The organism is Paenibacillus sp. 2003 (assembly GCF_031455635.1).
Lineage (GTDB): Bacteria > Bacillota > Bacilli > Paenibacillales > Paenibacillaceae > Paenibacillus > Paenibacillus amylolyticus_B.
Window position 1 is genome coordinate 1,441,787 of the sequence record NZ_JAVDTB010000001.1, and the last position, 57,671, is coordinate 1,499,457.

At 46.0% G+C, this 57,671-nt stretch carries 49 protein-coding genes (2 of these 49 running past the window's edge); 41 read left to right on the plus strand and 8 right to left on the minus strand.

The window, feature by feature from the left end:
• The 5 genes from J2X75_RS06490 to J2X75_RS06510 form a co-directional block, all read left to right on the plus strand.
• Nucleotides 1-453: the 3' portion of an alpha/beta hydrolase gene (locus tag J2X75_RS06490; protein WP_307536807.1), read on the plus strand. 432 nt of this gene lie to the left of the window's left edge; 453 of the gene's 885 nt are visible here — the last part of the coding sequence; the start codon falls outside the window, past its left edge; its stop codon occupies nt 451-453.
• A 229-nt stretch (nt 454-682) separates the two neighbouring features.
• On the plus strand, nt 683-1,840 hold the full coding sequence (locus tag J2X75_RS06495) for a type III polyketide synthase (protein WP_310335116.1): 1,158 nt from the start codon (nt 683-685) through the stop codon (nt 1,838-1,840).
• The gene (locus tag J2X75_RS06500) at nt 1,827-2,546 is read left to right on the plus strand and encodes a methyltransferase domain-containing protein (RefSeq protein WP_307536802.1); all 720 of its coding nucleotides are present in this window, start codon (nt 1,827-1,829) and stop codon (nt 2,544-2,546) included. The genes J2X75_RS06495 and J2X75_RS06500 overlap by 14 nt, the downstream gene beginning before the upstream one ends.
• A gap of 6 nt (nt 2,547-2,552) precedes the next feature.
• The gene (locus J2X75_RS06505; RefSeq protein WP_310335118.1) at nt 2,553-3,701 is read left to right on the plus strand and encodes an NAD(P)/FAD-dependent oxidoreductase; all 1,149 of its coding nucleotides are present in this window, start codon (nt 2,553-2,555) and stop codon (nt 3,699-3,701) included.
• Nucleotides 3,702-3,880: 179 nt separating this feature from the next.
• A complete protein-coding gene (locus tag J2X75_RS06510) occupies nt 3,881-5,071 on the plus strand; it encodes an aminotransferase-like domain-containing protein (protein WP_310335119.1) in 1,191 nt (396 codons plus the stop codon).
• 67 nt (nt 5,072-5,138) lie between these two features.
• Here J2X75_RS06510 and J2X75_RS06515 read toward each other — a convergent pair whose 3' ends face one another.
• Nucleotides 5,139-5,564: a MaoC family dehydratase gene (locus tag J2X75_RS06515; RefSeq protein ID WP_124114590.1), complete on the minus strand. Its 426-nt coding sequence runs from the start codon at nt 5,562-5,564 to the stop codon at nt 5,139-5,141.
• A 164-nt stretch (nt 5,565-5,728) separates the two neighbouring features.
• Here J2X75_RS06515 and J2X75_RS06520 point away from each other — a divergent pair, with 164 nt between their 5' ends.
• The 9 genes from J2X75_RS06520 to J2X75_RS06560 all read left to right on the plus strand — a co-directional run bounded on the left by J2X75_RS06520 (nt 5,729) and on the right by J2X75_RS06560 (nt 15,139).
• Nucleotides 5,729-6,724, plus strand: coding sequence for a LacI family DNA-binding transcriptional regulator (locus J2X75_RS06520; RefSeq protein ID WP_124114591.1), 996 nt, complete (start codon nt 5,729-5,731; stop codon nt 6,722-6,724).
• Nucleotides 6,725-6,840: 116 nt separating this feature from the next.
• Nucleotides 6,841-7,725 carry an AraC family transcriptional regulator gene (locus J2X75_RS06525; protein WP_190945632.1) on the plus strand — a complete coding sequence of 295 codons (885 nt, stop codon included), beginning with the start codon at nt 6,841-6,843 and terminating at the stop codon, nt 7,723-7,725.
• Between the two features lie 85 nt (nt 7,726-7,810).
• Complete coding sequence (locus J2X75_RS06530; RefSeq protein ID WP_310335123.1) at nt 7,811-9,076, plus strand: ABC transporter substrate-binding protein; 1,266 nt, start codon at nt 7,811-7,813, stop codon at nt 9,074-9,076.
• Nucleotides 9,077-9,130: 54 nt separating this feature from the next.
• Nucleotides 9,131-10,021, plus strand: a complete 891-nt coding sequence (locus tag J2X75_RS06535; RefSeq protein ID WP_091016465.1) for a carbohydrate ABC transporter permease — start codon at nt 9,131-9,133, stop codon at nt 10,019-10,021.
• 14 nt (nt 10,022-10,035) lie between these two features.
• Nucleotides 10,036-10,917, plus strand: coding sequence for a carbohydrate ABC transporter permease (locus tag J2X75_RS06540; protein ID WP_124114594.1), 882 nt, complete (start codon nt 10,036-10,038; stop codon nt 10,915-10,917).
• 199 nt (nt 10,918-11,116) lie between these two features.
• Nucleotides 11,117-12,526: a spore germination protein gene (locus J2X75_RS06545; RefSeq protein WP_310335126.1), complete on the plus strand. Its 1,410-nt coding sequence runs from the start codon at nt 11,117-11,119 to the stop codon at nt 12,524-12,526.
• A 41-nt stretch (nt 12,527-12,567) separates the two neighbouring features.
• Nucleotides 12,568-13,683, plus strand: coding sequence for a GerAB/ArcD/ProY family transporter (locus J2X75_RS06550; RefSeq protein ID WP_167483557.1), 1,116 nt, complete (start codon nt 12,568-12,570; stop codon nt 13,681-13,683).
• Between the two features lie 18 nt (nt 13,684-13,701).
• Entirely contained in the window at nt 13,702-14,877 is a 1,176-nt protein-coding gene (locus J2X75_RS06555; protein ID WP_310335128.1) for a Ger(x)C family spore germination protein, read from the plus strand.
• Complete coding sequence (locus tag J2X75_RS06560) at nt 14,861-15,139, plus strand: hypothetical protein (protein ID WP_124114598.1); 279 nt, start codon at nt 14,861-14,863, stop codon at nt 15,137-15,139. The genes J2X75_RS06555 and J2X75_RS06560 overlap by 17 nt, the downstream gene beginning before the upstream one ends.
• An 88-nt stretch (nt 15,140-15,227) precedes the next feature.
• Here the strand turns inward: J2X75_RS06560 and J2X75_RS06565 are convergent, their stop codons facing one another.
• Complete coding sequence (locus J2X75_RS06565; protein ID WP_310335130.1) at nt 15,228-16,502, minus strand: stalk domain-containing protein; 1,275 nt, start codon at nt 16,500-16,502, stop codon at nt 15,228-15,230.
• 181 nt (nt 16,503-16,683) lie between these two features.
• Between J2X75_RS06565 and J2X75_RS06570 the strand changes: the two genes are divergently transcribed.
• Nucleotides 16,684-17,052: a hypothetical protein gene (locus J2X75_RS06570; RefSeq protein WP_310335131.1), complete on the plus strand. Its 369-nt coding sequence runs from the start codon at nt 16,684-16,686 to the stop codon at nt 17,050-17,052.
• An 18-nt stretch (nt 17,053-17,070) separates the two neighbouring features.
• A complete protein-coding gene (locus J2X75_RS06575) occupies nt 17,071-18,303 on the plus strand; it encodes a sialidase family protein (protein ID WP_310335132.1) in 1,233 nt (410 codons plus the stop codon).
• 78 nt (nt 18,304-18,381) lie between these two features.
• On the opposite strand, the gene J2X75_RS06580 is transcribed toward J2X75_RS06575, so the two are convergent.
• On the minus strand, nt 18,382-18,807 hold the full coding sequence (locus J2X75_RS06580) for a hypothetical protein (RefSeq protein ID WP_124114602.1): 426 nt from the start codon (nt 18,805-18,807) through the stop codon (nt 18,382-18,384).
• 42 nt (nt 18,808-18,849) lie between these two features.
• Entirely contained in the window at nt 18,850-20,085 is a 1,236-nt protein-coding gene (locus J2X75_RS06585) for a GAF domain-containing hybrid sensor histidine kinase/response regulator (protein ID WP_310335133.1), read from the minus strand.
• 162 nt (nt 20,086-20,247) lie between these two features.
• Between J2X75_RS06585 and J2X75_RS06590 the strand changes: the two genes are divergently transcribed.
• The 5 genes from J2X75_RS06590 (at nt 20,248) to J2X75_RS06610 (ending at nt 26,453) form a co-directional block, all read left to right on the plus strand.
• A complete protein-coding gene (locus J2X75_RS06590) occupies nt 20,248-20,556 on the plus strand; it encodes a hypothetical protein (RefSeq protein WP_307543152.1) in 309 nt (102 codons plus the stop codon).
• 153 nt (nt 20,557-20,709) lie between these two features.
• Nucleotides 20,710-21,315: an esterase/lipase family protein gene (locus tag J2X75_RS06595; protein ID WP_124114605.1), complete on the plus strand. Its 606-nt coding sequence runs from the start codon at nt 20,710-20,712 to the stop codon at nt 21,313-21,315.
• Between the two features lie 206 nt (nt 21,316-21,521).
• Entirely contained in the window at nt 21,522-22,520 is a 999-nt protein-coding gene (locus J2X75_RS06600; RefSeq protein ID WP_310335135.1) for a helix-turn-helix domain-containing protein, read from the plus strand.
• A 130-nt stretch (nt 22,521-22,650) separates the two neighbouring features.
• Complete coding sequence (locus tag J2X75_RS06605; RefSeq protein ID WP_310335136.1) at nt 22,651-23,445, plus strand: SDR family NAD(P)-dependent oxidoreductase; 795 nt, start codon at nt 22,651-22,653, stop codon at nt 23,443-23,445.
• Nucleotides 23,446-23,633: 188 nt separating this feature from the next.
• Nucleotides 23,634-26,453, plus strand: coding sequence for a glycoside hydrolase family 2 TIM barrel-domain containing protein (locus tag J2X75_RS06610; protein WP_310335138.1), 2,820 nt, complete (start codon nt 23,634-23,636; stop codon nt 26,451-26,453).
• A 106-nt stretch (nt 26,454-26,559) separates the two neighbouring features.
• On the opposite strand, the gene J2X75_RS06615 is transcribed toward J2X75_RS06610, so the two are convergent.
• A complete protein-coding gene (locus tag J2X75_RS06615; RefSeq protein WP_310335140.1) occupies nt 26,560-27,933 on the minus strand; it encodes a sugar phosphate nucleotidyltransferase in 1,374 nt (457 codons plus the stop codon).
• A gap of 17 nt (nt 27,934-27,950) precedes the next feature.
• Nucleotides 27,951-28,760: a DUF6492 family protein gene (locus J2X75_RS06620; RefSeq protein ID WP_310335142.1), complete on the minus strand. Its 810-nt coding sequence runs from the start codon at nt 28,758-28,760 to the stop codon at nt 27,951-27,953.
• A 207-nt stretch (nt 28,761-28,967) separates the two neighbouring features.
• On the opposite strand from J2X75_RS06620, the gene J2X75_RS06625 reads away from it, so the two are divergent.
• From J2X75_RS06625 to J2X75_RS06645, 5 genes are all read left to right on the plus strand, one after another.
• A complete protein-coding gene (locus J2X75_RS06625; RefSeq protein WP_223869087.1) occupies nt 28,968-29,732 on the plus strand; it encodes a YheC/YheD family protein in 765 nt (254 codons plus the stop codon).
• Nucleotides 29,733-29,928: 196 nt separating this feature from the next.
• Nucleotides 29,929-30,669, plus strand: coding sequence for a LytR/AlgR family response regulator transcription factor (locus J2X75_RS06630; RefSeq protein ID WP_310335144.1), 741 nt, complete (start codon nt 29,929-29,931; stop codon nt 30,667-30,669).
• A 1-nt stretch (nt 30,670) separates the two neighbouring features.
• Entirely contained in the window at nt 30,671-31,969 is a 1,299-nt protein-coding gene (locus J2X75_RS06635; RefSeq protein WP_310335148.1) for a sensor histidine kinase, read from the plus strand.
• Between the two features lie 110 nt (nt 31,970-32,079).
• On the plus strand, nt 32,080-34,131 hold the full coding sequence (locus tag J2X75_RS06640) for a serine hydrolase domain-containing protein (protein WP_310335151.1): 2,052 nt from the start codon (nt 32,080-32,082) through the stop codon (nt 34,129-34,131).
• A 197-nt stretch (nt 34,132-34,328) separates the two neighbouring features.
• Nucleotides 34,329-35,732 (plus strand): PQQ-binding-like beta-propeller repeat protein, encoded by a 1,404-nt coding sequence (locus J2X75_RS06645; protein WP_310335153.1) that lies wholly within the window; start codon nt 34,329-34,331, stop codon nt 35,730-35,732.
• Between the two features lie 69 nt (nt 35,733-35,801).
• On the opposite strand, the gene J2X75_RS06650 is transcribed toward J2X75_RS06645, so the two are convergent.
• Nucleotides 35,802-36,476: a class I SAM-dependent methyltransferase gene (locus J2X75_RS06650; protein ID WP_310335155.1), complete on the minus strand. Its 675-nt coding sequence runs from the start codon at nt 36,474-36,476 to the stop codon at nt 35,802-35,804.
• A gap of 163 nt (nt 36,477-36,639) precedes the next feature.
• Here J2X75_RS06650 and J2X75_RS06655 point away from each other — a divergent pair, with 163 nt between their 5' ends.
• The 13 genes from J2X75_RS06655 to J2X75_RS06715 all read left to right on the plus strand — a co-directional run bounded on the left by J2X75_RS06655 (nt 36,640) and on the right by J2X75_RS06715 (nt 55,869).
• Nucleotides 36,640-37,263, plus strand: a complete 624-nt coding sequence (locus tag J2X75_RS06655) for a hypothetical protein (RefSeq protein WP_310335157.1) — start codon at nt 36,640-36,642, stop codon at nt 37,261-37,263.
• Between the two features lie 175 nt (nt 37,264-37,438).
• Nucleotides 37,439-38,419 carry an SDR family NAD(P)-dependent oxidoreductase gene (locus J2X75_RS06660; protein ID WP_310335158.1) on the plus strand — a complete coding sequence of 327 codons (981 nt, stop codon included), beginning with the start codon at nt 37,439-37,441 and terminating at the stop codon, nt 38,417-38,419.
• 265 nt (nt 38,420-38,684) lie between these two features.
• On the plus strand, nt 38,685-39,575 hold the full coding sequence (murB, locus tag J2X75_RS06665; RefSeq protein ID WP_091016425.1) for a UDP-N-acetylmuramate dehydrogenase: 891 nt from the start codon (nt 38,685-38,687) through the stop codon (nt 39,573-39,575).
• A gap of 404 nt (nt 39,576-39,979) precedes the next feature.
• Nucleotides 39,980-40,417, plus strand: coding sequence for a hypothetical protein (locus tag J2X75_RS06670; protein WP_310335160.1), 438 nt, complete (start codon nt 39,980-39,982; stop codon nt 40,415-40,417).
• A 267-nt stretch (nt 40,418-40,684) separates the two neighbouring features.
• Nucleotides 40,685-41,644: an ABC transporter permease gene (locus J2X75_RS06675; RefSeq protein WP_091016421.1), complete on the plus strand. Its 960-nt coding sequence runs from the start codon at nt 40,685-40,687 to the stop codon at nt 41,642-41,644.
• 2 nt (nt 41,645-41,646) lie between these two features.
• Complete coding sequence (locus J2X75_RS06680; RefSeq protein WP_083679484.1) at nt 41,647-42,516, plus strand: carbohydrate ABC transporter permease; 870 nt, start codon at nt 41,647-41,649, stop codon at nt 42,514-42,516.
• Between the two features lie 23 nt (nt 42,517-42,539).
• Nucleotides 42,540-44,078 (plus strand): extracellular solute-binding protein, encoded by a 1,539-nt coding sequence (locus tag J2X75_RS06685; RefSeq protein ID WP_310335163.1) that lies wholly within the window; start codon nt 42,540-42,542, stop codon nt 44,076-44,078.
• Nucleotides 44,075-45,403: a Gfo/Idh/MocA family protein gene (locus tag J2X75_RS06690; RefSeq protein ID WP_149846637.1), complete on the plus strand. Its 1,329-nt coding sequence runs from the start codon at nt 44,075-44,077 to the stop codon at nt 45,401-45,403. Before J2X75_RS06685 ends, J2X75_RS06690 begins: the two co-directional genes overlap by 4 nt.
• Before the next feature lies 1 nt (nt 45,404).
• Complete coding sequence (locus J2X75_RS06695; RefSeq protein WP_310335166.1) at nt 45,405-47,636, plus strand: glycoside hydrolase family 88/105 protein; 2,232 nt, start codon at nt 45,405-45,407, stop codon at nt 47,634-47,636.
• An 87-nt stretch (nt 47,637-47,723) separates the two neighbouring features.
• Nucleotides 47,724-50,018, plus strand: coding sequence for a helix-turn-helix domain-containing protein (locus tag J2X75_RS06700; protein WP_310335167.1), 2,295 nt, complete (start codon nt 47,724-47,726; stop codon nt 50,016-50,018).
• A gap of 43 nt (nt 50,019-50,061) precedes the next feature.
• A complete protein-coding gene (locus tag J2X75_RS06705; RefSeq protein ID WP_310335168.1) occupies nt 50,062-52,119 on the plus strand; it encodes a glycoside hydrolase family 65 in 2,058 nt (685 codons plus the stop codon).
• A 67-nt stretch (nt 52,120-52,186) separates the two neighbouring features.
• Nucleotides 52,187-53,332, plus strand: coding sequence for a glycoside hydrolase family 88/105 protein (locus J2X75_RS06710; RefSeq protein ID WP_307536729.1), 1,146 nt, complete (start codon nt 52,187-52,189; stop codon nt 53,330-53,332).
• Nucleotides 53,329-55,869, plus strand: coding sequence for a glycosyl hydrolase family 95 catalytic domain-containing protein (locus J2X75_RS06715; RefSeq protein ID WP_310335170.1), 2,541 nt, complete (start codon nt 53,329-53,331; stop codon nt 55,867-55,869). Before J2X75_RS06710 ends, J2X75_RS06715 begins: the two co-directional genes overlap by 4 nt.
• A gap of 163 nt (nt 55,870-56,032) precedes the next feature.
• Here the strand turns inward: J2X75_RS06715 and J2X75_RS06720 are convergent, their stop codons facing one another.
• Nucleotides 56,033-56,809: a DUF817 domain-containing protein gene (locus tag J2X75_RS06720; protein WP_310335171.1), complete on the minus strand. Its 777-nt coding sequence runs from the start codon at nt 56,807-56,809 to the stop codon at nt 56,033-56,035.
• Nucleotides 56,810-57,076: 267 nt separating this feature from the next.
• Between J2X75_RS06720 and J2X75_RS06725 the strand changes: the two genes are divergently transcribed.
• Together J2X75_RS06725 and bshB2 are read left to right on the plus strand one after the other, a co-directional pair.
• Complete coding sequence (locus J2X75_RS06725; protein WP_091016410.1) at nt 57,077-57,421, plus strand: YojF family protein; 345 nt, start codon at nt 57,077-57,079, stop codon at nt 57,419-57,421.
• Between the two features lie 23 nt (nt 57,422-57,444).
• Nucleotides 57,445-57,671, plus strand: the 5' portion of a protein-coding gene (gene bshB2 / locus J2X75_RS06730) for a bacillithiol biosynthesis deacetylase BshB2 (RefSeq protein WP_310335174.1). Its footprint extends 448 nt past the window's final position; the window shows 227 of its 675 coding nt (coding positions 1-227); its start codon is at nt 57,445-57,447; its stop codon lies off the right edge, out of view.

Genomic DNA, 57,671 nt, shown 5'->3' on the forward strand with positions numbered 1-57,671 from the left:
GGTAATCTTGCTGCAGCAGTATGTTTGTTAAACCAGCAACGTGGAAGCGAGCTGCCTATTGTACTTCAGGTTATCGATTATGCCGTATTGGATGTGGCTACAGATCCGGCCGAGAAACCGAGTTTTGAAGAAGCCATTCCAGCCGATATCGCGAGAACGTTCAATGCCATGTACCTTGAAACGCCAGAAGATGCGCAAGACCCGTTGGCTTCACCTGTGCTTGCAACTTCATTAGAGGGACTTCCAGAAGCATTGATTATTACCGCGGAGAAAGATTCACTGGCCCAAGAAGCAAGAACATATGCAGCAAGGCTGGAAGCAAGCGGTGTGAAGGTGACTCTTAAGGAGTACGAGGGAGCTGCTCATGGATTTACGCATTCTGGGGATCTCCAGATGGCTGAGGATGCCTGGTACCGGATGAGTGACAAGATCAGAGAAGCATTTTCCAAATAACGTGTATCAGAATGAACCTTAGAAGGAATATGGTTACCTTGAAGTCGCCTAATGGCGGCTTTTTTCGTTCATTGGTGTGATTGCTTCAATGGCTTGGTGAAACCAAGCTTCTGAGCTTGCGGATGTGTTAATAAACTGGATTAGGAGCCTTCTTGAGATTATAACGATATAGTTAAGGGTAAGAGTTGTTAAATTAGAGGAAATAATGACCAATATCAGGAGGTTTATTATGAACCAATATAACAGTCCATCCGATATCGCGATTCTTGGCATGGGAACGGCTCTACCTGCTCACCCCGTAGCACAGTCAGATATTGCAGAACTAATCGCTTCTTCTCTTAAGGATCGGCCAGATTTGGCCCGTTTTGCCAGGCGAATATTCAAGTCCTGTGGTGTTGAAACACGATATACCGTGGAACCGAGCTATCTCGGTTCACTGGTAGAATGCCGATATCTGCCCTCTGGTGAGCGATCAGACATCCCGACAACGGAAGAACGAATGAATACATACAAGCGGGAGGCGCTTCCGCTCGGGATTAAGGCAGCAGAGAAAGCCCTGGAGGATTCAGGCGTATCTCCAAAGAGCATCACGCATATCATCACGGTCAGCTGCACCGGTCAATATCTGCCGGGTCTTGATGTTATGCTCATCCGTCATTTGGGTTTGTCTGCCCGAGTTAATCGACTGCCGCTGATCTTTCAGGGGTGTGCCGCAGGGTTGAAAGCCATTCAGATGGCACGAGATGTCGTGCAGGGAGCTCCCGGATCACAGGTCCTTGTGGTCTGTGTAGAGTTGTGCACCATTCATTTTCAGCCCGTACAAGATCGGGAAGCGCTGTTTGCAGCTTCATTCTTCGGAGACGCTGCTTCTTCCTGTGTAGTGGGTACACCAGAACCTCAGCACAAGAATGTTCTAAGTCTGGGCACGGGTTATTCTGTGCTTCTTCCGGATTCGACTGAAGATATGACCTGGGAGGTGGGGAATCTGGGGTATGACCTGTATCTATCCCCTTGTATTCCAAAGCTGTTAGGTGTTCACCTGGAAGAGGAACTGCGTCTCTTATTGCAAAGTGAACAGCTTCCTGAACTATGGGCCATTCATCCGGGAGGACGTGGGATTGTGGACTCTGTGCAGAATGTAATGAAACTGCGAGACGAGCAAACAAAGTATAGCAGGGATGTCCTCAGAACGTATGGTAACTTATCTTCCAATACCATTCTGTTTGTACTGAATGCGATGCGTGAGGACATGAAGGTACAGGGTCAATCCTCTACAGATGGTGTAGCCATGGCATTTGGACCGGGACTCACCGCAGAGTTGATGAAATTCACTTATGTACCCTCATTAACTTCAGTGATGGAGGAGCACGATCATGTCCTTTTTTAGAACATTGTCCATTCGAGCCAAGGAAGATGAGCTGATGGATGACTTCACTCTGGGAGGGGAGGAGCTGCGTGAAGCGCTTAGACATCTGAGACGTCTTAACAAAATATTTGCAGCACCTGGCCCAACTCTGGCTGGTGTAGAGAAGTTGTGGAACACTGTCGGCAGGCCGGATAAGCTGACTCTGCTGGATGTGGGGGCAGGTTCAGGAGATGTGAACCAGAAACTACTGCAATGGGCAGATCGTCAGGGTGTTCAACTGGAAATTACGCTGGTTGATCTGACGGAAGAAGCGTGTGAGGAAGCGAGACAACTATTCCGTGACGAACCCCGAGTCCGGGTACAACGTGCCGATCTTACACAACTGCCGGATGCTTCAGCAGATATCGTGACAGGTTCCCAGTTTGTACATCATTTTGACGGAGATCAGCTGGTTGATATGGTTTCTCATATGCTGCGAGCATCCAGATACGGTGTCGTCATTAATGATATTCACCGCCACCCCGTATCTTATAAGGCGGTCTGGATTACTACACGGATGATCTCGCGCAATCGGTACATTCGTCATGATGGGCCTCTTTCCGTAGCCAAAGGTTTTACAGGGAGGGATTGGAAGGAACTTAAACAACGTCTCAATCATGATACGATGACCTATGAATGGAAGCCCTTATTCCGTTACTCTGTTGTTATTCCCACGAAAGGCAGGTGAGCTTACGTGTCGAAATCGATAGATGTGATTGTCATCGGAGCCGGAATTGCCGGCAGTACATGTGCAATGCAACTGGCAGGGAAAGGCCATCGGACCCTTTTGCTGGATCGCCAGGAGTTCCCGCGGCACAAAACCTGCGGTGAGTTCATGTCACCCGAAACCAAGGAGATGTTAGAAGTTCTGGACATTCACCTTCTGGACCAGTCGAAGAAACCCAGCACCATGGATCATGCCAAAATCGTTATGCCACAAGGCGGAGTGATTGAAGCACCGCTGCCGGGATTTGCATATGGCATAAGTCGATATGAGCTGGACCAGATTTTGCATCAGAAGGCTCTGGAGGCCGGAGCCCAGATTGTGACCAAAGCGACCATAACGAGCATCGAGCAGCTTGAGGATGCCAGTTATGAGGTTCAGGTGAAACAGGGAGATGAGCGGATCAGTTACAGAGCCAAAGCCGTTATCGGGGCACATGGGACCAAAAAACCGCGCGGGGTGGCTTCCGCACCTGATCTGCGGGACCAAACCGTATACGTTGGCGTTAAGTCCCACTTCAGCGGGATAGAGATTCCCGCACGGGTAGAGTTATATTTTTGCGAGGGTGGTTACGTGGGCATTTCCCCGATTGAGGATGGCATTGTGAATGTCGCCGCATTGTTGACACTGGATACCGTTCAGGGAAGCGGCAAGTCTGTAAACGATATTTTACAGGCGGCATCCCTGACAAACGTGAGTTTGGCAGCCCGTTTAGCCGAAGGAAAGCCTGTAGATGGAACGCAAGTGTCGATTGCACCGCTGCATCTGTCCAATGTTCCTGAACCGTGGTCCCAATATCCGCATATTGGAGATGCCATGTTGATGATACCGCCCTTATGTGGAGACGGAATGTCCATTGCCCTTCGCTCCTCACTCCTGTGTGCGAGGTGGACTGACAAGTATCTGCAAGGCGACATTGAACATGCCGATTGGCAGAGTAATTACATGCTGGAAGCAAGCCGTGAATTCACCCAATTGCTCAGACGCGCAAGAAGAATTCAAAAGTTGGCTTTTGCCAAAACCAATAAATTCTATCCTGGTCTGGCTCGGATGATTCCCGGTTTAGCTGCTTATGTCGTGAAGGCCACACGGTTATCCGAGATGAACGCAGCGCGCTAATAGGCTGAAATTTTGCTCAATACTTATGCGAAAGAGGTTGCTGACGGCGGCCTCTTTTTTGGTGTATAAACATTAATTTTGTGGAGACAGTTTGGAAATTCGGGAAATGCTCGTATAATAGAATCTAATGTAATGATAGAGAGTTAATTCAGATGAAATGTCGGGAGGCACTATTTAAGATGAACTATTCATTTTCCAATCGTATCGCAGCACTGCAACCATCCATTATTCGTGAGATTCTGAAGGCTTCTTCGGGACAAAATGTGATTCCATTCTCCGCGGGAAATCCTGCTCCGGAAACCTTTCCTATTGAGGCGATTCGCACATTCACTCAATCCATTCTGGAGCATGACCCGGTCACAGCTCTGCAATATGGGATTACGGAAGGATATGTTCCCCTCAGGGGAGCATTGACTCAACATTTGAAGACAGGTTTTGATACGGGTAAACCATCTGATCAATTGTTCATTGTATCTGGAGCGCAGCAGGGGATTGAACTTGCCTGTAAAGTGTTCTGTAATGAAGGGGACACGATTATCTGTGAGAGTCCGAGCTTTATCGGCTCCCTGAACTCCTTCCGGGCATCCGGTGCAAAGCTTGCCGGTGTTCCGATGGAGATGGACGGCATGGATATCGAGAAGCTGGAGCAGGCGCTGCAGACGGAGACCAATGTGAAACTGATCTATGTGATCCCAAGTTTTCAGAATCCTACCGGTGTAACGACAAGTCTTGCGAAACGTAAGGCCATATACGAGTTGGCTAAGAAGTATGGCGTTATGATTTTGGAAGATAATCCTTACGGAGAACTTCGATTCAATGGAGACGATGTGCCAACCATCAAGTCTATGGATGATGAGGGTCTGGTCATCTATGTTGGATCATTCTCCAAAATTTTGTCGGCGGGACTGCGTGTTGGTTTTGTACAAGCGCCACATGAAGTTGTGGAGAAGATGGTTGTTGCCAAACAGGGAGAAGACGTACATACAGCCATGCTTCCACAGATTCTGGCATACAAGTTCATGACAGAGTATGACTACGCGGGGCACATTAATAGCATTCGTGAGGTATATCGGAGAAAAGCAACATTGATGATGGACAAGCTGCAAGAGTATATGGGTGAGTCCATTACCTATACTCAACCGGATGGTGGACTGTTCCTCTGGTGTGACCTGCCAGCGCATGTGCCCATGCTTGATTATGCCAAGACAGCGGCAGCTCAAGGGGTTGCGGTTGTACCGGGAAATGCATTCCTGGTGAACGAGCAAGACCCTTGTAATGCCATCAGACTTAATTTCTCAACTCCGTCAGACGAACAGATTGTCAAGGGTGTAGAGATTTTGGGGCAGGTATTGAAGGGCTACAACGCTTAATATGACAAAACGCAATATATCCATGAGAAGTCGCCCATTGGCGGCTTCTTTTGGCCTTTCGCAGCCCTTAATTATCGATTAATGCACTTAATTCTGCCTGAAAAACCTTTTGATTCTTCTGATTGAATGTACTCAGCAGCACGGTAACAATCCCATTTCCTTTTCGTCTGGGTGTCAATCCAATGACTTCTGCAATGACATGAAGTTCATCATCCGGATAGACAGGCTTCAGGAATTGAATGTTATTCATTCCGGTGCCCGCCACGACATGCTCTCCATAGACCCCGACCTCAATCCATAATTTAAAGGAGATATTCATCGTTTGCATGCCAGAAGCAATTAAACTGCCAAAGCGGCCTTGCTTGGCCTTTTCCTCATCCAAATGCATGTACTGTGGATCATAGATTGTGGCAAACTCAATAATATCACTCTTGGATAATGCCAAGGATGTGGTTTCGTAGCGCTGACCTATTACATATTCACTAAATCTCATGAAGGCACCTCGGTTTCTTTAATATGTTTTTTCGTAGTTGATGTTTTGCTAAGAGACATGACTGGACTGACGTGTTAAAATGCTAGTGAACTATCCCGTGTGTATTGCTGTGTTACTGCCATAATGGACTAAACAGATGAAACTGTCTTTGAGGAGTATATAGGATGATAACAATTAAAGATGTAGCCAAGATGGCTGGTGTAGCCAGTTCGACCGTATCTTGCGTACTCAACGATAAAGGGAATGTAAGTGAGCCGACAAGACTCCGAGTACTTGAGGCAGCGACTCAACTCAATTACGTTAGGCATGGTCCTGCATCGGAATTAAAACGAAATAGTACACAAACCATTGGTGTTATTGTCCATGACATGTCCAGTCCATATTTCTCGGATTTGGTGAACGGAATAGAAACGGTCGTCATGAGTCATGGATACGATATGATTGTATGTAGTTCGTTGGGTGGAGAGAAATCAACAGCCCATCGATACATCCGAGAAAGAAGAATTGATGGAGCTATTGTTATCGCTCAGAACATTCAAGATCAATTGCTTATTGAAGCATCTGAAGCAGGATTTCCGATTGTCGTCATGGATCGGGATCTGGATGCTCAACATATTGTAAAGGTTTTGATGAGTGATACGCAAGGCGGTTACTTGGCTACCCGTTATCTGATCGATAAAGGTCACCGGACAATAGCTTATATCAGTGGTCCGTCACAATCGGAATGTAATCTCCATCGTTATCAGGGTTATTTGAAAGCCTTGAAGGAGGCAGGCATCGAAGAGAACCCCGAATGGAAAATTGGCGGACAATACATGAAGCAAGATGGCTACATTGCAGCCAAGAAACTGCTTGAAGGAGAGTTGCCTTCCGCTGTTTTCTTTGCTAATGATGAAATGGCAATCGGCGGCTTGGAAGCCTTTAGGGAGCATGATATTTCAATTCCTGAGCAGTTATCCGTAATTGGTTTTGACAATATACCTGCATCTCAGTATATGAATCCACCACTAACCACATTTCGTCAGCCGAAGAGGGATGCAGGCCAGCTTGCAGGTCATGTTCTCTTCCAAATGCTGAATGGAGAGATCGTAGAGACGTTATATACACTGGACATCCAATGCGTGGAACGTGATTCTGTTCGGCTCCTCAACCTGAGTTGAGGAGTTTTTTCCATTCTATAGAATTTTAAATACTTAAAAAGAAAGGAGAGTAGCCATTTGTGCATAATATAAAGACGAGGAGTATTTTTCGTTGGAAATAAATGGAGGTTGATACGATGGGCGTACCCACTTTTTTGGAGACAGGCCATATGCAAGAAGGTTTCCCCATTCGGGTAATTCACACAGGAAATCAGTTCAATTATGCCGCGCACTGGCATGATGAGGTTGAACTGATTCTTGTCAATGGTAAGAGCGCCAGAATTGGCGTGAACGACCACGTTTGTGAGTTGGAAAAAGGGGATGTGCTGCTGATCAAACCAGGGGATGTGCACTGTTTTTTTCCGGGGACTGAACAGCTAACCATTATCTTGTTCCGACTCGAATTGTTAACGGGAAGTTTCACGACCGAAGCCGAAATTCAGGATCTCGGACAACTTTTCAACAAAACAACAGTTATTCCCTCGAATACGGGAAGTCAGAGCAATCTGGCTCATTATATAGATGTCATCATTACCGAGAAGAAAAATCAGAAGCCGGGATATCGGTGGTTAATGGTATCCAGATTATATGATCTCATCATACTTTTACTACGTACAATCGTACCGGTTCCCACCGATGAATCAACATCTTCAGGATGGCCCTGTACTTCCTCCAAAAAATTTGAATTCCTTGAATCGGTATGTGAATACCTGGAGGAGCACTATGCTGAACCGATCAAGCTGGAACAGGTGGCGGAACATATTAAATTCAGCAAGTTCCATGTCTGCAAACTGTTCAAAGAGATCAAGGGCGTAACACTGATGGAATACTTGAATCATTTTCGAATTATCAAATCCGAGTGGGCCTTATTGTTCCGTCAGGATACGATTCTGGAGATTGCGATCGGACATGGATTTAACAATGTTAACTCCTATAACCGTCTTTTCAAAAAATATAATGACTGCACACCCTCCGAATTTCGTAAAAAACATCGTACGAATATCACAAAATATGGAGGGTAATGCACAATATTTGTGGAGAAAGGCCTCTCCAAAATCAATATACTCTAATAAATTGTAAGCGTTTCCTTTTTGAAGGAGGGGGCCTATGAAGAAGTGGTTTAAGCCAACTATTGTATTTGTATGTGCAGCGATGTTGTTAGCTGGTTGTCAGTTCAGTCCATCGAGTCAAACCAAGCAACAGGAGATTACTGTGTGGAGTTTTACGGATGAAGCAGGGTATGCCATCGAGAAATTCGAACAGCAATATCCTGACATCAAAGTGAACTTTGTCAACATCCCCGGTAATTTCTATATCACCAAGCTGAAATCTGCGCTACAGACAACCTCGAAGGCTCCAGATGTATTTATGATTGAAAATGCGAATATTCGAGAACTGATTGACGTTCCTTATCTGGAGAATCTATCAGCTTCGCCGTATAACGCCAATGAACTTATCCAGGAACAATATGCTTTTGTGCAGGCCAATGAAAAGGACAGTGAAGGAAATGTCAGAGCGATAGGTTACCAGGGAACACCAGGGGGCATCTATTATCGTCGGGATTTGGCAAAGAAATATCTGGGCACCGATGATCCTGAGAAGGTGGGTTCACAGATCGATACATGGGAGAAGATCTTCGAGATTGGAGAGAAGGTGCAGCAACTAAGCGGGAATAAAGTACATGCATTGGCAAATTGGAATGCCATATCGAATTCATATGATGGTATACCTTGGGTGAAGGACGGCAAACTCGTCATCGATCCAACCTACTTGGAAGTGCTCGATCTTGTACGTGAAGCACGTGAGCGTAAAGTGCTTGCCGAGTATGATGATGGAAGTGCCGGTTACGCTGCATCCATGCAAAAAGGAGAGGTCATGTTCTATCCCGGGGCAACCTGGGCCCTGCAATTTACGTTCAAGGCAAATGCCCCGGATACCGAAGGCTTATGGGGCTTGGCACAGGGACCTTCAGCGTTTAGTGCAGGCGGAACTTATATAGCGATGTATAGTAAAAGTGACAAAAAAGATCTCGCCTGGAAGTTTATCGAGTTCTATAACTTTAACCACGACTTTCTGTCGGAGCTCGCGAAAGAACAGGATTATTTCACGAGCAACATGGTTGTGAATGATGAACTTGCCCCGTCTCTCTCATCGTCCTATTTGGGAGGACAGAAGCATTTCGAGTTTTTCTCGGAGGCTGCAAAACGGGTACCTGTATACGAACGCACCAAATATGATGCCACAATTAACAATGATATCTACAAGATTGTACTCCAGTTATATCTCAATAAGGACATTCAGACCAAGGAAGAAGTCGTAAAGCGAATCAAACGTGATGTCACCTTGAGATTTCCGGAGCTGGAAGTGGATTAGCTTAGAAGTAAGCGAATGAATATACACATCCGATGATAACTGGGGGGATAGAACATGTTTGCCAAAACGATTCGCAAGGACCATTACGGCTACTACTTCATTGCTCCGTTTTTTATTATTTTCACCATTTTTGGACTTTATCCCATTTTATATTCGCTTTATATCAGTTTCACCAACTTTGATGGCATCACGACGCCTGACTTTGTAGGGATCGGTAACTACGTGGCCGTACTACAAGACCCGTTGTTCTACAAAACCTTGTTTAATACGTTATTCATCTGGGGCGTATCTGTCGTTCCGCAGCTGACGATCTCCCTGGTGTTGGCCTTTATTTTGAATGATAAGCTACTCAAAGGGCGGGATTTTTTCAGGGCCGTATACTTTTTTCCCAACATCGTTACGGCTGCATCACTTGGATTGCTTGTCAGCCTGATTTTTGACTGGCAGTCTGGCGGACTGAATCATTTTTTGGTGCAGACTGGCATCATACAAGATCCAATTAACTGGAAAAATGATCCGTGGTTTATGCGTCTGATTGTGTCCTCGATTCTCTTTTTCCAATACTTTGGCTATTCCATGGTCATCTACCTCGCAGGTCTTCAGGGGATAGACCCATCGTTACTGGAAGCTGCCCAGATGGATGGAGCGAAAAAGAAACATATTTTCATTCATATCATCGTGCCAATGCTCCGTCCAATTATTCTGTTTCAGATGATCACATCCATAATTGGTGGCATTCAGATTTTTGATCAGCCATTTACATTAACCAATGGCAATGGTGGTCCTGACAGGGCAGCCATGACAAGCATTATGTATCTCTATAATGTCGCATTTCAGAGTACTCGTTTTGGTTACGGCGCTGCAATCGCATTTTGTCTGTTTATTATCATCATACTGTTGTCCGTTGCATCCTTCATCATGACCAAGCGGAAGAGCCGTTCATAGGGAGGGGAGTTCTCATGCAAACTGCAAAATCAGTTGAACAACCAAATGCAGCGATTCAGCAATATGCCACCACAAGGCGACTGACGGCAGGCAAGATCATCATCTATCTTTTATTGATTGGTCTTGCCGTGCTGTGCATTATTCCATTTTATCTGATGCTCATCTATTCAACACATAACAATGCAACGATTGCTTCAACATTCACCTTTCTTCCCGGATCGTTCTTAGTGGATAATTATATGAACATGGTATCGAAAATTAACATTTGGCGTGGATTTGCAAACAGTATTTTCATTGCTGGATCATCAACCGTGTTGTCTCTGTACATTGGTGCTTTGACCGCATACGGTTTTGCCAAATTTAAATTCAAAGGGCGGAACTGGTTGTTTCTGTTTCTGTTAGCGACCATGATGGTGCCGGGTCAACTGGCCTTGATTGGGGTATATCGCCTATTCAGTATGTTGGGGCTTCTGGACAGTTATGCCGCAATTATTTTGCCTGCTGCGGCTAACGCGTTTAATGTATTCTTTATCAAACAGTTCATGGAGAGCAGTATCCCGGATGAGATTATTGAATCTGCGCGGGTGGACAGTGCCGGTGAGTTCCGGACGTTCAATCAGATTGTACTGCCTATTCTGGGGCCGGCGATCGCCGCCCTTGGCATATTCACGTTTATCGGATCATGGAATAATTTCCTGACACCGCTGGTACTATTTTTCTCCCTGGATAAATATCCGCTTCCGGTATTGGTTGCACTAGTGCAGGGGTACTATGGAATGGATTATGGGCTCTTGTATTTGGGTGTAGCGATCTCAATCCTGCCTATTATTATTGTATTCTCTGTATTTTCCAAACAGATTATTGGGAGTGTTGCTTTGGGTGCTGTGAAAGGATAGCGATCAATAGAAAATAGGGAATTGCAAAGAGCAAGATCAACGGATTCATAGGAATGAATAGCGTTCTATATCATCAGAGTCGCTCATGAGGGCGGCTTTTTTGGCATTCTATATTTTGCGTATATATCCCATCTGATAAGTAAAGGATACCTTTAACTGAGAATATCTGGACGGAGCGTTTACGGAAAGGGGAGGCGTCATGGACACATCAGCGATAACACAACAGGACCTGCCATTAACCGGATATCTTGCTGTTGATCAAGAAATGTTAAGCTCCGTTTTTGCAGGTTGCTCGGATGTTGTGTTTCATACATTCCAAACCGCATGCCTTACTTCAGCGCTATGCGTATATTGTGTTGGTGTATGCGATACGGAGCGGCTGGAACGACAGGTACTAACGCCCATTCAGGAAATGGGGATCGAAGCTGCGCAAGTTCCCCTAGCTTCTGTTAAGCATGTTGAAACGACCACTCAAGCAGTACAGGCCATATTAGAGGGGGAAGCTCTGTTACTGCTGGACGGTTCAATAGGCGGAACTACATACCCTCTATACCAAGCTGCAAATCGTTCAACGGAAGAACCGTTAGCTGAATCGACCGTGCGTGGTGCACGGGATGGATTCACAGAATCGTTGACCATGAATATGTCTCTTTTGCGTAAACGTCTCAAGACACCTGCATTGAAGATTCATACACGTAACATGGGAGATCGTACAAACACCAGTATTTCACTTGTATACATGGAGGGGATTATTGACCCCAAACTTGTTAAGGAAGTGGAGACACGACTTGCCGATTTAAAGCTCCAAGACGTACTGGAGAGTCAATACATTGAAGAAGGCATTATCGATGAGCGATATTCACCATTTCCACAGATGATTGCGACGGAGCGTCCGGATGTCGTTGTTTCCAACTTGCTGGAAGGTCGGTTTGCTATTCTTGTTGACGGAACGCCGTTTACCCTTATCGCGCCAGTAACCATTTTTTCCATGTTACAATCTCCCGAAGATTATTATCAAAATGTGTTCATGAGTGTTTTTGTACGCTGGCTGCGATACATTTTTTTTGTTTTATCCATGCTGCTTCCATCGGCTTATGTAGCGATTACTACGTTTCATCAGGAGATGATTCCTACCGTATTACTTCTCAGTATTGCTCGGGCGAGAGAAGAGATCCCTTTTCCTGCACTGGTGGAAGCGCTCATTATGGAAATCGCCTTTGAAGCATTGCGTGAGGCTGGCGTCCGATTGCCGAAGCAGGTCGGATCAGCGGTCAGTATCGTGGGAGCCTTAATTATTGGGCAAGCGGCGACGAGTGCCGGAATTGTCTCAGCCCCCATGATTATCATTGTCGCGATTACCGGTATCGCTTCTTTCATGATACCCCGCTATGCTGCCAGCATCGCGACTCGTCTACTACGTTTTCCCATGATGTTTCTTGCGGGAACGCTGGGACTCACGGGTGTCATGTTGGGAGTCATCTTGGTTGTCATTCATCTAAGCAGTCTTCGTTCATTTGGAACACCTTATCTCTCACCGGTAGCACCTACGATGGCTAAGGAACTTAAGGATGTATGGTGGCGTCCATCCCCAAGGAACAAACCACACTAGAACAATCTACATTTCGAGCAAACAAGGGAGCGGGATTACATATGTTGACTGACAAAGGGAAAATATCGGTGACTCAATTGGCATTTATGGTCTTTCCCGCCATTCTCGCGACGGCTATCTTATCTGTGCCTGGAATTACAATGCACTATGCAGGACATGACATGTGGATGACTCCAATTATAGGTTCTATCGTTGGATTGGCTGCTATTGGTATTTCCGTTGGACTTGATCGTCTGTACCCTGGAAAAACGCTCATTCAATCCAGTGTATTGATTATTGGTCGGATTCCGGGCAAGTTATTCGGCCTGATATATATCGCTTTTTTGCCCCATCTGACCGGCTTGATTATTCGGGAATACGGTGAATTCATTGTCAATAATGCACTTCCGCGTACACCTTTGTTTGTTGTGATGGGTACGATGGTTGTTGTATGTGCGATTAATGTCAGACTCGGGATCGAAGTTGTCGGACGAACCTCTCAGGTGTTTGTTACCCTGCTGATCGTGCTACTGGCTTTGATCTTTATATTATTGATTGGTGAACTGAATCCTGCCGAGCTGTTTCCTTTTATGGAGAAGGGTCCAATTCCCATTATTACGGGGGCTGCTGCACCTGCTGCATGGTTTAGTGAATATATCGTGTTGGCTTTTCTGCTACCTTATGTGAATGAAAAAAAACGAATAACCCGGGTCATGCTGGGTTCCCTTGTGTTTACAACAACTGCAATGACAGTTACCAATCTGTTTTGCCTGTTTTTAATTGGTGATTTGACGGATACATTTGTATTTCCGGTCATGATCGCAGCAAGATACATAACCATTGCGGACTTTCTGCAACATATCGAATCCCTTATTATTGCTATCTGGATTTTCGGTATTTTCGTTAAAATTTCCGTTTTTCTATATATCTTTGCTACATCAACCGCGGAATGGTTTGGTTTGCGAGACTACAAACCTGTGGTTGGTCCACTTTCGTTCCTGTGCATAGTATTTGCTTACTGGGTTGTGTCCGGTGGATCCGGTATTTCCAGTTTGGTTAGCGCTTCAGCTAACTTGTATACGATCAGCATCTTATTAATCCTTCCGGCTATGATCTACGGTGTCGCCTGGCTGAAGAAAGGGTGGACGCATTTTCGGAAGAATCGAGCGAACACCTGATTGATGGGGGAGGAGCACTTGCGATTATATAGAGTACTACTAATGCCAATATTGTGTTGTGTGCTTTTAAGTGGATGCTGGGATCGCATCGAGATTAACGATTTGGCTATCGTGCTGGCTACAGGGATAGATTATGAAGATGGCAAAGTACAATTGACTTCACAGATTTTCATTCCGCGAAAGGCGAGTTCAGGAGATAGCAGTGAGAGTGGAGGGAGTCCAAGCGGGGTTACAATGATTCGAACAGCGGAAGGACGCACAATTGCCGAGGCATTGAATCGGTTACAACGTAAAGTCCCCCGGAATATGTTCTGGGGCCACTGCGAAGTCATAATCATTAGTGAGCAAGCTGGCAAACGCGGTATCCGCGAGTACATCGATTTTTTCCTGCGTTACCCTCAGTTCAGGGAGCATGCATATGTCTTTTCCAGCGATAAGGCTGCGAAAGATATCCTTGCGTTACTTGATCCACTGGAGCGAAGTTCTGCTGAATCGTTGCGTGAGATGGCCAATCTGAAGTTAGGTACACGTGTTACTGCGCTTGAACTGGCTAAATCTATTGAAGGTCCGAGCAGTTCCGCCATTTTGTCTCGCATGTTAATCTTACCCCCGGAGCCCGATCAGGATAAACTGACGACTACGCCATATGTGAAAGGTCTGAGCTTGTATAAGAAGGATCGCTATGTCAAGACGGTCAAAGAACCACTAAGCGTAGGTGTATTACTACTTGCAAAAGAACTGAACAGCATTATCATGCCTGTTGAGTTTGAGCCGTTAGAGGGTTCTTTCTCAATAAGACTCATTGAAAATAAAACTTCCTTGAAACCGCGAATTGTAAACAAACAGTGGAGTATGAAGGTCGACATCCAAACCAGGGGAGAAGTGGTGTTAAATACGACGGATGCCAATCTGACTGATCCCGCAGTATTAACTAAACTGGAAAAGGAATGGTCGGCTAAGCTCACATCTTTGGCTCATGATGCTTTAGACATGTCCCAGAAAGAGCTGCGCTCCGATTTCTTCAAATTCGCAGTTGAATTCCGCAGATATTATCCGAATCAATGGAAAGCGCAGGAGAAGAACTGGGAAACCATCTATCCTGATATGGACGTGGAAGTCAAAGTAGATGCACATGTAGTACGTACCGGAAAATCAACAGGACCACAGGGGATACCTAATGAGGACGAAAGTTGAACAGAACGGCTCCGGTTACAAGCCTGAGAAGAGAGGTGATTGCATGAAACTAGGCTCAATCCTTGGAATATTGATGCTGGCGACTGCGATAGTGTATGGAGAGTGGAAGAGCAGCAAAGAAAAGCGAGCCAGAATATTGAGCGCGGGATTCACTGCTGTGGCGGCAGTAATTGGGATCATTCTTCTCTTTCAGCCCCGTTTGCCTGGTCCTACCCAGTTTGTGAAGCTTATATTTGGAAGTGTGGATCAATTTATAAAGTAAGATGATGGGAAAAAGAAGGACCACGTCTCTGAGTACCAGAGTGTGGTCCTTCTTTTACTGTAAGTGAGCTGCATCCACTTAAAGAGGTCTATTCTTTGATCACAGAAGCGTTCACGGCATCTTCCATCTTTGTATTGTAGGAACGGAACAGACCCAGACGCCAGAACGCTGCTCCTTTGAGGTCATAACGTTTGGCAAGACCGAGCTTATCATCTACAGAGGAGGGCGTTTCACTGCTTAGACTGATACCGAGCAGAAGCTTGCTCTTCGGGACACCGGCCTGTATGGCTAATTGAATCGCCTGATCTACAAGACTATTTGGCTCAGGTACCTGAGATTTGGTGCCAACCGGATTATACTGATAGGCCATAATAATAAGATCATCTGCAATAGAGGCAAGTGTTTTGTAATCATAACCTTTATAAGCGCTATTTAGCGGGGGTACCGCTAGTGATAAGGCTGTGTCCTGAGGCAAGGAACTCTTTAATTGCTTCACATAAACATTGAGCAACTTCTGTTGTTCTACTGCATCCAGTTTAAAGCCCAGTCCTTCAAAATCCAGAACAACTCCGCCAAAACCATGCTCTGCGACAGCAGCAGTTATGCCTTCAATTGATTTCTGCCGCAGGCTGCTGTCGCTCAGAACTTTGGTCAGTTCGCCGTTTCCGTCCAATGCATACACCATGAGCTGTGGTTGGATCTGCTGATCTGCTGCGTCAGCAACGATGGACTGCGGCGTAATATCACCCGCAGCAGCAGGGAGACGGTACTCATCCCCTTGGAGCGTAAACTGACCTTCACGATCAATGCGGCTCCAGCCAAATGCTACAGAATTCATGGAAGTAATGAGATCCTTTTCTTGAAAGGATTGCAATGCATAGAAGGCTCTCAGGTGCATCTCGCGTTGTGGGGAGATGAGGGAGACCGTCTTGGTTGCCTGATTCCAGCTTACTTGTACACCGAATTGGTTACTGAATGAACTTAATGGAATAAGTACTCGTCCTTCCCGCTGAACTGGTGGCGCAGGAAGTTTTACGTTCTTTCCGTTTACGGTTGCTGTAGTGCTGCCTACCGTTAATACTACCTCGGTGGTTTGACCTTTTACAGCATTCGTTGCTTTTACAGTCTGCTTTTTGCTGTTCCACGTTATATCGATACCAAGAGCCTCTCCAACCGTCCGAAACGGAACATAAGTGACACCCTTATCCATGCGTGGAGCTGCATCAAACGTTAAGGGGACATCGTCCAGTTGAACGGTAATGGCCGGAGCAGCATAGGCTCCACCGATATTTGGGGTGTTTCCAAGGACAGAGAGAGTAATCACTGTAACCGCAGCAATTTTTCCTACACGCTTAATGAACATCGTCTGTTTCCTCCAACTTGGTACATAATAGTAGATTCTTGCTTTAAAAGTAATCTAGTAATCTAGCATATGTAGCATAACAAAATTTTCATATCGTTCCAATATAAGAGTCGAAGTTTAGTCATATTGGTGGCAAGAATCGTAATATACTTTATTATATATTGCGGAAGGAGTGTGCTTTTTGCCAAACTCTACGGGTTTTATATACAATCCGACCACCGGTGTAACTCAGTCCACGCAGCTCATCGTGACTTGCATTAACGATTCTCTTAATGCTCCTGTTAATATTGAGCTTGAGGTTTTCAGGTGGGATACTACTCAAACTGCACGTATTGCGATTGGTCATGATCTGTTTGAATTACTGCCCCAAGCGACAAGAACATTGATCTATCCACTAATCAATGCCGCTTTTTTCGAGGTGCAAAGTGATTATTTTAGCGCTACAAGCACTATCATTCATGTATATGGTGTTGATTCTACAGGCCAGATTATCCAGCGTGTGCTTCAATCGGAGATGACATTAATTGACCGATTCACAAATATCCCTTAAAGGAAGAGAGGTGAGCAGATGGCAGTTGTGAATATTACTGGAGCATTAGCAGGCAGCCAATTCGAACCTTCAATTGCAGTTAATACGTTGAACCCGAATATTATGTGCGTGGTAGCTGTGGATACCAGTACCGGACCAACATTGACTGGATTCTATCGTTCCATTGATGGAGGGAGTACCTGGTCTACAACGATACTTCCTCAACCAGCAGGATATGCAGGAGCAGAAGCACCAACAATAGACTATACGTTTCCCAATACCTTTATCGTTACCGTTCACTTGTTTAACGGGATTAATGATGGGACGATTGCAAGTTACACCTCATTTGACGATGGGTTAACGTGGCAGCCACCGGTTATCGTGCAGGCAGGTTTCGGTACCATTGTTCATAATGATGAGCCTTACATAGCGGTAGACCGTTCTCCTGGTAGCCCCTATCGAGGCAATGCATATGTCGGATATACCCCACTTGCCACGACTTCTTCCGCTATATTTACACAACGGTCGGTCTCACAGGGGTTAACCTGGGAGCCACCTGACCGACAGTCGAATCCGCGAGGAATTCATGACCGGGCAGCGCTGGCTGTTGGATTCTCGGGTGAGGTCTATGCAGGCTACATCATAACAGGGCCTGCCAGCCCTTCTGCACTTTTGCGTATTTCCTACGATGGGGGCATTACCTATCAACCTCCTCTGGATAGACAGGCGACATTCATCTCATCCGTTGTGCCAGCTCCATCGCCTTTACCTGTACCGAATTACGCTTTTCGGGTACAGACCAATCTAAGTCTGGGAGCAGATATTTCCGTTGGACCTAACAGTGGAACCGTATATGCCGTATGGAATGATGCACGAGCTGGCTATACTGATGTATTACTCTGCGAATCTCCGGATGGTCTCCTGTGGTCAGACCCGATCAGTATTACAGGCGCACCTCCAGGCACGCAGAATTTCTTTCCTTCCATAACCGTATCTCCGTTTGCCGGGACGATCAGGGTCATTTATTACAGCAACCGAATTGACGGGTTCCTTCTGGATGTTTTTGTGGCAGAATCGTTCGATGGCGGGGCGAGCTTCACCAACCGTCGAATCACAACCACATCTTTCAATCCCAATGGTAACTCTCCGATGCCAACGGTACTGATTGGGGACTACATCACTGCTGCAACGTATGCTCCAGATAATTTAGCAGCCGTGTGGATGGCCACAACACCACCCACGGGTAAGCTGGATGTTTACTTTGGAAACTAATTTATTTTAAATGAAACACCCCCATACCTTAGCCCTGTGTAAAAACAGGTTAAAAGTATGGGGGTGGACGTAGTCATTCTAATCCGAAACGATAAATCCGTCGAAACTCTCAGGACCGACCCGAACCGTTCCGAGCAGGTTGGTACTGATAAATGCAGTGTACGTTAGTTGTGGCTGGATCGGTGGATTATAGTCGTTGGCAGAGAAAACAATAACTTCGGGGTTGAGGAGACCGCTTAAACCATAAGTGAAGTTAGCAGAGTAAACAATCGGATCCGTAGCAACGGTGCCTCTAACAATGGTAATTCTGACTTGAAAGAGTGCAAGCGGTAGTCGCACCGTAATGGTTCCTTTTAATGAAACTCGTGGATTGGCTCCAGCTCCAACCGTTTGCAGACCAATCTGTGCAAATAGTTGAGGCGTATTAATCACTGGAATCGGTATAGAAATGGAATTAAACAACGCAGCATTTTGCGAAGATCTTGCATCCAGAAATTGTGTCAACGTATATACCTCCTATCTGTTTCAGATAGAATAATATATTCCTCATTCAGAGATTTGCATGGACGTTGGTGACGCGCTGGAAATATTAAAGGCAAACCGACTGCCCAAGTGACTTGTTTCTTTAAGCCATACAATCCCACCCATCAATTCAGCGAGTTGTTTACAGATGGATAGGCCTAGCCCCGCTCCACCATACTTTCCGGAGTTGCCGTGAATTTGCGAATAGGATTTGAACAATAAATCTTGGCGATCCTGGGGGATGCCGATGCCCGTATCTATTATCTCATAAGATGCATGGAGTGTACCTTCTGGATCAGCAGATACCTGCGTAGAGATGCATACTTCACCTTGCTCCGTGAATTTCAACGCATTGCCAACAAGATTGATTAGGATCTGACGGACTTTTTGCTGATCGCCTATAAGCATCAAATGATCATTTATATCGTATTCTGCGTATAATCGGATACCTTTTTTCTGTGCTTCAGATGAGAATAACTGAAGTACATGGTCGACGGTTTTAATGACACTGTAGGGGTTAATCTCCAGAGAGATCGCACCCGCTTCTGCTTTGGAATAGTCGAGAATTTGATCCATCATGGATAGCAGACTGGTTCCACTAGACTCTATGACATTAACATATAACGATTGATCCTCATTCAGCTTGGTAGATTGCAATAGATTTGCCATTGCAAGAACACCATTCATCGGGGTACGGATTTCGTGGCTAAGGACGGCTAAGAGATTTTTCTTCTCTTCCAGCACTTTTGCAGCGGTTTCTTCCGCCTGTTTTAACTGTTGCAGAGTTGTTTCCATCTCAAGAAGACTCGTGAAAAATGAAGACAAGGAGAGAAGCAGATCCACGTCCTTTTGTTGATAGGAATAGAAATCCTGATCAAATGAGCAAAGGGAGCCGTAGATTTCTCCGTTCTCATTATGTATAGGCACACCGACAAATGAACAACCACCTACGAATTCGGTAGCGTCCATATGTTTGGTTAACGGATGAGTCAGATTATTATTGATTACCAATGGACCTTGGGTATGTTCAGTCACAAGTGCACAATATGACTCGGCGTTTTCAACGACAAGTCCCTCACCTAAAATTAGTTTGTCACGATTATATACGTTCAGAACTTTGGTGGATAAGTGATCCAACTGGGCGATACAAAACGTATTTGCAGGAATTAACCTGCTTGCCGTGTCCATAACATTAGCAGCCGAATCATATAATTTATGTGAGACTATAGATAGTACATCAATGAATTCTGTTTTCAACATATTGATTTGACTCCTCCTGATTGTAGAAATTCGTTGTGCACTGTATTTAGTATATATGAATTCAAAGGATAGAGCATGTATGGTTTTGACAGTGGAAGACGGAAATGAGAAAATATGATGCTGTGGAACATGAAAAATATATTAAGTGGTGGAGGCAAATCAATGAATCAGCGTTTTCGAATTACCCGGTCCGTACAAGATAGCAATGCGGAACAATCCATCTCCCTGGAAGAATGCAAACTCTACTTCGAGTCCAAGCCCGAATTCACCTACTCATCGGTTCTTCACATTGTTGGAGCAGAGAGCACCATGTCCATCGATGGGGATTTTTTTATGTGGGACCTTGAGGGAACACAGATTGCTTTTCGTTTGTACATGGGGGATCTGTATGTAGCTATTTCTAACGAAGCTATTGTACCCAAAATGATTGAGATTGCAACGGATCTACGTGCAGACATCGTTGAAGGATAAGAAGTAGAGAACTAGGTTTGATAAAAATGTAATCATGTTAGTTGTAGTATACTTTAGACATTCCTGTAAAAATGAGACTAAAGTTTCATTTATATTCCATATGTTAGATTGTAATATATGGAATATAAAACATTTTACAGGAGAGTGAATGAAGTGAAAAAGACCAAATTAATACTTGTTGCATTCATGAGTATGATCCTTGCCTTATCAATAACTGGAATAGGATCGAGTTCAAAGGCTTCTGCAGCTACGGCACGTACACCCATTGTATTGGTACATGGATTGACTGGTTCAGATAGCAATTTTACAGCAATTGAGAGTTATTTGCGTAGCCAAGGGTGGACAAGAGACGAATTATTCGCGATTGACCTTCCTAGCAAACAAGGAAACCAGCTGTTGAACTCCGCAGCAATTAGTCGATTCGTAGATGATGTTCTGCGCGAAACGGGTCATACAAAAGTCAATATTATAGCTCATAGCATGGGTGGAGCGAATAGTCTCTATTACATACTTAACCGTGGAGGCGCTTCCAAAGTGGATAAGTTGATTACTCTTGGCGGGGCTAATCGATTGACCACAACGACAGCTCCGAGTGGAATAAAGGTGACTTCGATCTATTCCACCAGTGACACGATTGTGTCCCCGGTACTTTCCCGGTTGAACGGGGCGAACAACGTTTCGGTTTCCCTCGTATCCCATATCGGTCTGCTGTTTAACTCACGGGTGAATGCCCTGATCAAAACTGCGTTGAATGAGTAGCTAACATTGTAAAAATGGCAAACAAATGTGCATTTTTTCATAATATACTGAATGATTGACTTGAACACGACGGACCATTCATGGTTAGTCGTGTTTTCGTATTACCCGGAAGTGGCTCACTGAGGTAAGATTTAAAAATAGCAACATTCGTTCTATAATTAGAAATCAGAATGAAAAATGGAACAAAGTTAAAGGAGTCTGGATGTATGCAATCTCAACCGAATGATCGAATTAAAGTTCACCCAGGCTTTTGGGCTGGATTACATCAAATAGGGATTGGTGCAGAAGACATCGCTCGCACAGCACAACTATCTCTTGAGACAATAAATAAACCTGTAGTGACTCAATCTCAGTACTATGCAATCTGGCAGGCCTACTCTGATCTCAATGGGGACACCGCTGAGGGCATCATCAAACTTGCAACCGGATATGAGATATCCAAGTATCCTCCGCCTGTGCTGGCGATGTACCATGCTCGTGATTATCATGATGCGTTGAATCGAATGGTCCGTTACAAGCAGATGTGTCCTCCCGAGAGTTTGCAGATTACCGAAGCAGGGGAGGAGTGTATCATTGAACTCGAATGGTTACATAAGGAGCTACCAGGTCCGCCATTACTGGTCGGTATTACACTGGCATTTTTGCTTGAACTTGGACGGAGGGGTACAGTCCAGCCTTTGATGGCCAAAAGGGTCGAGTTCACCCAACTGATGGGCAACGTATATACCCTTGAAGCTTACTTCGGCTGTCGAGTCGATACGAATTCTAACCATAATCGGCTGACGCTAGAGCGAAAAGATCTGAATCTTCCATTTCTCTCGTATAACGAGGAGTTACTGGAGATCCTGACCCCGGCTCTGGATCGGTCGCTGGACGAACAGAAGAACAGTCGTTCCGTTACTGAAGTGGTCAAATGGATCTTGAAACGTAACCTCACAGGAAAGCGCCCTGACATCCAGACGGTCGCCAAAGAGCTTTGTATGAGTGATCGTACCTTGCAACGGCGACTGACGGAAGAGAACACAAACTTCAAGCAATTATTAACCGAAGCCAGACGTGAGCAGGCCCGGGAGTACCTGGCAGATCCTTCGCTCGATATCAAAGAGGTAGCATTCCTGGTTGGATATGAAGACCAGAATTCGTTCTATCGTGCGTTCCGGACCTGGGAAGGAGATACTCCTTCGAATTGGCGTGTCAGGCATTAACTCTGGCGCAAGATGCTAGTTACTGAGCCCTTCAGACTGCGTAATATTATATCTATCCAGTGAATGAAGCTGTTCGCAATGTTCAAGAAACAGCTGACGGATAGTTGTAATCAAGAAGGAGAAATGCAGGATGGATATGGGAGTAAAAGAGAAAACAGCCTTAGTTACAGGATCAACAAAAGGGATCGGCAAAGCGATTGCTATAGAACTCGCTCGAGAAGGTGTTCATGTTCTGATTAATGGACGCAATGATGAAGAGGTGGAACGAACAGTTCGTGAAATCAAGTCCACTTTTCCGGAGACCTCTCCGCAAAAGGCTACCGCTGATCTTGTGGATCTGGCGCAACGCCAAGCTTTATTCGAGAAATTTCCTGAGGTCGATATATTAATTAATAGCATGGGTATATATGAAATCATGAGGTATGAAGACATAAATGATGAAGTGTGGGAGAAATATTTCCGTACCAATGTGTTGGCTGCCAATGGCTTGTCTCAATTTTATTTACCTAAAATGGTGAAGAACAATGACGGGCGTATTATTTTCATCGCAAGTGAAGAAGCCCTTATGCCTTCAGGCCAGATGCCCCAGTATTGCATGACCAAGTCAATGCTGCTGTCATTAACCAAAAGTTTGTCCAAACTGACAGCAGGGACCGAGGTTACGATCAATACGATCCTGCCAGGTCCAACACTGTCCGAAAACGTACAAAAAATCCTTGAGGGCATATACCCTGATGAGACGTTGAATTTCGAAGAAAAAGAGAAAGACTTTATGAAGAGTAATCTGCCACAGTCCGAATTACAGCGATTCATCAAGCCAAGTGAAATAGGCAGACTTGCTGCATTTGTATGCAGCCCATATGCTTCAGCCTTCAGAGGCTCTCCCATCCGGATGGACGGGGGCATGGTTCCCACCATATTTTAAAATTGTTCAGGATACAGGATATGTATCCATAAGGTGTCGCCAGTATTGGCGACTTTTTTATTTGTAAATGATCTATGCGAGGGGCGTCAATCGAGTTTATAATACAGGTATGATTTCTCGAAAACGATTTCTGTTCATTGGAAGCGATTACTTTTATTGATTATATGAATCTAAAAGGGGATACTATCATGATAGCTGCAATAAATCTGGAAGGCATATGGAAACTCCAACTCGATGAACATAAGGTGGAACGTGGTCTGAATTTCTCAGACGTTATTACATTGCCAAATACTACATCTCATGCGGCCAAGGGCAAGAAAAACGAGAATGTGTTAATCGGTGCGCTGACGGATGAGTACTTATTTGAGGGTTATGCCTGGTTTTCACGAGAGATTGAAATTCCCGAACACTTGGCTGGCAAATGTTGCTTCTTGCATCTGGAACGAACACGAGTAACCACAGTTTGGATCGATGGGGTGGAATGCGGAACACAAAACAGTCTGAACACACCTCACCGTTACGAGATTGAGGCAGGGCTAACCGCTGGGACTCATACAATTACCATTCGAGTGGACAATACCAATTATCCAACCAAAGGTGGTCACCTTACATCCGAAGACACGCAGACGAATTGGAACGGCATCACCGGGAAATTGGAACTTCAATTTTTCGAGCGTGTTTTCCTGGATAATGTTCAGGTCTATCCCGATCTTGCGACTCGATCTTTCGAGATCAAGGCAGCACTTGTTGGTGACCTGCAAGAAGTACGAATCGTGGTTTCGGCTGTTGCAGTCAGTGCAGATCCGGTGTATACGACCGAGGAACAGATTTTCGCCCCGGATTCGCAGGAAATCCAGCTGACGTACAAGATTGGCGAAGATGCGATGTTATGGAGTGATGATGAACCTAACCTGTACCAACTTCATATTCATCTGCAAGATCAGGACGGCCAAGTGCTGGATTCCACCGAAGTATGGACGGGATTACGGGAATTCCGGGCTGCTGGAGACAAATTCACCATTAATGGTCGCAAAACGTTTCTTCGAGGCAAACATGACGGGCTGATCTTTCCGCTCACGGGATACGCGCCAACAGATGTGGATGAATGGGTTCGTATTCTCGCTATCTCCAAGTCCTACGGTATCAATCACTACCGTTTCCATACCTGTTGTCCTCCGGAGGCTGCTTTTATTGCAGCGGATCTGCTCGGCATCTACATGGAGCCTGAGCTTCCGTTCTGGGGAACCATTACGGATGAATCTTCAGATGGGCATAATCAAGCCGAGCAGGATTACTTGATTAGCGAAGGATTTGCGATGCTGCGTGCTTTTGGTAATCATCCTTCGTTTGTCATGATGTCCATGGGGAATGAACTATGGGGAAGCAAGGACAGATTGAATTCGATCCTGAAGGCATACAAAGCATATGATCATCGTCATCTATACACCGAAGGTTCGAATAACTTTCAGTTTGTGCCGGACATTCTGGAGGAAAGTGAATTCTTCTGCGGGGTTCGTTTCTCCAAAGAGCGCCTGTTCAGAGGTTCATATGCGATGTGTGATGCTCCGCTCGGTCACGTGCAGACCGACCTGCCAAATACATTGAAAGATTACGATTCAAACATTGTACCTGAGCAAGGCAGCGATGCTGACCCTTCTGGTCAGACTGGGGACAAAGAGATTCAGATTCAGTATGGGACAGGTTCCAAAACAGTGCAGGCCGAAGCTGGAAGTGACCAACTTGTCTCACACGTACCAATCATCTCGCATGAAATAGGACAGTACGCCACGTTTCCTAATTTCGAGGAGATCAACAAGTATACGGGTTCTCTCAAAGCCAAGAATTTCGAAGTGTTTCGAGAGCGTCTGAATGCCAAAGGGCTGGGACATCTGGCGGAAGCCTACTTCAGAGCCTCTGGTAAACTCGCGGTCGCATGTTACAAGGAAGAACTGGAAGCTGCTTTTCGTTCGCAGCAACTAGCCGGGTTCCAGCTGCTGGATCTTCAGGATTTCAGTGGTCAGGGAACAGCGCTGGTGGGTGTACTGGACGCATTCATGGATTCCAAAGGCATGATTACACCGGAGGAGTGGAGAACGTTTTGTTCCGACGCTGTGCTGCTCGCGAGATTCCCCAAATATAATTATCAAGCGGGTGAATTGTTCGAAGCACGCATTGAACTAAGTTACTTCCGGAGACAAGCATTGGATGGACTTCAATTGAAGTGGGAAATTCAAAGCGAGCAGATCGAAGGAAGCGTCCTATTGGAAGGGAAAACAGACCTGCCAGCGACCCATGGAGAACATTATGTGAATGTCGCGGATCTCAGCATTCGTATTCCTGAAGTCTCCAATATGACCAAAGTGGAGCTTAGACTGTCCATTCCGGGCACGGATATCCGTAAGTCTTACGACCTGTGGATCTACCCGAGTCAGGAGGAAGTGGACCTGAGCGGTTTGAATCTATTTACCGAACTCTCGGAACAGGCGTTGGCGCTGCTTGAGCAGGGCGAGGATATTTTACTTTTCCCGAATCCCAATCAGCTTCAACACGCGATTCAAGGTTTCTATAGCACCGATTTCTGGTCTTACCCTATGTTCCGATCCATCTCGGAGAATATGAAAAGAGAAGTTCCTGTGGGCACAATGGGCTTGTTAATTCAACAGGATCATCCGGCCTTCGACCATTTTGTCACAGAGGAGCACTCAACTTATCCGTGGTGGAGCATCGTGTCCGAGTCGTCATCGATCATCTTGGATGAGTTGGATAAAGACTTGAATCCGATCGTGCAGACCATTGACAATTTTGAGCGAAACCACAAGCTCGGCCTTTTGATGGATTGTCGGGTCCGGAAGGGGAGAGTGCTGATGGGAGCGCTGAATCTGGAGCGTCTAATGACTACATTGGAGGGCAGACAGTTGTTATACAGCTTCCAGCGTTATGTACAAAGTTCCGCTTACCAGCCCGTTGCACGTCTGGAAGTAGAGGAACTTCGCAAGTTGTTTAAGTAAGATATAGGGAGAAGAAGTGTCAGGTTTCCCTTAATTATGCCAATGAGCCCCTTCCGCGAATGGAAGGGGCTATAAGACACGCAGATTGAATCGGTTCATTCTCCCATTAAGCGTTAGATGAACCTGCACTTTTTAGGATTACATTCCAATCTTTTTCTTCAAAAAGTATGTTGTCTTTATCCTCTGTTACTCCGATCCGGACCTCAAGGATCACCATCCTGGTTTCAGCCAGAATAGAAAAGAGACTCTCCTTGGTAATCGCGAACTGAGTGCCCATACTCAATTGCATGACCTTTCCGTTGACAAGCACTTGCCCACTGCCTGCAAGCACGGTCCATGCTCTACACCCAGTTCTATGCCAGTTCAACCCGATATGTTTGCCTGGTAGAACCGTTATGTTTAATGTGGTTACAGTTGTATTCTCATCGTCTAACGAACTCTCAATGACACGATAACTGCCCCAGGTTGCTTCACCATACATCGGTTTTAATGGCAAGTTACCCAATTGCGCTTTAATTTCATTTGAATTATTTTTATTGGCAATGAGAATGCCATCCGGACTTGCGGCAGCGATAATACCTGGCACGCCAATGACTTGGATGGGGTAGGGAAGTTCGTTAATAATATAGGAATCGGAGGAAGAACCCGAGATTCCACCGTGTCCGATTACATGGGTATCTAACTGTGCACACAGCGTATCCCAGCTTCCGATATCCTGCCATACTCCCTTATAAGGCAGGACTACGGCCCGCTGCGCCTTTTCTGCAACATGTTTGTCAAAACTGCGTTCAGGCAACGCTTCATACAGGGACGACAATTGATCATAATGAACCGGAAGCCCCATTTTTTTAATATGGGATATCATAAACGCGACGGTGAATGCGTACACACCGCAGTTCCATAGTGCCCCACGTTGTAGCAGAGTTTCAGCAATGGTGGCTTCGGGTTTTTCTATAAATTGTGTTATGGGTGCATAAGCATTACGTTCTTCTCCACCCGGCAGGATGTATCCATACTGTTCTGAAGCATGTGTAGGCCTTGTCCCAATTAAAGCGATATCGGCTTGAGAATGTTTCAATATGTCCGGCAGTAATTGGAAGTTGCTGAAAAAATCTTCACCTGCGAACACATCAGCTGGCGCGATACAGATTACATCGTCATCCTTGGCCATTCGGAAGGATTGCAGATATAACGTCGCTAAGGCCGCCGCAGTAAAAGTACCTCGTTTATAAGGTTCCCCAATGACTGGTATTTTGCCTTGAGTATGTCGTTCCGTAATATTAGCCTGATCCTGATGTGAAATAATGAGTGTTGAATCCGTTAGGGATGAACTGTCAAGCTGGCGGCATACTCTGCTGATCATGGATTCCCTACCTCCAGCGGGTGATGGAAGTATATCTATGAACAGCTTGGAGCGAAGCTCATTGGATAAAGGCCAGAGCCTTTTGCCAGAGCCGCCGCACAGCAGTACGATATGCATGGGCTTCCTCCTTAAGCTCAGGGAGCTTTACTATAGATTTTCCGTTTATGAAAGGAAAGAGAACGATATTTAAGAGCCAGATTGCGGATTTGTTGCTCTTTTAACGAAGAAGCGTTCACATTCAGACTTTTATTCTTGGAACTTCTAAGGATCATGCTGCCTGGGTTTTTCGTATACATAAAATTGGCATACGTTTCATACTCGGAGAAACCAAACTGTTTCTTCTTATTGATATTGGAGATGATCGCTTTGTACCATGGCAGCTTATGAACCGCTTCAATTTTCTGTTTTAAGGCAGCGAGTTTCGATTTGTCGAACAGCATATAATGGGTGACAAAAGAGCGGGGACGCGGAGCTTTCATGCCTAACAACTTGCGGTAGGTATTGAAATATTCCGGTTGGCTCCAGTCACGGCAGTAAAAGACTGTTTTTCCTTCTACAAGAAATGAATGAGGTTTAATCAGTACGGTATCTGCATCCATGACTAGAAAGTACTTTGCCTTCACAATGGAATCTCCGTTCATTTTGAGCAGCTGCTGATATAACCAGCCTGACCGATTCCATCGGGAGGACTGGTAGTGTATGTCGTTTTTGGTTAGAGGCAGGACGGATCGCTCATTAACAAAAATGCAGTTTTTAAGGGAACAAAGTTTTCTGATTTTGGTGCTGACCGGAGAAACAATATATATGCTTCCAATGGGATGTTTTACATAACGGCGAATGTTATCGATGACGAGGGGAAGGGTAGCCAAATCTTTCTCGATCGCCGGTATAAGAACATCAATCTTAGGTGCATTATTCAACCGGATTCCAGGCTGTACGGACATCTTCTCAACTCCTTGCACAAATCAAATCGTGATGAATCATTATATGGTATGTGTGCAAAAGTGTTTTGGTCAGGGCATGTGCAAATATACATTTTTATGAATAGGGGCTTTTGTTGAGGGCTCCTTTATCGGTATTACATATAATGCATGCAGGATCTTGATCAAACAGCGGGCTTTGATGCGGTTGCTGAAGGGAGAGTTTACGACATGGGAGTTGATAAATTGCAGCCGTTAAGAAGTAAGTGGTTAAAAACAAAATTGATCATTAATAATGAATTAATTAAACCGTTTATCCCCGACACACAGAAATATAACAAAACGAATCTGAAATCCATGATCAGCAAATATGGAATGGTCTATGTCAAACCCGAGAGAGGTACTTTCGGGATGGGCGTTATTAAGGCCGAGATGGAAAGTCATCAACATTTTGTCTATCAGATAGAGCAAAAACGTCTGACGTTTGACAGCTTTGAATCGTTTTATAGCAGTCTGACTCGCTTGGTGAATAAAAGAAGTTATCTGATTCAGAGAGGAATCCATCTTCTTAAGCACAATAACAGACGTTTTGACATCCGAGTCATGATACAGCTAAGCCCGACCAAACATTGGGAAGCTACCGGAATCATCGGCCGACTGGGTCATCCAAAGAAAATCGTAACCAATTATCATAGTGGTGGTACACCGATGGATATTCACAAGCTGCTACAATCACATGCATCCACAAAACGCAGGAATGAACTGGTTCAGGAGATGAATGAGCTTAGCCTGCGCATAGCTCGTCATATGAAAAAAAAGTACCCGTATCTAAAGCAAATCGGTGTGGATATCGGCCTTGACCACAGTCTGAAACCCTGGATTATTGAGGTAAATGTCAAACCTGACCCATATATATTCAATCAATTAAAGGACAAGACGATGTATCGCAAGGTCATACGATATTACCGCCATGCTGTGCCCAAAAAAACAGAATAACAGACCGGACTTTTCATAGAAATGGCTGGAGAAGTTCAAGCTCAAGAGTCGTCAATGTGGCGACTTTTTTTGTTGATCTGCGTTTTAGGGTCGGAATAATGCATTTCATCCCAATTCGACTCCGAAACCTATGCTAAAATAGTATATTCGAGAGTGAAATTCAGAGTCGATGTCGATGAAAGGCGGATGTTCCCCCATGTTCAATATTGCAATCTGTGATGATGAGGAGCAACAACGAGAACGTGTGAAAACGATGCTGGTCTCCTTATCTCTAAAAACCAATTTTGATTTTCAAATTAGCCTATTCACATCTGGTGAACAACTGCTCTCACACTACAGAGAGGTTGGGGATACATTCAATATTCTCATCTTGGATGTGGAGATGGGCGGAATGAACGGGATTCAGACCGCTAAAGAGATCAGGAACATGAAGTTTCTGGATGTACAGATTATGTTTCTGACCAGTTATCCGGAATATATGGTGGAGAGTTTTGATGTCATCACCTTTCAATATCTGATCAAGCCAATCCAGCCGCAAGTTTTCGATGAAAAGATGATTAAGCTGTGTCAATATTTTCAGGCATTGGACAAAAAGTATGTATTAATCAAATCAGACTATGATGAACTGTTGCTGAAATATGATGATATTCTCTGGATTGAGGTCGTCAAAAGTTTAACAATAAAGAACAAGTTGAATTTTGTGACACAGGAAAATGTACATGAGACCAAAGGCATTTTATCCAGCTACGCTAGCGGTTTGAAAGACCATGGTTTCTTGCAGATTCATCGCTCGATTATCATCAACCTGATGCATGTTCAGAAGTTTTCCGGTACCCAAGTCGTTATGTTAAATGGAGCGGAACTGCCCATAGGCCGATCCAAGGTCAAAGAAGTCAAAGATGCGTACACCAAATACATGATCATGAGGATTCAATGATATGGATGCCTATATGATCTTTTCCATCATCTTTGTGACCTTACTTATGGCATTTCAGGCGAATTTTTATTTTGATTCTGTGCTGGGCAAGTCCAAGCGGAAGACACAGAGAGCACTCTATTTCGTAGTATTTGTTATGCTGGGTTATTTTTATTTGGCATCTTCCTTCTCCGATCTTGTTTCGACTGCTGTTGCTCTGCTATTAATCTTCAGTCTGGCACAGTCCTATAAAGTGGAGTTCAAAATCAAGCTTGTTTTTACCATTCTATATGCAGTCCTGATTACTATGGCGAATACGATAGCAGTATATATTCTCGGAGTTTTGGAATCCACAGATTTCATCTCATGGGAACAGTTCAACGGAGATGACCACTGGATTCTTTCCAAGGTGATGCTGCTTGGTTGCAGCATCATGTTCATTGTTATTCAAGTTGTCCGCCTAGTCGCCAAACGTAGAAGTTTTGCCGTTCACTATCGTTATTATTTGCTGTTTCTCATCGTACCGATCATTACGATCTATCAGATCAATGTGGCCTCCATCTATAGTGAAAAAAACATATTTTACGTCTTTTCTGTACTAGGCTCTCTTTTTCTCAATGTGTTCATTGTTTATGTATTCGATAATATGGTGGAAAAGGTACAGCTCGCGCATGAAAATGCCGACTTGCAACGTCAGATGGATTACCAGGATGCCAACTATGAGAAGACCGTTCACAGTTTCAAAAACATTAAATCCATCATCCATGATATCAATCAGCAATTTCTGTATATTGATGAATGTATCCAACGTAACGAACTGGCGGCAGCAGGTGACCATATCAAGTCTACGTTAAATACGATTGAAGGTGCATACCAGCGGGTGAACTCCGGCAATCTGGTCATTGATGCTCTCGTTACGAATACCCTGGCTATGGGGCAGGCAAACGGAATCAAAATCGACACCAAAATCCAGCTTCACTCGCAACATATCCAGATCGATCGATATGATCTGTGTGTGGTGCTTGGTAACATGCTTGATAACGCAATTGAAGCCTCCAAGAAGGTCAGACAGGCGGAGGATCGATATATCCTCATTGCCATTCATTCCACGGCATCTGCTCTCGTCATCCAGATTATGAATCATGTGGAGCAACCGATTGTTGACTTGAAAAGTGACAAGCCCAATCCGGAGTACCATGGGATCGGTCTAACCAATATATCGAGAATGTGTGAGAAATATGGTGGCCATATGAGTATTGAGCATCAGCATCGAAAGTTTAACAACATGGTTGTGCTTCCATTTCACACTGACAATCCCTGAACATACCGTTCGGGGATTGTTTTTTTCCATTCAGGGTCCGTTTGCGTTCGATCAGTCTCTTACCGGATATGATGAATTCATTCATAAGAACATTTGTGGGAGGACATGGGATGAAGAAATTAATTAGTCTTTTATGTACAGCAGTGTTTGTAATTACACCGCTGGCAGATGTCAGCGCAGAGGCGAATAACAGCGGTACGATCGAGGTACGGGCGGAGCAGATTGCCAAGGAAATGGTGAAAAATTACGGTGTCACGAGTGTGCAATATGCGATCATGGATGAAGGGGAATACATTTTATCAGATAGTGTCGGGCTGCACGATAAGGCATCACAGAAGCCAGTGGACAAGGATAGCATGTATGGAATAGGCTCGGTTAGCAAAATGGTTGTTACGGCAGCCGCCATGAAGCTGGTCGATTCCGGTAAAGTAGATCTGGATGAGCCGCTTACTTCGTATATCAAGGACTTTAAGATGGCAGATGCGCGATATACTCAAATCACACCGCGTATGTTGATGAATCATTCATCCGGTCTTTACGGTACACATTATGGAAACAGCATGTTGTTTGACGATAATGACACCCGCAATCATGATGAACTATTGCTCAAACTTCAGTCCGAAAAACTGAAATCAAAGCCGGGTACCTATTCCGTCTACTGCAATGATGGCTTCCAGTTGCTGGAGCTTATGGTGGAACGGGTGAGTGGGTTAAGCTACAGCGAATATATCGCCAAGTACATCAGCGAGCCGTTGAAGTTGGAATCAACGAAGACACCCTTGGATTCCTTTGACAGAGCGCAGTTATCCGAAACCTATTGGCCTACACTTGAGATGAAGATGCCTACCGAAAATGCAAACATTATCGGCACAGGCGGAGTGTACTCCACCGCAGAAGAATTGAGTCAATTCGGAGAGGTTTTAATGGGGAACAGACCGGATATTCTGTCCGAATCTGCAGTGAAGGCCATGCAATCTCATGAGTATCGTAAGGGCATATGGGTATCTGATGAGCAAAATACGATCAATTATGGCTTGGGGTGGGACGCGGTTGACCTTGCACCTTTCAGCGATTATGGGATTACCGCGTTAGCCAAAGGCGGAGATACCATGTTGTACCATGCCGTGTTAATCACTATACCCGAACATGATATTTCAATGGCGGTTCTATCATCTGGTGGATCTTCCGTCTACAATCAGATGTTTGCCAGCAAAGTGCTGCTGGACGTTCTCGAGGATCAGGGCATCATCGACGATGTTCAGCCTGATCAGAAATTCTCACCACCTGTCAAAGTGAAGATGCCAACAGAATTAAATTCGTACTCCGGTCTCTATGGTACGGTAGGAGAGACATTGGATATAGCGATTAAGGATGGTGAGATGCAACTGCCTGCTTTGCTGGGAGGAATTATTCCTGAGCAGAACTATGTGTACACAGGGGACGAACATTTTACAAGTGCGGATGGCAGTGTGAAAGCTAGTTTTGTGAAGGAACGTAATGACAAGGTGTATGTTAAAGTTCAAGGCATGATAACGTTACCCGGCATAGGCCAAACGGTAATGAACACGTATGATTATCAAAAACTGGATCATAATGCGCTTGACGCAGCAACTAAAGAGAAGTGGACAGCTCGTGACGGCTCGAAATATTACGCGTTGGATGAAAAAATAACATCGATCTTTTATCTGCTTCCATCGATGCTGATTAAGAATCTATCCGTTGATGCCGAAAATGGTTACGCCAATGGTACGCAAATCAAGGATATGAACAACGCAGAGAATGTCGCCCAGATTCCTGTGATGAACGGAAGAGACGCGTTTGATCTGCAATTCTACACGAAGAATGGCGCTGAGATTTTGATTCAGGATGGACAGGAATACATTGCAGAGGATGCAATTACTCCAATCTTTGGTGGGAAAAAAGGAATTACAACTATTCCGGCAAACGGTCAAGCCCGGTGGTATGCGATCAACGCCCGATCGGGTAACAAATCCATCACGGTGGATTCTCCGAAGACCGGAGGTTACGCAGTGTATAATGATAAAGGGGAAATGGTTGACTTCTCTGTAGCAACCAATCAGGAATCAACGAAGCTCCCGAAAAGTGGTTTTATCGTTTTTGGTGGGGACGCCGGTGATGTATTCCAGATTGAATTAAAGTAAAGCAGGGACTGCTTTTACAAAGTCGCATTCGCAGCTTGTCACATAAATAATGTCGTATTCAGGAAGTCGCCTAATGGCGGCTTTTTTGATTTTATTTTTAGAATAATTTAACAATCTGGTAACAATTCGGCCTCATTACTCGTTAAATTTATGTAGTTATATATCAGGCTAATTTTTAACAGGAGGATTCATTATCTATGACTAATAGACATAAACGTCAAACGACTAAGCAATGGAAAAGAAGAGCAGGCAGACCCATCGTTGCAGGCCTTACTGCCGGAATATTAATGGTTCACGGAGTCATCGGCGTGTTGCCATCTCAGGTACATGCTGAAGCATCGGATGTATCCATCCGTAACTGGTACTCGTATCAGCGCATCACAGTGCCTGAACTGAAACCTACTTGGACAGCGAAAGTAGATAACCATTTGAATATGAACGAGACGTACATCGGAGCTAATGCCATTGCAGAAGAAGGCAAAGTATTCACGTTTGCTGGATCGAAGTTGGTTGCACTTGATGCGACAACAGGTAAACGGTTGTGGACTTACGGCAAAGAACTGACACCTTATATTACTTATCAAGGCGGCGTCCTCTACGGACTTACCAGTGATTACAAGCCATATGCCTTGAATGCAAAGACAGGCAAAGCCAAATGGCAGTCAGGCACATCCACCTGGATTGATACGGTTCAACGTACGGAAGTGCTGATTCCAACGGTGGATACCCTCTACGTGATTAAGGGGAGTACAACGTTTGCACTGGATATCCAGTCAGGCAAACTGCGCTGGAAGGCAGATGAGCCATTAGGCGAAGGTCACGGTACTGAATATCTTGAAGAGTCTAATGGTATTGTACTGAGAACCTTTTTTGTCCAAGGGGCACTTACATCCGTTCAACTTAATGCGTATGACAAGAAAACGGGCAAGAAGTTATGGGGTCATTTTGGTCAGGGGGAAGGTATTCAGATCAAAGACGGTCTTGTGTATTCGGTGGATTTTTATTCTCCAATGTTGGAAGATGATGAGTCTTCACCTGAACGCAAATGGAAAGTTAATGCGTACAACCTGAAGACCGGTGTGTTGAAAGGAAGTCAGGAGTACAAGTGGACCATGCCGGGTGACCCACCGTATATGAATGGTAGAGGAGGTATACTTGTCAATAAAGACAAACTGTACATTGCGCAGGGGGACAACATAGCGGAGTATTCGTTGAATACAACCAAGTCGGAAACTACGCCAATTCGAACGTTTCACCAACCTTACGGGGACAAAATGGAGTTACTTGGCATTGTACAGGAACGGCTGGTGTACAAAAACCTCGAGACAGGTGAACTTAAAGGCATTAAGCTGGCTAATGGTCAGGAGGTTCAGTGGCATGGTGATGCCCCGGTTTCTCAGATTGATGTTTACGGTAAAGGAATGTATCGAGCGCAACGTAACGGCACCCTGCTTGCCCTCAACATGATGACGGGTCAGCCAGCTTTTCGAGTCGCTACCGGGGGAGATCTGCACAACACGACATTGAAGACAAACGGAATGATCATCATCCAAGCCGAAGGCAAACTTCTCGGCGTTAAGCTGCCAGCATCGCTGAAATAAGTGATTTAGAATGAAAAATATGTGAGAAGACTGGATTACGGCATAGCTTGCTCATAATCCGGTCTTTTTTTATTTTTGCGCATAAAACACTGCAAAGTCCAAGTACTTGTACATGCAATCTGCCACACGAAACCCCGCTTCCTCCAACCACTTCAATTGATCCTCCAGCGTGGCATTGATATCCACCTTGCGTCTTTCGATCGAAGCCGAGATGGCTTCCTCAGACAAACCACTTTGTTGAATCGCTTCTAACCAGCGCTGGCGGTAATAGGTGTCCGTATCGAGGGTTCTTCCCTGAACCTGATCTGCGTTGATGAAGCATCCACCTGGTTCTAACAGCTTATGTACAGAGTCAAACACCTTTTTCTTGTCAGCGTGGGTCAGATGGTGAATAGACAGGGAGGAAATAATCATGTCGTAGGAACTGGTGAAATCGTACTTGGAGTAATCCCCGACCACATACTGCACATGGTTCGAATCAGCAAATCTTCGACGTGCTCCTTCGAGCATATGATCACTAATATCGATCAGGGTTAATCGCGCGTTGGGATACTTTTGCAGGACCAATCCGGAGAGCAGTCCCGTTCCTGCACCCAGATCAAGAATACGTGGAGAATCGATCGGGCTTTCCATTAGATCCAGAGCCATTCCATAAAAATCATCAAAACAAGGGATAAGCTGCTTTCGCTGCACATCATAATCTTGGGCTACCTTATCAAACAGCTGCTTTACTGAGAATTCCATGTGCTCATCACTCCTTGAGGTTTTCTCCATATTTTACAAACTGGAAGGGATCAAGGGAAATACTGATTATGGATAAACTCATAGGTTGGACCTATGGGTTCCGAGTCTCTGCCATGGGTAATAACATGTAAGCGCAGAATATAGACAGGGAGGAATGAACCTGATGTTTCAACCACGTTCTATTATGATGAGTATCTCGTTAATCGTTATAGTTCTAACACTTACAGCTTGCTCTGGTAATAATGAACCTTCGGCTATCCCTGAACCATCAATGCCAGTAGGTGAATCTGCTCCAGCACCTTCAACAGGAAATGAAACCAAGCGTCAACAGACCGAAAGTTTTGAAATGTTGACGGCAGATGGCAATCAATCACTAGAAGCGACCTTGCAACAAGGAGAAGGATTTTCCTTGTACGTATTCGAGAAATTCACATTTGATGCTGCTCAAGGCCGTCTGTCACTGACTAGTAATGCTGACTATTATGTGGATATTGAACCACTGCCTTCGGATTATAATCTGGCAGAACTGGAGACAGCGGGTAAAGAAGAATTAGAAAAAGCCGGTAAGGTATCCGATTATAGTGGAGAACTGGTAGAACACCCGCTTGGTTATGCCGAGCTCTATCTTCAGGCCTCTGGTGAAGAAGGAATTAGCGATTATATGGTCTGGAAATCAGAAGAAGGGGACGCATTTTTATTCCGTCTTCATAATCCAAAAGGAGAAGAGGCCTCTGATTTCGCCAGCCCGGTCCTTGTTTCGTTATCCACCGTTCAGGGTGATTCGTAACTTAGATGACTATAATCTTTTCAACGAAAGTCGCCAACTGGCGACTTTTTTAATTTTGCAGATTTCACGGAGAAGTTGCGAGGTGATGTATTCACTTCCATTTGACTTAGAGTACGCTCTAGGGTGTAGACTTTGAAGAAGAAGAAGAAGAAATATTGCCAAGGAGATGAACAGAATGACACAGGAAAATAATTTTAGAACTTTACAACATAAAATAGGCTCTGGCTTCAACCATAGCAGTACAGCGGAGGATGTATTGAAAGATCTGGAATTGTCAGGACAGCTTGCTATTGTAACGGGTGGATATTCCGGCCTCGGGTTGGAGACGACACATGCGCTTGTTAATGCGGGAGCCCGTGTAGTGGTGACTGCACGTCGTCCAGCGGTTGCGAAGGAAGCACTTTCGGGTCTGGAAGGTGTTGAAATAGATGCATTGGACCTCGCTGATTTATCCAGCGTTCGTGCTTTTGCCGAGCGATTCCTCGCGAGTGATCGCAACATCGACATGCTGATTCTTAATGCGGGCATCATGGCTTGTCCGGAGACAAGGGTAGGTCAGGGCTGGGAAGCTCAATTTGCAACCAATCACCTAGGCCACTTTGCACTGACTAATCTGTTATGGCCAGCACTTGCAAGTCGGGGTGGCGCACGTGTTGTTTCCTTGGCATCAGCGGGACATCATTTCTCACCGATTCGTTGGGATGACATCCAGTTTGAGCATGGTTATGAGAAATTCCCTGCTTATGGTCAGTCCAAGACAGCAACCATATTATTCAGCGTTGAGCTGGACAGACGTGGAGCTGAACAGGGAGTGCGTGCATTCTCGGTTCATCCAGGTGGAATAATGACGCCGTTGCAGCGTCATATGCCGAAAGATGAGATGATTGCTCTGGGATGGATTGATGAATCTGGACAAGTCGCCAATCCGGCGTTCAAAACACCTGAGCAGGGGGCGGCAACGCAAGTCTGGGCAGCAACCTCTCCTCAGCTTGAGGGCAAAGGTGGTGTCTACTGCGAGGATTGTGACATCAGTGAAATGGCTCCCGAAGATGGAGGTTTCTACGGAGTGAAGGAATATGCGATTGATCCTGAGCAAGCTCTTCGACTATGGAAACTGTCCGTGGAGCTGACGGATACGGATATCCCAACCATGTAAAACCTTGATTTACACAACAATTAAATTGAGATACACACTAAACGCTACTGAAGTTGTCAGTAGCGTTTTTTTATTTTTGCTCATACGAATTGAGAAAGTAACATCCCTCATGGTTAGGTGAATATCATATATCAGAATAGAGGGAAGAAAGGATACATTATACGGCTCAGTGAAGTGAAATAACTGTGATGGATTGTAATGTGAGTGCTTTTCCATTTAAAATAGAGGAATCATGTTCTTTTTGAGAACGCAGGGAGAGAAAATCATGAATATTTTTGAGCAACACATACCTTTGGAAAAAGTGAAATTTAATGAACCGCTAAAAAATCACACGTTTATTAAAATTGGTGGTAAAGCAGATATCCTCATCCATCCAACAACGATAGACGAAATCACTAAAATCGTAGAGATTGCCAACATACATCAATTGCCGCTGACGGTTATTGGCAAAGGCTCCAACGTCATCATTAAAGATGGAGGCATCCGTGGTGTAACCATTTCCCTTAGTCATTTCGATCAAATTAAAGTGAGTGAGGACAGCATGATTGCCCAAAGCGGTGTTGATATCATTGATGTATCCAGACTTGCTTTGGAGCATAGCTTAACTGGTTTGGAGTTTGCTTGCGGTATTCCCGGCAGCACGGGGGGCGCACTTTACATGAATGCGGGTGCCTATGGCGGTCAGATCGCAGATGTTGTTGAACGTGCGACTGTGATCACCAAAGACGGTGCAGTGTTGGAGATTCCGCGAGAAGAGATGAAGTTTGGTTATCGAAATAGTCTCTTCAAGATGGATCACTATATCATACTGGAGGCCGAATTCGGGCTCAAAAAAGGAAACAAGGAAGATATTGCAAGCAAAATGAAGGAATTAACGTTCCTGAGAGAATCCAAGCAGCCGCTTGAATTCCCGTCTTGTGGAAGTGTATTTAAACGACCGGAAGGACACTTTGCTGGTAAACTGATTCAGGATTGTAACTTGCAGGGCACTCGCATCGGGGGCGCTGAAATTTCCATGAAGCATGCAGGTTTTATCGTAAATGTGGATCATGCTACTGCCCAGGATTATATGGATCTGATCCAATTTATTCAGAAGAAAGTATATGATACGTTCCAAGTTGAATTGGAAACCGAAGTCATCTTTCTGGGAGAATAGCTTCGATGAATACTTAAAAGGTCGCCATTGGTGACCTTTTTTGATTGGACGAATTGGACTCGGACAAGAATCCATATGCTAATTATGGTAATATTAGAGTGATTGTATTTAATATTTCATCGTGATTATAAGGAGTGCACTTGGAGATGTTCAAACGTAACAGGAGAATCCTGCTAATCGCGGCTATGATAATTTTACTGTCGCCCTTGTCAGTCCTGACATATATGTATATGAATGAACGTGCAGGCGGCCTAGCCGATCAACGGATATCTAAAGTTTGGGGATTAAGTGAACCTATACAGATTCCTATAGCGAACAGTCCTGAGAGGGCAGTTCAGGAATTTAGAGGTGAGTTTTATACCTCCCAATTTATTCATCAGGAGGCTGTAGACGGAGGCATGATTTTGTTCACACAAAAAAAGGGGCGGGAAAACAACAGTAATCTTCAAATGGAGTATACCCGCAAGAACATGTTTGGATGGAAATGGGTATGGGGTGGAGGTTATTCCATAAGTGAGGGTCAACACACCAAGTTTGCTTTGGATTATATGAGTATACCGAAGTTGGATAAAGTTTCGGCCCCGTTTCCCATGTTGTTTGGTAATATTAAAGATTCATCCATTAAACGTTTATATGTAGAGACCAAGGACGATGGAAAAGTGATTGAGACCGAAGCGAAACTGGTTGAGGTGAGTCCGGGACATCTAATCTGGTATGTTTTCCTTCCTCCGTCAGCCGCTATCCCATATGTAATGAAGGGATTTAACGAAGAAGGGAAACTCATTGCCCATGAACAAATTAAAGATGCCAATGACAGCGGGTCGTTAACTCTGGGGAAATGAGATATGGACTATTAAGGACATAAAGTGAAAAGTAAACAACACCATAATCGCTTCAGAGGTCGCCTATGGCGGCTTTTTTTGTTGCCAATGTAGTACCAACCATTCCGCCAGTGAATGAACCGATCCTGCAAACCCGCGTCACGCAAGCGATTGGCTCATGCTATGGCTGATTGAACGATTGTTGCTGACCCCGCTCTCGCTTAACATGTGAACAGAGGAGCCTGCTCGTCATTCACCATCATTCTGTCAAAGGGGGCCTGCGATCGTATGGCTGAGCTGTCGGAAACATCAACGTTGCAACCCGGGGTTACAGTCAACAAACCCGTCAAACCAAGTTATCTGCGTAACATTCGAAAACACTGGATGTTGTATGTCATGATCCTGCCCGGCATTTTGTTCTATATTATTTTCAAGTACATTCCACTTGGCGGAAGCGTGATTGCATTTCAGAACTTTCAGATTATGAAAGGCATATGGAGCAGTCCATGGGTTGGCCTGGATAACTTCAAGTTTATTTTTACGTATCAGGACTTCTATCATGTGCTTCGGAACACAGCTCTGATTGCCTTATACAAACTGGTGATCGGATTTCCTGCTCCGATCCTGCTAGCGCTATTGTTCAACGAAGTGAGAAAAATGCTTGCCAAACGCTTTTTGCAGAGTCTGTTTTATCTGCCTCATTTTCTCTCCTGGGTTGTTGTCGGGGGGATCGTGTTTGAGGTGCTAGCCTCGGGTGGTTTTGTAAACGCTGTCCGTGGATGGTTCGGGTTCGAGCCGATCCTGTATATGCAGCAGGAGCAATATTTCCGACCTATTGTTGTCTTGTCCTCCATCTGGAAAGAGGTAGGGTGGGGAACGATTATATATCTCGCTGCGGTAAGTGGCATTGATCCCACGCAATATGAAGCGGCAGTGATGGACGGAGCGAACCGCTGGAAGCAAACGATCTACATTACATTGCCTGCGTTGTTCCCGACGATCTTAACCCTGTTCCTGCTGAATATCGGCAATTTCCTGGAACTTGGCTTTGATCAGATCTATAACCTGCTGACACCGATGACCTACTCGGTAGGGGATATCATTGAAACGTACGTATACCGCTCTGGTGTCCTGCAAGGGCAATATAGCGTAACAACAGCGATTGGTCTATTTCAGTCGGTGATTGGCTTCATTCTGCTCTGGGTCTTCAATCGGCTAGCGAGAAAATCAGGAGAGGGGTTGTGGTAATGATCAAGCAGACGATTGGAGAAAAGCTGTTCCAAACCGCCAACTACATTTTCCTGACACTTGCGGCCTTTACGATGCTCCTTCCGTTGCTACATCTGCTTGCGGTTTCCCTGAGTTCGCCGGTTGCGGCAGACTCCAAAGAAGTATTTCTGTGGCCCGTTGGCTTTACTTTCGCGTCATGGAAACACATTCTACAAAGCTCGGGCTTATGGCAATCGTTCGGTGTAACCGTATTCATTACGGTAGTGGGTACTGCGCTTAGTATGTTATTTTCAGTGTTGACCGCTTTTCCGTTATCGCGCAGAGAATTCATGATTCGCAAACAAGTGATGCTGGGCATTGTAATTACGATGATTTTCAATGCCCCGATGATTCCATTTTTTCTGACGGTAAGGGAGCTGGGCATGATGAATTCCATCTGGTCCCTGATTATTCCTGGTGTAATTGGCACATTTAATATGGTCATTCTGCGTACCTTTTTCATGAGCTTGCCCAAAGAACTTGATGACACGGCCCGAATCGACGGTTGCCATGACTTTCGGATTCTGTTTCAGATTTATTTGCCGCTATCCAAGCCGGTTCTGGCTACGGTCAGTCTGTTCTATGCGGTGGGATACTGGAACACGTTCCAGCGGGCGGTACTGTTTCTACGTGATCCAGGGCTCTGGCCTCTGCAGATGAAGCTGCGAGCGTATTTAACCAGCCCGGAGGAACTGGCCCAGGTAAATATGTTTCTTGGGGATTACAACTTCAATACAACCACGTTAAAGGCAGCGACGATACTTTTTGCAAGCGTTCCCATTATTTTGGTGTATCCTTATCTACAGAAGTATTTTGTGAAAGGTTCATTGCTCGGATCACTGAAAGAATAAACCATGTTCAGGGGGATGATTTCATGAGAAAACAACTGACCCGCAAGATGATGCCGCTAATGCTCAGTATAGCCATGCTGTTGGTCGCTGGTTGTGGATCAGCGACTACAAATTCCGGAAATGACGTTGGTAACGGTGAAGGCAGTGGTGGGGCTGCAAAAGTCAAAGTATTCAAAAGCCATATGGGCGTTGGCAGCTTGCCAACTTTGGATAATCCACATGTGAAATACATTGCTGAACAGACGGGAGTCCAGTATGAGCTCATTACAACGCCTCCTGGTTCGGAGCCATCCGAATACTTGAACCTGATGATTGCCTCCGATGAACTGCCAGATATCCTGCGTCCAATTGGAGGCATTGAGCAGACACTGATTCAGCAGGGAGGCGCGTTACCACTGGATGAACTGCTGCCTGAATATGCACCCCATGTGTGGGAGAGTATTCCTCAGGAAGCTTGGGATATCGTTCGCTCTGCTTCCCCTGATGGCAAAATCTATTATGTACCCAAGGTATTCCTTGTGCCTGAACGTGCACCGTTAATTCGTCAGGATTGGGTGGATAAGGTGGGCATGGAGATGCCAAAGACCACTGATGATTATGTCGAGCTGCTCACAGCTTTCCGTGACAAGGACCCGAATGGCAACGGCAAACCGGATGAACTGCCAACAAGCGGCAGGGAATTCGGCAGATGGATGGACCATTTGTTTGCGATGTACGGGGTAGCGATGTGGGAAGGTTATCCCGAATGGGATGAATACGATGGAAAAATCCAGTACGCAGGGACTACCGACAATATGCGGGAAGCAATCAAGTTCATTCGCATGTTATATGTGGAAAAACTGCTGGACAATGAAACCTTCCTGAACAAAGGGGAAGTGTGGCAGGCCAAAATCAATAATAACCTCGTAGGCAGCTGGTACCATTTGCCTGCAAATGTGCGAGATCGGTACAATGCGATGCTGACCCAGGCTCCAGATGCCTACATTGCAGCAATGCCCTTGCCCAAAGCCGAAGGGTTTGAAGCTTTTGTCACCCAGAAAAGCATGGGTGAACCGGAATGGATGATCCCAGCCACCAAACAGGATAATGCGCCAAATGCGCTGAAGCTGCTGGACTTCTTCTATAATCCTGAAAATGATGAGTTTGGTCGCTTCGGTCTTGAGGGTGAGCAGCATGAAGTCAAGGATGGACGCAAAGTCATTCTTCCACCTGCTGACAACAAACCGCTTGCCTTGGGTATGAAGAATCTGACCACAGCAGAAGACATGAACAAGCGGATTGAAGAGACATATCCGGAAGATCAGCAGCAAATGGTCAAAGACATGTTCAAAGTCAGCACTGCCGATGCGCGGCAAATTGCCGGTGACGGTCTGCCAGCCTCTGTGTATGAAGGTTTTCCTGATATCCAGTCTCACAAGTTGTTTCAAGAGGTATTGACCAAGATTGTCATCGGCGAGCTGCCGATCGAGGCTTATGATGAATATGTGAAGAAATGGAATGCTTCCGGGGGCGAAGTGGTCACCCAGCGTGTACAGGAATGGTATGAGAAGGTGAGAAAATGAAAAAGAGATATGCCCTATGCGGGGTCAGCGGCAGAGCATTGGGACAATTTGCAAAACCAATTCATGAGCTGTTCTCTCATAATTCAGAGGTTGTCGCTTTGCTGGATACCGATCCTGCACGATTTGAAGTATATCGCGCCCGTTTTCCTGAGCACACAGAAGTAGCAGTATATGGAGCTTCGGATTTCGGGGTTATGGTCGATGAGACGCGGCCTGACTGTATCATCGTGGCTGGCAGGGACGATACTCATGCCCACTATATTGTTGCCGCGTTGGAGCGGGATCTCGATGTTATCACCGAAAAGCCGATGACGACTACTGGAGCTGATGCCAGACGCATTCTGGAAGCAGAAGCAAGGAGTAAGGGCAACGTCATCGTAACGTTCAATTATCGGTATATGCCGATCCACATGCGCATCAAGGAATTGATTCAGAAGGGGAAGCTCGGTCGCGTCACTTCCATCGACCTTAACTGGTATATCGATACCCATCACGGCTCCAGTTATTTTAAACGGTGGAACCGTGAACGGGCATTCTCGGGCGGTCTGTCTGTCCATAAAAGTACCCACCACTTTGATCTGGTCCAGTGGTGGATCAATCAAAAGCCAGTTGAAGTTTTTGCCTATGGAGCACTGAACTATTACGGGGCTGAAGGTGAATGGAATCCGGCACAGGAGGACGGAAGACATTGCCGTACATGCCATGTCTCAGAAGATTGCGCCTATTATTCCCGCTGGACGTCCCGCAGTCGTCAGATCCGGGTACCGGATGACCATCTGAACCAGCTCGGTACAGCAAGCCAGCAGGAGTTTCCATACACTTCATACCGCCCCGACCAGTGTATCTTCGATTCCACCATTGAGATTGAAGACACGTATGCCGCAACAGTGAAATATAGTGGCGGCGCGCTGATGAGTTATTCGGTCAATTTCTCACTTCCTTACGAAGGGTACCGTTTGGCGATAAATGGCACGAAGGGCAGGCTAGAAACATTGGAGTATCATATGCCGGCCCGGACGCCTTTTCCCACACCCGTCCAGACGATCGATTACTTTCCGCTCTTTGGTTCAAAAGAAACGATCCATGTTGTTCATCGTGAAGGCGGACATGGAGGAGGAGATCCACTGCTGCTGGAGGATATTTTCCTCGGCGAAGATAAGAGACGCCCTTACCGAATTCTGTCTGGCGCTGAAGACGGCGCTTATTCCGTTGCCGCTGGAGAAGCAGTGTGGCGATCTGTGGAAGAGCATCGGCCTATTTCCATAGACGAAGTGCTGGGTGGTTGGAACAGCAGAGTGCCCACACACAAAGGGAGGGAGAAGTGACATGAGCAGACCTGTGTATTTTGAACCGGAGGAGAGTATGGCTTATCACAGTGGTGAAGACGTTATGCACGCCCTGATGAGCATTGCGGGAAGGTATATTGGCGCCAATCCTCCGCATCCCCCGGTCTACAGGGTAAGTAGATCAGGACTTGTGCGCAAGTCCGATGATCACCGCTATGATTTTCCATTGGAGGGTCTATTCCCCGACATGCAGAGAGGACAACTGGTCTATGCATGGGCCAAACTGTGGAGTGACAGTGATCAGGAATTTATTTTTCATATCACCTGCTTCGGACCTGTTAGGCTATATCATAATGGCGTGTTGATCTATGGTTCTGCACCTGAAGAGGAATATCCAGCGATTCCTGTTCTGAAACTGAAATGTGGACTGGTCAGAGGCTGGAATCATTTCGTTCTTGAATTCAAATTAGGGGAAAAGGGGGGAGGTGGCCAGTTTGGCACTGGCTCCCGGAAGAACAAACCACTTCACTTCATTGTGCCTTCGCTCGAACGAGATGGGGAAGAAGGCTGGCTCTACAGCGAGCCTTTGGATTTTCCGTTGTCGGAAATTCCTTTTGGCCCCATGCGAGAGAAGGTCACTGGCGTTAACTGGTTGCCTCGGGAGGAAGACCCCGAGAAGGCATCGCCTTATGGACAGTTGGCACGGATGTATGGACTGACCAGCGGCATGTCTGCGTATGCATGGACGAAGATAGGTGGTACGAAATGTGGCAAGGAGACTGTGCTAATCTCTGGTGAGGCCTACAGCCCGATTGAATTCTCGGTGGAGGGCAAGGTAGTATTCCATCAAGAGCATGCCGGACGCTTTCGCTTCGAACTGCCATTGTCAGCTGACGTGCAAGATCTGACAGCGAACTGTGTAGGTGGAGAACGGGATTGGGGATTCCGTATGGATGCAACTACAGATGAGATGTTGACACCCGCACTGGATGTGAAGGGGCACAGAGGCAAGTGGCTGTACCTGGGTCCTTTTCAAGCGGAACAGGAGATTGATCTGGCTTCCTGCCAGGAGATGAAGCGGACTGCTCGTAGCGGAACAGGTGAAAGCGTATACTGGCGAACAGAGCTGCCAGACGGAGAGGTACGTCCATTTCTGGAAAATGAATGGTTCGGCCGATGGAACTATCCCCTGGGCGTCACGTTATACGGATTGCTTCAGCTTGGCATAGCGGGTCAACGATCGGATATTCGAGATTACGTGCTGAATCACATTGAATTTGCCTCTTCACGTTTCAGCTACTCCTTATGGGACAGAGAACGTTATGGTGCAGCTGGGCTGAATAATCAGCTCTCCCATATCGACAGCCTGGACGACTGTGGATCTTTCGGCGCCACCATGTTGCTTGCCGATCGGGAACGCAAGTTGGACGGCGTTTCAGAGGCGGCAGCTCATATCGCTGACTATATTTTGCATCAACAGTCCCGTCTGGAAGATGGCACTTTATACCGCAAGATTGGTGTCTCCAGATCAATGGATAACACGATGTGGTGTGATGATCTGTATATGAGCATCCCGTTCCTGTGTAGATACGCCGAATGGTCGGGTGACGATAAGCTGCTGGATGAAGCGGCAAGACAGGTTCTTTTGTATAAAAAGTATCTGTATATTTCAGAGCTTCAAATCATGTCCCATGTATTCGATGTGGAGCGAGGCGAGCCAACACGGACCCCTTGGGGTCGAGGCAACGGCTGGGTACTGTTCTCTTTGTCGGAGCTGCTGACGGCCCTTCCTCATGACCATCCATCCTATACAGTTCTCATTCAGTTCTACAGGGAATTGTGTGAAGGGTACTTGGCATTGCAGGGCAGAAACGGACTGTGGCATCAGGTATTAACGGACCCGGAGTCGTATGAGGAAACCTCCTGTACCTCCATGTTCATCTATGCGTATGCCCGAGGGGTGCGAAAGGGTTGGCTTTTAGATCCAAAACCCTATGCACAAGCTGCGTATCAAGGGTGGAAGGGGCTATCGGAGCGCACAATTGATAAAAGAGGCAATGTATACGGCGTATGTCGTGGCTCCAGCTATTCCTTCACGAATCACTATTACAAGCATGAACTGGGTTGGAATCTGAATGATACCCATGGGATCGGCATTGTACTTCTTGCTGGGCTTGAAACTATTGCCATGCAAGAATGGCAGACAAACACGCCGGTTTTCGCTGCGGAAAGGGTCGGAACACCGGAGAAATTGGAGAAATCATCTTTTTAGAGGGAGAAAATAGGCTGTTGGACCGGGTCGTATTGGGCATATGGGAACGGTATAATATCGGTATATTGCATATGAGGTGGGATAATTGTGACCCTTTCCTTCTTAAAGTGGCTAAAATTCAATTTCACCAATACCCAGACCCGGCTGCTGCTGATTCTGACTGTTGTTGTCTTCATGATTATTATTGCGGTGGGGATGACGACGTATTATTCTTCCAAATCGGTGTTACAGCAGGAATTAAGTGAGCCGCAACACCAGATGCTGCGTATCAGCATGAATGATATTGATGAAGTGATCCGGGAAAGTGATCAGATTGCGGTGAAAATTGCGCTGAACAGTAATGTATACCGATTTCTCACCAATGAAGTACAGGGATCATACCGCAATATTACGGAACTGGTACAATTTCTGGAAACCTTAATCAGTAGTACGTCTTTTATTAAGAGCGCTTACATTTTTGATATGAATCGAGAAAGCATCGTTGCCTTCCCACAAGGCTACAGCTCCAGCAAAGTTAATTTCCCGGATTCGGATTGGGTTAGCGTTGCCGATGAACTTGAAGATCGTCCCATGCTGGTCAAGCAACGTGAGATTTCCACATCTTCTGGTGTGTCCATGCCGCAAATTACACTTTACCGAAAAATAATGATCGCTGGCGAGTTGAAAGGGATTATCGCAGTTAATTTCAAGACAGAGAAGATGTTCGAGCACATGCTGCTCTCATCCGTCTCCGACCTTGATAGCCACCGGTTCATCCTCGACACCAACAACCAGCCTTTATATGATCTCGGCAATTATGCCGTCGGAGAGGAAGCGGTCAGTCATGTACTCACTCAACTGGATGGTGAAAAGCTTGGTGAGTTTAAACATGAAGGTAAGCTTTTACTGGCTTCACAGACCATTTCACCGTACACCGGATGGCGTTATCTGTCCGTGATATCACAAGACAGTCTTCTGGCTAATGCACAGAAGATCCGCAATATTGTTTTTATCGTATCTTTGTTGGCTCTTGTAGCAGGAGCGGTTACGATCACAGTTTACAATGCAGCTGCTTTTAGACCGGTAAGACGCATGAGACAACTGCTCAGCGGTTACGACCAGGAGAGAATCCATCCGGAGCAGATTGATCTGGAGAAAATAACGGGGCAATTGCTAACGGATCATGCTCAGCAGGCCATCAATCTCAGGCAGACCCTTCCGGAAGCTTCATCCAAATTTCTGACGGATATCTATAACGGACATATGACAGGAAGTCGGGAAATTAGCGAGAAATGGTGCCGTTATTTCAAGGATTGGAGCGATGAGCCACTCTCTGTTGCCTTGTTGTCGATTGATAATTATAAGGCCTGGTGTGAGCGCTTTACGAAGTCAGATCACTCCCTGCTGAAATTTGCCATTGGTAATATCATAGCTGAACTGTTGTCTGGACAATGGCGGGTGTTATCAGCCGATCTGGGCAGAGACCGGATGCTCGTGATGCTGCAACCGATTCATTCTGGCGGTAGCAAGAGCGTAGCGACAGCAATACGAGAGACGATTGGCATGATTCCTCGCTTGCTCAAGTTTCAGGTGTCGAGCGGTGTAAGCGGGGGGCACGACGGATTCATGCGACTTCAGCGAGCCATGCATGAGGCGGAAAGTGCGCTGGATTACAGATTCTACCTGGGGTATGAACGAGTTATTTCGTTTGAAGAGATCTCGGGTCTGCAACCAACCGAGAACACATTGGAAGAACTTGAATTCATGACTCAACTGACGGAGACCGTCGAAGCAGGCAGGGGTGAAGAAGCCCTGAGGACTTTTGACAAGATAGTTGGTCGAATGACCCACGAGCAATGGCATCCTTCATCAGCGCTGGCCTTTCTTGAAGCTGTTGCAGCTACACTTGAACGAATTCGCCTGAAGCGTGAGACAGAAGGTTTCGGACTCGAAATGGTGGATATGCAGACCATGCATCTGGAGGCTGTCTGTGAAGTGCTGCGAAGCCAGATCGAAGGTTTGGCAGAATGGTTCGGTAGTCTTATGCTCAGCAAGGATTTCATACTGTGTCAACAGATGATTGCATTTATGAATAACCACCTGGAAGACCCGGTAAGCATTCAGGAGATTGCCGAGCATGCCGGGATCGGAAGCAGTTTGGCAAGTCAGTTGTTCAAGCAGGAAATGGGTGATACCATCCACGGATATTTCACTAAGCTTCGCATGGAACGTGCCTGTGAACTATTGCTGGATACGGATTATAGAATTTCCGAGATCGCAACGATGGTGGGTTATCAGCATGAGAACAGCTTTATTCGTGTGTATCGAAAATACAAAGACATTACACCGGGCAAGTACAGGGAGGTAATGCGAAGCCGCAGGGGTGTACTACGGGAATCATGACCCATACTTGAACCCATAGAATGACAAGGAGGCAGAGCCATTGATGGATCGACAATCGGTCGTCACCAGGAATCATCCCGTATTAACGCAGCTTGAGCCCAGATCGCCTTTATCTGTAGGTAATGGAGAATTTGCATTCAGTGCTGATTTTACGGGACTTCAGACGTATCCAGAACTGTATGAACTACCTCTTGGTACACAATCCAACTGGGGTTGGCATTATACGGGCGGTCATCATGTATTCGGAGATGAGGATATTGTCTATCAGGCATTTGAGACATATGGCCGCAAAGTGCCATACCCCATGAAGCCCGAAGACAAGGAAGAAGCCTATCATTGGCTTAGGCAGAACCCGCATCGAGTTCAGCTTGGACGCATTTCATTTCGTTTGCTAGGAGAAGATGGTCAGGAGACGGACGTCACCCATGTCGTTCCGGTACGTCAGGAATTGAATCTATGGACCGGAATTCTGCACAGTGAATTTACCGTTCAGGGGGAAGAAGTGCGTGTAGAGACAGCCTGTGACCCACGGCTCGATTGTATCGCCATTTGTGTACAATCCGAATTAATCCGTAAGCAGCGTCTGCAACTTTTTGTTCTATTTCCAGCGCCCGATATGACACACCGGAGCTGGTCAAAATCAGTATTCCCCGACTGGAAGCAACATGACAGACATTCTACTGTGCTGACATCGGTCACTTCGACTTCCGCATTGTTGAAACGTGTGCTGGATGAAGATGAGTATGCATTGGAATGGATCTGGGACGCAGGCCAACTGGAACAGACGGGAACTCATGAATTCACACTATCTCCCAAGGCCGTACCAGACTCGGACATTTGGTCGTGCAGTGTATCTTTTGCTGCACATAAGCCGGAAACCTTGCCAGCAGATACAGTGTTGCGATCAAGCTCGGTCCACTGGAATCAGTTCTGGAACGATGGCGGAGTGATTGATTTTGAAGGCAGTTCAGATCCCCGTGCTGCCGAACTGGAGCGCAGAGTAGTCCTATCCCAGTTCCTGAGCGCGGTGCACAGCGGTGGTTCGCTGCCGCCGCAGGAGACCGGATATATGTATAACAGCTGGTTCGGCAAAATGCATCTGGAGATGCATTGGTGGCATGCAGCGCATTTTCCACTCTGGAATCGTACAGATCTGTTGTGCAAGAGTCTGGACTGGTACCTGACCATCCTGCCAGAAGCCCGCGAACTGGCCCGCTCTCAAGGTTATGTCGGTGCACGATGGCCCAAAATGGTGGGTTATAACGGGCATCAGACTCCGTCGCCGGTAGCTCCGGGATTGATCTGGCAGCAACCACATCCCATGGCACTAGCTGAGATGTGTTATTTGTCCCGGCCTGACCCTGCTATGTTAACAAGGTATAGGGATATCGTATTTGAAGCAGCTGACTTTATGGTGTCCTATGCCCATTGGGATGGGAAAAGGCAAGCGTATGTGTTAGGTCCGCCGCTTATTCCTGCGCAGGAGAATCACGCCATGACCGATAGTTTGAATCCGCCCTATGAACTGGAGTACTGGAAATTCGGTTTGGAGATAGCCATCCTTTGGGCAGAGCGTTTGAATCATCCAGCCAATCCAGACTGGCGAAGAGTGGCTTCGCACATGGCTAAACCTCGACATGAGAACGGAGTTTATCTCGCACACGAGAATTGTCCGGACACTTACACTGTTAAAAACCATGATCATCCCTCGATGGTTGGAGCACTTGGACTATTGCCAGGTTCATTAATCGATCCGGAGATCATGAGAAATACGTTGCTCAAGGTCAAAGAATGCTGGGACTGGGAATCCGCCTGGGGTTGGGATTTTCCGATGTGCGCGATGACAGCGGCCAGATTGAATGAACCAGAGCTTGCAGTGGATTTTCTGATGATGGATGCCACGAAGAACACGTATTTGCCTAATGGACACAACTATCAGAGAGCAGGGTTGTGGGCATATCTTCCCGGGAACGGTGGTCTCCTAACCGCTGTCGCCATGATGGCCGCCGGCTGGACAGGGGCAGGAGAAAAAGCGAATCCGGGATTTCCACGGGATGGTAGCTGGACTGTGAAGTGGGAAGGTCTTCATCCTTTGATGTAATCATCAGAACGTTAAACCCCGAATGAACGGTACAGATGGCATAATCCATCAGAAGGAGGATTTCGATATGGTTGGAACTTCGACAAAGTCAGTGACACAAGAACGGAGAATGTCTGTCAAAATAGCAGATACCTTGCTTTCCGAATGCCAGAATGGCAATCATCCCAAGATTGCAGGCAAATGGGGCTATGTGGGCGGGATGACGCTGATGGCACTGGAACGCGCCGCCGAATGGAATCAAGAATCCCGCTACGCGGAACTTGTCCAGCGTCACATGGATGACCTCATCGAGAATGACGGCACCATTCGGACCTACCAGTTGAATGATTACAACCTGGATATGATAAATGAAGGCAAAAATCTGTTCAACCAGTGGAAGAATTCCGGCAATGACAAATATGCTAAGGCAATTTTGCACCTGGTTGACCAGCTTAAAGGACAGCCACGGACAAGTGAAGGTGGATTCTGGCATAAGAAAATATATCCGTTTCAGATGTGGCTGGATGGCATTTATATGTCTTCACCCTTTCTGGCGGAATATGCGAGCACCTTCGATCATCCCGAGAGCTTCGATGAAGTGGCACGACAGATTTTGTTGATCGAGCGAAAGACCCGTAATCCGCGTAATGGCCTACTCCACCATGCCTGGGATGAGAGCAGGGAACAACGCTGGTGCGCTCAAGATACTGGCCGATCCGTTCATGTTTGGGGCCGGGCCATGGGATGGTATGCAATGGCCGTGGTAGATGCACTGGAGCACTTTCCCGTGGATCACCCACAGCGAGGACAGATTATGGGCATATTTGAACGAATGGCATACGCGATTGCTCATGCTCAGGATCATGATAGTGGACTCTGGTACCAAGTGATGGATCAGAACGGAAGAGCCGGCAATTATCTGGAAGCCTCTGCTTCCTGTATGCTGACCTATGCACTCGCGAAAGGCCTTCGGTTACATTATCTGGCTGAACTGGACCGTGAAGTCGTTGATCATGCCTATGCTGGAATATTGAAGCAGTTAGTCACTGAAGATGAAAAAGGGGTTCATCTGCACCACATCTGTCATGGTGCCGGACTCGGTGGGAAGAAGTATCGGGACGGTTCTTATGAATATTACATCAGTGAACAGGTCGTTAGCGATGTGCAGATGGGCGTAGCCCCATTCTTGCTAGCCAGTATTGAGATGGAGAGACTTGGGGCGGAAAAAGCGTGAACCAACACACTGATCACACAGACACTACAGGCATACGGCCGGACAGGAACAAGTTGTTGCTGAAATATCCTTCTTCCTGGTGGCAAGGGTTGTGGCGAGAAGCGCTTCCTTCCGGAAACGGTAAGCTTGGTGCTTCAGTGCAAGGCGGAATTCAGACGGAAACTGTGCTCTTGCAGCACAGTGAATTATGGCATTGGGGGCGCAAAGATGAACTGCCCGATGTCAGTCATACCTTATCAGAAACCCGTAAGTTAATGGATGAGGAACGATATTTGGAGGCAAGCTGGCATCTGACCCGTACACTGCAAGCAAAAGGTTACGCGTCCAAGTTGTCTTCCCGATATCCACTGGCTACAATGACGGTGGAAATGAAGTGTAATAACCCTTTTCGCAAATATCGGCGGGAACTGGATATGGACACAGGGGAAGTTCAGGTCCGCTGGCAGGACGGAAGTGACAACTATACAAGAAGTCTGTTCGTCTCGCGTGCAGACGATTGTGTTGTCTATGAGATCGAGACTCATAGAGTGAAAGATGGAACAAGTGCGCAGGGAACAGGTTCGGCTGAGCATTCATTGCTGTCGGGGACGATAGGCCTGCATTTCCCGCAGGGCGACCGGGTAAGAGAAGATGACGAGTTCAACGCACTAAAGTCGTCTATAACGATAAGAATTGATCGGGATGATAGTGGAGACTACCTGTGCTATGGCGGGCAAAATGACGATGGACAGGACTACGGAGCGGTGCTGCGACTGATCCAATTGAACGAAATACCTGGTGCGAGTCATGATCAACAAAAGGAAAGCGAAACTAACGAAGACATGCTTAGCAGGCAACTTCATTTCCAGACCTCTGGAAAAGTGCTTGTGCTTGTTAAAATGTTTGCTACGGGCAGACAAGCACAGGAATGGACACGCTTGAAGCAGGAACTTGCATCGCTTGAGAGCGACTACAATACGTTGCTGGATCGGCATATATTACTGCATCAACCGTTGTTTCGGTCCGCTGAGCTTGATCTGGGGGATAAAACGGATGACGGGCGCTGTAATGAAGACTTACTTCTGGAAGCCTATGAAGGTGAAGCACCTACAGGGTTTGTGCGCAAGATGTGGGCCTATGGTCGATATCTATTTATCAGCGGAACCTCTCAACATAGCGGATTGCCATTTGGATTATACGGCTTGTGGGGTGGTGATTATCGCTTGATCTGGGGTCACAATATGGCGAATGAGAATGTGCAAATGATGTATTGGCACACTGACGTAGGTGGTTTATCCCATCTGAATCGTTCGTTGTTCCGCTATTACAACGGATTAATGGATGACTTTCGCGACAATGCTCGCAAGTTATATGGCTGCCGAGGGATTTACATTCCCGCTGGAACAACACCGGGTATCGGTGTGCCTAACCAGATTGTTCCGGTAATTATGAACTGGACCGGAGCAGCAGGATGGATCGCCAGACATTATTATGCACATTATCAGTTCACTGGAGATAAGCAGTTTCTGCTCGAGGAAGCCCTGCCCTTCATGAAGGAGGCCCTTCAGTTCTATGAAGATTTTCTGGTGCTGGGTGAAGACGGAAAATACAAGATATACCCGTCTGTTTCGCCAGAGAATACACCTGAGAATTTTATGCCTAAGCATGGACAGCCATTGGCGCATCCTATGCCTACAGCCATTAATGCCACCATGGACATTGCTATTATTAAAGAACTGCTACAGCATGTCATTGCAGCCAGTCGACTAACTGGAGTGCATACGACTAAGATTCCGTGCTGGGAAGCCATGCTGGAGCATATGCCCGACTATCTAATTGAAGCGGAGGGAGCTGTGAAAGAATGGCTGCATCCTGCGTTTGAAGATCGACGTGATCATCGTCATCTTTCACACCTGTATCCTGTTTTTCCAGGACAGGAGCTCACCCGTGAAGAACAGCCAGAACTGTTCCAAGCGTTCGAGACAGCAGTTGATCAGCGAAGGCTTGGTGCTCAGAGTGGTTGGTCCCTTACACATATGTCGTCCATATATGCTCGACTTGGCAATGGTGAGCGGGCGCTGGAAAGTCTCGATATTCTTGCGCGCTCCTGTGTTCTGAGTAATGGGTATACCTTGCATAATGACTGGCGCAATATGGGAATATGTATGTCCATGCCCGCTGCTCCGATTCAGCTGGATGCCAATATGGGCTGGGTTAATGCAGTACAGGAAATGCTGCTCTATGTGTCAGAACAATGGATCAAGTTACTGCCAGCATTGCCAGAACGGTGGACACAAGGTTCCATTCGTGACTGGTGCATACCAGGAGGTAGAATGTCCTGTACATGGAACCGGAACTCGGGCTTCTTCCGGGCAGAACTTGTCGCGGACCGGCGGATCAATACGAAGCTTCATATTCCTGAATGGGTGAACGGATGCGTGATGCTCAGCAAAAGTGCCTGCTTATGTGAACTTGATGATAATGGCATGTATGAGCTTGAAATTGAAGTTGGTGGGGAACTAGTGCTGGAGCAGATAGCATCTGGACATATGCAATAAAAAGTCCACATTAGGCGCCTTTTCACGTAGCAATTATCAGTTGCTGCGAATACTTTCAAAGTACTGAACAGTCTGAAGAGCAAAACAGCGGCACTCAAAGACTTATTTTCCAGTCTAGAAGTGCTGCTGTTTTTGTGATAAGGGGATGTAATGGCTCGTCAGGTTATGATTCATCTGCGGTTCGATTGGCTTTCACATATTTGAGCTGCGCAACGATGATGACGCTGATGATGACCAGCAGAAACCACGAACTAATTTTGCTAAAGCTAACCAGTTGCCAGGCATCATGCTGATCAGGATATTTCCAGGCATTGAAGAAGGTAGCGATGTTCTCAGCAGTCCAGATGAAGAAACCAACAATGATAAAAGCAAGCGATAAGGGCATTCGATAGGTCGTTGCTCGTACCCGGTAAATAATCCAGGTTTTCCAGAAGACAATAAATACAAGCGCCGTCAGCCACCAGCGAAAATCGGGAATAAAATGATGAGTGAAAAAGTTAATATAGATGGCTGCTCCCAGCAGCATGGAAGGTGCAAAACCAGGCCATCCGGTCATGTCCATTCGCAGTCTTCGCCACACCTGACACATAAAACTGGCTACACTTGCATACATGAATCCGCTATACAGAGGGACACCCAGGATTTTGGTGTAAGCTGGCTCAGGGTAAGACCAAGATCCCATCCATACTTTATAAATCTCCAGCACCAGGCCTATAATGTGAAATACACAGATGACCTTGATTTCATCCCGGGTTTCCAAGCCGCTTCGATACATCAGGTACTGCACAGCAAGTAATACGAGCAGAATGGCATCATACCGATGAAGGAAAGGAATAGGAATTACGCTGGACAGGGCCAGTGTACCAAAGATCGCTACGGGAAATATGCAGCTCATGGCCTGATGATAGCCAAAATGAAGTAGTTGTATTAGAGATTTCAAGTTGAGTTAAACTCCTTTCCAAACATGTTGGAGCAAGATTCATTTAAGATTTAAGGTTCTTCATCACGGGCATTTTTGCCTACACTTTATAATATAGATATGATCCATGAATAAAAAGAGAAAAAACCACGCAAATCTGTTCTTGTTTTCAAACTGGAATCATCATGAGAATGCTCTATGAGAGGTCGACAGGGTCACTCCATGTATATTCTCTTGTGGTTATGTTAAAATGAAATTCGTACAATTACATTAGACAAGGAGGCCGCTATGCAACCGATTAAACCTCAAGATATTCAGCTCCGGATTAATGAACTTGTAGATCAGGACTTATACGTACACCTCGAACTCACGTCTGGAGCGTATGCGCATCACTATGACAGTTCGAAGCACCCAGCATCGGCATTCATTACTAATGCGGCCATACGATATACGCAGGGGTCCATTTCAGGTACGGGTCCATACCGGGTTGGTCTGAAAACCACTCAGGGATGGATTTACGCCGAGGGCCTTACACATATTGACGAACAGGACCAAGAAAGACTGATTCTGGCTGGTCACGATACCCAAGGTAAACTAGTTGTGGCGTTACAATTAAGCCGAGAGATGTTCTGATGAAAGCGGAGGATTGAATAACCATGAATACTATACACAATGAGCATGAACGAATCTTGGTGGTGTATCCACATCCGGATGATGAAGCTTTCTCAGTGTCCGGAACATTAGCCAAGTACATAGAAGGTGGCTCTCACGTTACCTATGCTTGTCTAACACTGGGCGAGATGGGACGCAACATGGGGATTCCTCCTTTTGCTAACCGCGTCACATTGCCTCAGATCCGCAAACAAGAACTGATTGAAGCTTC

What these genes read in the sequence shown, in the direction of transcription:
- J2X75_RS06495 (WP_310335116.1), top strand. Translation starts at nt 683, where the DNA reads ATGAACCAATATAACAGTCCATCCGATATCGCGATTCTTGGCATGGGA.
- J2X75_RS06500 (WP_307536802.1), top strand. Translation starts at nt 1,827, where the DNA reads ATGTCCTTTTTTAGAACATTGTCCATTCGAGCCAAGGAAGATGAGCTG.
- J2X75_RS06510 (WP_310335119.1), top strand. Translation starts at nt 3,881, where the DNA reads ATGAACTATTCATTTTCCAATCGTATCGCAGCACTGCAACCATCCATT.
- J2X75_RS06515 (WP_124114590.1), bottom strand. Translation starts at nt 5,564, where the DNA reads ATGAGATTTAGTGAATATGTAATAGGTCAGCGCTACGAAACCACATCC.
- J2X75_RS06520 (WP_124114591.1), top strand. Translation starts at nt 5,729, where the DNA reads ATGATAACAATTAAAGATGTAGCCAAGATGGCTGGTGTAGCCAGTTCG.
- J2X75_RS06525 (WP_190945632.1), top strand. Translation starts at nt 6,841, where the DNA reads ATGGGCGTACCCACTTTTTTGGAGACAGGCCATATGCAAGAAGGTTTC.
- J2X75_RS06530 (WP_310335123.1), top strand. Translation starts at nt 7,811, where the DNA reads ATGAAGAAGTGGTTTAAGCCAACTATTGTATTTGTATGTGCAGCGATG.
- J2X75_RS06535 (WP_091016465.1), top strand. Translation starts at nt 9,131, where the DNA reads ATGTTTGCCAAAACGATTCGCAAGGACCATTACGGCTACTACTTCATT.
- J2X75_RS06540 (WP_124114594.1), top strand. Translation starts at nt 10,036, where the DNA reads ATGCAAACTGCAAAATCAGTTGAACAACCAAATGCAGCGATTCAGCAA.
- J2X75_RS06545 (WP_310335126.1), top strand. Translation starts at nt 11,117, where the DNA reads ATGGACACATCAGCGATAACACAACAGGACCTGCCATTAACCGGATAT.
- J2X75_RS06550 (WP_167483557.1), top strand. Translation starts at nt 12,568, where the DNA reads ATGTTGACTGACAAAGGGAAAATATCGGTGACTCAATTGGCATTTATG.
- J2X75_RS06560 (WP_124114598.1), top strand. Translation starts at nt 14,861, where the DNA reads ATGAGGACGAAAGTTGAACAGAACGGCTCCGGTTACAAGCCTGAGAAG.
- J2X75_RS06565 (WP_310335130.1), bottom strand. Translation starts at nt 16,502, where the DNA reads ATGTTCATTAAGCGTGTAGGAAAAATTGCTGCGGTTACAGTGATTACT.
- J2X75_RS06575 (WP_310335132.1), top strand. Translation starts at nt 17,071, where the DNA reads ATGGCAGTTGTGAATATTACTGGAGCATTAGCAGGCAGCCAATTCGAA.
- J2X75_RS06585 (WP_310335133.1), bottom strand. Translation starts at nt 20,085, where the DNA reads ATGTTGAAAACAGAATTCATTGATGTACTATCTATAGTCTCACATAAA.
- J2X75_RS06590 (WP_307543152.1), top strand. Translation starts at nt 20,248, where the DNA reads ATGAATCAGCGTTTTCGAATTACCCGGTCCGTACAAGATAGCAATGCG.
- J2X75_RS06600 (WP_310335135.1), top strand. Translation starts at nt 21,522, where the DNA reads ATGCAATCTCAACCGAATGATCGAATTAAAGTTCACCCAGGCTTTTGG.
- J2X75_RS06605 (WP_310335136.1), top strand. Translation starts at nt 22,651, where the DNA reads ATGGATATGGGAGTAAAAGAGAAAACAGCCTTAGTTACAGGATCAACA.
- J2X75_RS06610 (WP_310335138.1), top strand. Translation starts at nt 23,634, where the DNA reads ATGATAGCTGCAATAAATCTGGAAGGCATATGGAAACTCCAACTCGAT.
- J2X75_RS06615 (WP_310335140.1), bottom strand. Translation starts at nt 27,933, where the DNA reads ATGCATATCGTACTGCTGTGCGGCGGCTCTGGCAAAAGGCTCTGGCCT.
- J2X75_RS06620 (WP_310335142.1), bottom strand. Translation starts at nt 28,760, where the DNA reads ATGTCCGTACAGCCTGGAATCCGGTTGAATAATGCACCTAAGATTGAT.
- J2X75_RS06625 (WP_223869087.1), top strand. Translation starts at nt 28,968, where the DNA reads ATGGGAGTTGATAAATTGCAGCCGTTAAGAAGTAAGTGGTTAAAAACA.
- J2X75_RS06630 (WP_310335144.1), top strand. Translation starts at nt 29,929, where the DNA reads ATGTTCAATATTGCAATCTGTGATGATGAGGAGCAACAACGAGAACGT.
- J2X75_RS06635 (WP_310335148.1), top strand. Translation starts at nt 30,671, where the DNA reads ATGGATGCCTATATGATCTTTTCCATCATCTTTGTGACCTTACTTATG.
- J2X75_RS06640 (WP_310335151.1), top strand. Translation starts at nt 32,080, where the DNA reads ATGAAGAAATTAATTAGTCTTTTATGTACAGCAGTGTTTGTAATTACA.
- J2X75_RS06645 (WP_310335153.1), top strand. Translation starts at nt 34,329, where the DNA reads ATGACTAATAGACATAAACGTCAAACGACTAAGCAATGGAAAAGAAGA.
- J2X75_RS06650 (WP_310335155.1), bottom strand. Translation starts at nt 36,476, where the DNA reads ATGGAATTCTCAGTAAAGCAGCTGTTTGATAAGGTAGCCCAAGATTAT.
- J2X75_RS06655 (WP_310335157.1), top strand. Translation starts at nt 36,640, where the DNA reads ATGTTTCAACCACGTTCTATTATGATGAGTATCTCGTTAATCGTTATA.
- J2X75_RS06660 (WP_310335158.1), top strand. Translation starts at nt 37,439, where the DNA reads ATGACACAGGAAAATAATTTTAGAACTTTACAACATAAAATAGGCTCT.
- murB (WP_091016425.1), top strand. Translation starts at nt 38,685, where the DNA reads ATGAATATTTTTGAGCAACACATACCTTTGGAAAAAGTGAAATTTAAT.
- J2X75_RS06675 (WP_091016421.1), top strand. Translation starts at nt 40,685, where the DNA reads ATGGCTGAGCTGTCGGAAACATCAACGTTGCAACCCGGGGTTACAGTC.
- J2X75_RS06685 (WP_310335163.1), top strand. Translation starts at nt 42,540, where the DNA reads ATGAGAAAACAACTGACCCGCAAGATGATGCCGCTAATGCTCAGTATA.
- J2X75_RS06690 (WP_149846637.1), top strand. Translation starts at nt 44,075, where the DNA reads ATGAAAAAGAGATATGCCCTATGCGGGGTCAGCGGCAGAGCATTGGGA.
- J2X75_RS06695 (WP_310335166.1), top strand. Translation starts at nt 45,405, where the DNA reads ATGAGCAGACCTGTGTATTTTGAACCGGAGGAGAGTATGGCTTATCAC.
- J2X75_RS06705 (WP_310335168.1), top strand. Translation starts at nt 50,062, where the DNA reads ATGGATCGACAATCGGTCGTCACCAGGAATCATCCCGTATTAACGCAG.
- J2X75_RS06710 (WP_307536729.1), top strand. Translation starts at nt 52,187, where the DNA reads ATGGTTGGAACTTCGACAAAGTCAGTGACACAAGAACGGAGAATGTCT.
- J2X75_RS06725 (WP_091016410.1), top strand. Translation starts at nt 57,077, where the DNA reads ATGCAACCGATTAAACCTCAAGATATTCAGCTCCGGATTAATGAACTT.